General features: G+C 56.9%; 53 protein-coding genes and 4 pseudogenes. 40 read left to right on the forward strand and 17 right to left on the reverse strand.

All coding sequences use genetic code 11. The annotated features are described in order from the left end of the window. Nucleotides 1-56 precede the first annotated feature (56 nt). The 3 genes and pseudogenes from AC5SEO_RS25070 to AC5SEO_RS25080 all read left to right on the forward strand — a co-directional run. Nucleotides 57-563: pseudogene (locus AC5SEO_RS25070) on the forward strand (integrase core domain-containing protein); the annotation flags it as partial. A gap of 275 nt (nt 564-838) precedes the next feature. Continuing rightward, nucleotides 839-1,489: a hypothetical protein gene (locus tag AC5SEO_RS25075; protein WP_495364126.1), complete on the forward strand. Its 651-nt coding sequence runs from the start codon at nt 839-841 to the stop codon at nt 1,487-1,489. 191 nt (nt 1,490-1,680) lie between these two features. Then, nucleotides 1,681-2,490 carry an alpha/beta hydrolase family protein gene (locus tag AC5SEO_RS25080; RefSeq protein WP_112154495.1) on the forward strand — a complete coding sequence of 270 codons (810 nt, stop codon included), beginning with the start codon at nt 1,681-1,683 and terminating at the stop codon, nt 2,488-2,490. A gap of 144 nt (nt 2,491-2,634) precedes the next feature. Here the strand turns inward: AC5SEO_RS25080 and AC5SEO_RS25085 are convergent, their stop codons facing one another. Beyond that, a complete protein-coding gene (locus tag AC5SEO_RS25085; protein WP_495364127.1) occupies nt 2,635-3,297 on the reverse strand; it encodes an alpha/beta hydrolase in 663 nt (220 codons plus the stop codon). 18 nt (nt 3,298-3,315) lie between these two features. Further along, on the reverse strand, nt 3,316-3,639 hold the full coding sequence (locus AC5SEO_RS25090) for a hypothetical protein (protein ID WP_495364128.1): 324 nt from the start codon (nt 3,637-3,639) through the stop codon (nt 3,316-3,318). A gap of 99 nt (nt 3,640-3,738) precedes the next feature. Here AC5SEO_RS25090 and AC5SEO_RS25095 point away from each other — a divergent pair, with 99 nt between their 5' ends. Next, complete coding sequence (locus AC5SEO_RS25095; protein ID WP_112154496.1) at nt 3,739-4,665, forward strand: LysR family transcriptional regulator; 927 nt, start codon at nt 3,739-3,741, stop codon at nt 4,663-4,665. 952 nt (nt 4,666-5,617) lie between these two features. On the opposite strand, the gene AC5SEO_RS25100 is transcribed toward AC5SEO_RS25095, so the two are convergent. Both AC5SEO_RS25100 and AC5SEO_RS25105 read right to left on the reverse strand, forming a co-directional pair. After that, entirely contained in the window at nt 5,618-6,604 is a 987-nt protein-coding gene (locus AC5SEO_RS25100) for an NAD(P)H-quinone oxidoreductase (RefSeq protein ID WP_112154498.1), read from the reverse strand. A 12-nt stretch (nt 6,605-6,616) separates the two neighbouring features. Then, nucleotides 6,617-7,153 (reverse strand): hypothetical protein, encoded by a 537-nt coding sequence (locus AC5SEO_RS25105; RefSeq protein ID WP_112154499.1) that lies wholly within the window; start codon nt 7,151-7,153, stop codon nt 6,617-6,619. A 116-nt stretch (nt 7,154-7,269) separates the two neighbouring features. On the opposite strand from AC5SEO_RS25105, the gene AC5SEO_RS25110 reads away from it, so the two are divergent. The 5 genes from AC5SEO_RS25110 to AC5SEO_RS25130 all read left to right on the forward strand — a co-directional run bounded on the left by AC5SEO_RS25110 (nt 7,270) and on the right by AC5SEO_RS25130 (nt 10,897). Then, on the forward strand, nt 7,270-7,659 hold the full coding sequence (locus AC5SEO_RS25110; protein ID WP_495364129.1) for a LysR family transcriptional regulator: 390 nt from the start codon (nt 7,270-7,272) through the stop codon (nt 7,657-7,659). Next, on the forward strand, nt 7,554-8,183 hold the full coding sequence (locus AC5SEO_RS25115) for a substrate binding domain-containing protein (protein ID WP_495364130.1): 630 nt from the start codon (nt 7,554-7,556) through the stop codon (nt 8,181-8,183). Before AC5SEO_RS25110 ends, AC5SEO_RS25115 begins: the two co-directional genes overlap by 106 nt. 361 nt (nt 8,184-8,544) lie before the next feature. Beyond that, on the forward strand, nt 8,545-9,219 hold the full coding sequence (locus AC5SEO_RS25120) for a response regulator transcription factor (protein WP_112154500.1): 675 nt from the start codon (nt 8,545-8,547) through the stop codon (nt 9,217-9,219). Continuing rightward, the gene (locus tag AC5SEO_RS25125; RefSeq protein ID WP_112154501.1) at nt 9,216-10,535 is read left to right on the forward strand and encodes a sensor histidine kinase; all 1,320 of its coding nucleotides are present in this window, start codon (nt 9,216-9,218) and stop codon (nt 10,533-10,535) included. Before AC5SEO_RS25120 ends, AC5SEO_RS25125 begins: the two co-directional genes overlap by 4 nt. Before the next feature lie 32 nt (nt 10,536-10,567). Next, on the forward strand, nt 10,568-10,897 hold the full coding sequence (locus tag AC5SEO_RS25130) for a hypothetical protein (RefSeq protein WP_112154502.1): 330 nt from the start codon (nt 10,568-10,570) through the stop codon (nt 10,895-10,897). A 15-nt stretch (nt 10,898-10,912) separates the two neighbouring features. Here the strand turns inward: AC5SEO_RS25130 and AC5SEO_RS25135 are convergent, their stop codons facing one another. Beyond that, nucleotides 10,913-11,530 (reverse strand): hypothetical protein, encoded by a 618-nt coding sequence (locus AC5SEO_RS25135; RefSeq protein ID WP_162633044.1) that lies wholly within the window; start codon nt 11,528-11,530, stop codon nt 10,913-10,915. A gap of 17 nt (nt 11,531-11,547) precedes the next feature. Between AC5SEO_RS25135 and AC5SEO_RS25140 the strand changes: the two genes are divergently transcribed. From AC5SEO_RS25140 to vapC, 5 genes are all read left to right on the forward strand, one after another. Next, nucleotides 11,548-13,728 carry a prolyl oligopeptidase family serine peptidase gene (locus AC5SEO_RS25140; protein WP_112154504.1) on the forward strand — a complete coding sequence of 727 codons (2,181 nt, stop codon included), beginning with the start codon at nt 11,548-11,550 and terminating at the stop codon, nt 13,726-13,728. Between the two features lie 359 nt (nt 13,729-14,087). Beyond that, nucleotides 14,088-14,339: an antitoxin gene (locus AC5SEO_RS25145; protein WP_003519379.1), complete on the forward strand. Its 252-nt coding sequence runs from the start codon at nt 14,088-14,090 to the stop codon at nt 14,337-14,339. Continuing rightward, nucleotides 14,336-14,647 carry a type II toxin-antitoxin system RelE/ParE family toxin gene (locus tag AC5SEO_RS25150; RefSeq protein WP_111800951.1) on the forward strand — a complete coding sequence of 104 codons (312 nt, stop codon included), beginning with the start codon at nt 14,336-14,338 and terminating at the stop codon, nt 14,645-14,647. Before AC5SEO_RS25145 ends, AC5SEO_RS25150 begins: the two co-directional genes overlap by 4 nt. A 225-nt stretch (nt 14,648-14,872) precedes the next feature. Then, the gene (gene vapB, locus AC5SEO_RS25155) at nt 14,873-15,103 is read left to right on the forward strand and encodes a type II toxin-antitoxin system VapB family antitoxin (RefSeq protein WP_003519381.1); all 231 of its coding nucleotides are present in this window, start codon (nt 14,873-14,875) and stop codon (nt 15,101-15,103) included. Continuing rightward, nucleotides 15,103-15,504, forward strand: a complete 402-nt coding sequence (gene vapC, locus AC5SEO_RS25160; RefSeq protein WP_003519382.1) for a type II toxin-antitoxin system tRNA(fMet)-specific endonuclease VapC — start codon at nt 15,103-15,105, stop codon at nt 15,502-15,504. Before vapB ends, vapC begins: the two co-directional genes overlap by 1 nt. Nucleotides 15,505-15,571: 67 nt before the next feature. On the opposite strand, the gene AC5SEO_RS25165 is transcribed toward vapC, so the two are convergent. Together AC5SEO_RS25165 and AC5SEO_RS25170 are read right to left on the reverse strand one after the other, a co-directional pair. Next, nucleotides 15,572-16,705 (reverse strand): DUF4238 domain-containing protein, encoded by a 1,134-nt coding sequence (locus AC5SEO_RS25165; RefSeq protein WP_003519384.1) that lies wholly within the window; start codon nt 16,703-16,705, stop codon nt 15,572-15,574. Further along, entirely contained in the window at nt 16,702-17,610 is a 909-nt protein-coding gene (locus tag AC5SEO_RS25170; RefSeq protein WP_112154505.1) for a nucleotidyltransferase and HEPN domain-containing protein, read from the reverse strand. The genes AC5SEO_RS25165 and AC5SEO_RS25170 overlap by 4 nt, the downstream gene beginning before the upstream one ends. Nucleotides 17,611-17,845: 235 nt before the next feature. On the opposite strand from AC5SEO_RS25170, the gene AC5SEO_RS25175 reads away from it, so the two are divergent. Next, nucleotides 17,846-18,847 carry an alpha/beta hydrolase gene (locus AC5SEO_RS25175; RefSeq protein ID WP_495364131.1) on the forward strand — a complete coding sequence of 334 codons (1,002 nt, stop codon included), beginning with the start codon at nt 17,846-17,848 and terminating at the stop codon, nt 18,845-18,847. Nucleotides 18,848-18,892: 45 nt separating this feature from the next. On the opposite strand, the pseudogene AC5SEO_RS25180 reads toward AC5SEO_RS25175, so the two are convergent. Then, nucleotides 18,893-19,702 (reverse strand): annotated as a pseudogene (locus AC5SEO_RS25180) (SDR family NAD(P)-dependent oxidoreductase). 46 nt (nt 19,703-19,748) lie between these two features. Between AC5SEO_RS25180 and AC5SEO_RS25185 the strand changes: the two are divergent. The 5 genes from AC5SEO_RS25185 (at nt 19,749) to AC5SEO_RS25205 (ending at nt 24,120) form a co-directional block, all read left to right on the forward strand. Beyond that, nucleotides 19,749-20,129, forward strand: coding sequence for a winged helix-turn-helix transcriptional regulator (locus AC5SEO_RS25185; protein WP_003519392.1), 381 nt, complete (start codon nt 19,749-19,751; stop codon nt 20,127-20,129). Between the two features lie 81 nt (nt 20,130-20,210). Continuing rightward, the gene (locus tag AC5SEO_RS25190) at nt 20,211-20,822 is read left to right on the forward strand and encodes a TetR/AcrR family transcriptional regulator (protein WP_495364132.1); all 612 of its coding nucleotides are present in this window, start codon (nt 20,211-20,213) and stop codon (nt 20,820-20,822) included. Between the two features lie 80 nt (nt 20,823-20,902). Beyond that, nucleotides 20,903-22,321: an MFS transporter gene (locus AC5SEO_RS25195; protein ID WP_112154508.1), complete on the forward strand. Its 1,419-nt coding sequence runs from the start codon at nt 20,903-20,905 to the stop codon at nt 22,319-22,321. 88 nt (nt 22,322-22,409) lie between these two features. Further along, the gene (locus AC5SEO_RS25200) at nt 22,410-23,165 is read left to right on the forward strand and encodes an SDR family oxidoreductase (RefSeq protein ID WP_111791020.1); all 756 of its coding nucleotides are present in this window, start codon (nt 22,410-22,412) and stop codon (nt 23,163-23,165) included. Nucleotides 23,166-23,430: 265 nt separating this feature from the next. Then, nucleotides 23,431-24,120, forward strand: a complete 690-nt coding sequence (locus AC5SEO_RS25205) for an aspartate/glutamate racemase family protein (protein ID WP_111802020.1) — start codon at nt 23,431-23,433, stop codon at nt 24,118-24,120. A 51-nt stretch (nt 24,121-24,171) separates the two neighbouring features. Here the strand turns inward: AC5SEO_RS25205 and AC5SEO_RS25210 are convergent, their stop codons facing one another. Beyond that, a complete protein-coding gene (locus AC5SEO_RS25210; RefSeq protein ID WP_065689104.1) occupies nt 24,172-25,083 on the reverse strand; it encodes an AraC family transcriptional regulator in 912 nt (303 codons plus the stop codon). A 93-nt stretch (nt 25,084-25,176) separates the two neighbouring features. On the opposite strand from AC5SEO_RS25210, the gene AC5SEO_RS25215 reads away from it, so the two are divergent. The 8 genes from AC5SEO_RS25215 to AC5SEO_RS25250 all read left to right on the forward strand — a co-directional run bounded on the left by AC5SEO_RS25215 (nt 25,177) and on the right by AC5SEO_RS25250 (nt 30,428). Beyond that, nucleotides 25,177-26,004, forward strand: a complete 828-nt coding sequence (locus AC5SEO_RS25215) for an oxidoreductase (RefSeq protein WP_065689105.1) — start codon at nt 25,177-25,179, stop codon at nt 26,002-26,004. A gap of 55 nt (nt 26,005-26,059) precedes the next feature. Then, nucleotides 26,060-26,650, forward strand: a complete 591-nt coding sequence (locus tag AC5SEO_RS25220; protein WP_003519161.1) for a TetR/AcrR family transcriptional regulator — start codon at nt 26,060-26,062, stop codon at nt 26,648-26,650. A 76-nt stretch (nt 26,651-26,726) separates the two neighbouring features. Beyond that, a complete protein-coding gene (locus tag AC5SEO_RS25225) occupies nt 26,727-27,353 on the forward strand; it encodes a hypothetical protein (protein WP_065689106.1) in 627 nt (208 codons plus the stop codon). A 108-nt stretch (nt 27,354-27,461) separates the two neighbouring features. Further along, nucleotides 27,462-28,316: a cytochrome b/b6 domain-containing protein gene (locus AC5SEO_RS25230; protein WP_080850538.1), complete on the forward strand. Its 855-nt coding sequence runs from the start codon at nt 27,462-27,464 to the stop codon at nt 28,314-28,316. Next, a complete protein-coding gene (locus AC5SEO_RS25235; RefSeq protein WP_013637168.1) occupies nt 28,313-29,089 on the forward strand; it encodes a molybdopterin-binding protein in 777 nt (258 codons plus the stop codon). The genes AC5SEO_RS25230 and AC5SEO_RS25235 overlap by 4 nt, the downstream gene beginning before the upstream one ends. Before the next feature lie 191 nt (nt 29,090-29,280). Next, the gene (locus AC5SEO_RS25240; protein ID WP_013637170.1) at nt 29,281-29,454 is read left to right on the forward strand and encodes a hypothetical protein; all 174 of its coding nucleotides are present in this window, start codon (nt 29,281-29,283) and stop codon (nt 29,452-29,454) included. A gap of 51 nt (nt 29,455-29,505) precedes the next feature. Next, on the forward strand, nt 29,506-30,090 hold the full coding sequence (locus AC5SEO_RS25245) for a DUF308 domain-containing protein (RefSeq protein WP_111791013.1): 585 nt from the start codon (nt 29,506-29,508) through the stop codon (nt 30,088-30,090). Nucleotides 30,091-30,116: 26 nt separating this feature from the next. Next, nucleotides 30,117-30,428, forward strand: coding sequence for a chorismate mutase (locus tag AC5SEO_RS25250; RefSeq protein ID WP_013637172.1), 312 nt, complete (start codon nt 30,117-30,119; stop codon nt 30,426-30,428). A gap of 67 nt (nt 30,429-30,495) precedes the next feature. On the opposite strand, the gene AC5SEO_RS25255 is transcribed toward AC5SEO_RS25250, so the two are convergent. Further along, nucleotides 30,496-31,359: a LysR family transcriptional regulator gene (locus AC5SEO_RS25255; RefSeq protein WP_495364133.1), complete on the reverse strand. Its 864-nt coding sequence runs from the start codon at nt 31,357-31,359 to the stop codon at nt 30,496-30,498. A gap of 108 nt (nt 31,360-31,467) precedes the next feature. Between AC5SEO_RS25255 and AC5SEO_RS25260 the strand changes: the two genes are divergently transcribed. From AC5SEO_RS25260 to AC5SEO_RS25290, 7 genes are all read left to right on the forward strand, one after another. Then, complete coding sequence (locus AC5SEO_RS25260; RefSeq protein ID WP_495364134.1) at nt 31,468-32,292, forward strand: oxidoreductase; 825 nt, start codon at nt 31,468-31,470, stop codon at nt 32,290-32,292. A gap of 46 nt (nt 32,293-32,338) precedes the next feature. Further along, the gene (locus tag AC5SEO_RS25265; protein ID WP_495364135.1) at nt 32,339-33,187 is read left to right on the forward strand and encodes an alpha/beta fold hydrolase; all 849 of its coding nucleotides are present in this window, start codon (nt 32,339-32,341) and stop codon (nt 33,185-33,187) included. A 65-nt stretch (nt 33,188-33,252) separates the two neighbouring features. Next, nucleotides 33,253-33,783 (forward strand): VOC family protein, encoded by a 531-nt coding sequence (locus AC5SEO_RS25270; protein WP_003519145.1) that lies wholly within the window; start codon nt 33,253-33,255, stop codon nt 33,781-33,783. Beyond that, nucleotides 33,780-34,514 (forward strand): L,D-transpeptidase, encoded by a 735-nt coding sequence (locus AC5SEO_RS25275; RefSeq protein WP_495364136.1) that lies wholly within the window; start codon nt 33,780-33,782, stop codon nt 34,512-34,514. The genes AC5SEO_RS25270 and AC5SEO_RS25275 overlap by 4 nt, the downstream gene beginning before the upstream one ends. A 107-nt stretch (nt 34,515-34,621) precedes the next feature. Continuing rightward, nucleotides 34,622-35,380 carry an alpha/beta hydrolase gene (locus tag AC5SEO_RS25280; RefSeq protein ID WP_112178860.1) on the forward strand — a complete coding sequence of 253 codons (759 nt, stop codon included), beginning with the start codon at nt 34,622-34,624 and terminating at the stop codon, nt 35,378-35,380. Between the two features lie 386 nt (nt 35,381-35,766). Then, nucleotides 35,767-36,414, forward strand: coding sequence for a LysE family translocator (locus AC5SEO_RS25285; RefSeq protein WP_112157826.1), 648 nt, complete (start codon nt 35,767-35,769; stop codon nt 36,412-36,414). An 85-nt stretch (nt 36,415-36,499) separates the two neighbouring features. Next, nucleotides 36,500-36,928: a RidA family protein gene (locus AC5SEO_RS25290; protein ID WP_112157828.1), complete on the forward strand. Its 429-nt coding sequence runs from the start codon at nt 36,500-36,502 to the stop codon at nt 36,926-36,928. Here the strand turns inward: AC5SEO_RS25290 and AC5SEO_RS25295 are convergent. The 4 genes and pseudogenes from AC5SEO_RS25295 to AC5SEO_RS25310 form a co-directional block, all read right to left on the reverse strand. Further along, a pseudogene (locus AC5SEO_RS25295) lies at nt 36,915-37,166 on the reverse strand (sigma factor); the annotation flags it as partial. The gene AC5SEO_RS25290 and the pseudogene AC5SEO_RS25295 sit on opposite strands and share 14 nt — an antisense overlap. A 630-nt stretch (nt 37,167-37,796) precedes the next feature. Next, entirely contained in the window at nt 37,797-38,111 is a 315-nt protein-coding gene (locus tag AC5SEO_RS25300; RefSeq protein ID WP_003519136.1) for an addiction module antidote protein, read from the reverse strand. Nucleotides 38,112-38,115: 4 nt separating this feature from the next. Further along, complete coding sequence (locus AC5SEO_RS25305; RefSeq protein WP_003519134.1) at nt 38,116-38,412, reverse strand: type II toxin-antitoxin system RelE/ParE family toxin; 297 nt, start codon at nt 38,410-38,412, stop codon at nt 38,116-38,118. 554 nt (nt 38,413-38,966) lie between these two features. After that, nucleotides 38,967-39,398, reverse strand: a complete 432-nt coding sequence (locus tag AC5SEO_RS25310) for a winged helix-turn-helix transcriptional regulator (RefSeq protein ID WP_112157831.1) — start codon at nt 39,396-39,398, stop codon at nt 38,967-38,969. A 127-nt stretch (nt 39,399-39,525) separates the two neighbouring features. Between AC5SEO_RS25310 and AC5SEO_RS25315 the strand changes: the two genes are divergently transcribed. The 3 genes from AC5SEO_RS25315 (at nt 39,526) to AC5SEO_RS25325 (ending at nt 41,566) form a co-directional block, all read left to right on the forward strand. Then, nucleotides 39,526-39,822, forward strand: coding sequence for a YciI family protein (locus AC5SEO_RS25315; protein WP_495364137.1), 297 nt, complete (start codon nt 39,526-39,528; stop codon nt 39,820-39,822). Between the two features lie 69 nt (nt 39,823-39,891). Next, a complete protein-coding gene (locus AC5SEO_RS25320; protein WP_112401689.1) occupies nt 39,892-40,671 on the forward strand; it encodes an SDR family NAD(P)-dependent oxidoreductase in 780 nt (259 codons plus the stop codon). Nucleotides 40,672-40,750: 79 nt separating this feature from the next. Next, entirely contained in the window at nt 40,751-41,566 is an 816-nt protein-coding gene (locus AC5SEO_RS25325) for an oxidoreductase (protein ID WP_065706105.1), read from the forward strand. A gap of 808 nt (nt 41,567-42,374) precedes the next feature. Here the strand turns inward: AC5SEO_RS25325 and AC5SEO_RS25330 are convergent. Then, nucleotides 42,375-42,599, reverse strand: a complete 225-nt coding sequence (locus AC5SEO_RS25330; RefSeq protein WP_003519121.1) for an NAD(P)-binding domain-containing protein — start codon at nt 42,597-42,599, stop codon at nt 42,375-42,377. Between the two features lie 246 nt (nt 42,600-42,845). Between AC5SEO_RS25330 and AC5SEO_RS25335 the strand changes: the two genes are divergently transcribed. Further along, entirely contained in the window at nt 42,846-43,157 is a 312-nt protein-coding gene (locus tag AC5SEO_RS25335; RefSeq protein WP_112286225.1) for a helix-turn-helix domain-containing protein, read from the forward strand. Further along, a complete protein-coding gene (locus AC5SEO_RS25340; protein WP_495363991.1) occupies nt 43,150-44,403 on the forward strand; it encodes a type II toxin-antitoxin system HipA family toxin in 1,254 nt (417 codons plus the stop codon). Before AC5SEO_RS25335 ends, AC5SEO_RS25340 begins: the two co-directional genes overlap by 8 nt. Nucleotides 44,404-44,514: 111 nt before the next feature. Here the strand turns inward: AC5SEO_RS25340 and AC5SEO_RS25345 are convergent, their stop codons facing one another. Both AC5SEO_RS25345 and AC5SEO_RS25350 read right to left on the reverse strand, forming a co-directional pair. Beyond that, on the reverse strand, nt 44,515-45,729 hold the full coding sequence (locus tag AC5SEO_RS25345) for a GGDEF domain-containing protein (protein ID WP_112286226.1): 1,215 nt from the start codon (nt 45,727-45,729) through the stop codon (nt 44,515-44,517). A gap of 880 nt (nt 45,730-46,609) precedes the next feature. Continuing rightward, a pseudogene (locus AC5SEO_RS25350) lies at nt 46,610-46,870 on the reverse strand (IS110 family transposase); the annotation flags it as partial. Nucleotides 46,871-46,923 lie beyond the last annotated feature (53 nt).

The following is a 46,923-nucleotide window of genomic DNA, read 5'->3' on the forward strand; positions in this document are numbered from 1 at the left end:
GGCGCGAGTCTCATCCTGATTGACGCTGAATCTCATCGAGATTGCCGCTAAACAGTCACCGGATCACAGGTGACAGGACGGGCCAAAGCAACTCACGCGGAGTGGGCTGGGAATACGTCCACGTCTGCATCGATGATGCTTCTCGCATTGCCTTCACCGACATCTTCCCAGACGAAAAAGCCGTCAGCGCCATCGTATTCCTCAAGGCAGCCGTTGGTTATTACGAAAGCCTCGGCGTCACGGTTACGCGGGTGATGACCGACAACGGCTCCTGCTATGTCGCAAAGGAGTTTGCCAAAGCCTGCCGAGCACTCGGCCTCAAGCACATTCGAACCAGACCTTACACGCCAAAAACCAACGGCAAGGCCGAGCGCTTCATTCAGACCGCCTTGCGGGAGTGGGCGTATGCACGTCCATATCCATCATCAGAGATACGCAAAACGCACCTGCCAAACTGGACGCACATGTACAATTGGCATCGCCCTCATGGCGGGATAAAATCAAAAACACCAATCAGTCGCCTCGGCCTCAACCGGGACAACCTGTTGAGGTTCCACATCTAGTCAAGCGTGTTAAAGGCGTGCGTCTGAGTCGGCCGGGCGTCCTAAACTGAACTGAGAGATTCCCACGGCTTTATCGAAGCGGTAAGCCTCAAGTTCTTCTTGATCTAGGAACATGAACATTGCGCCATCGCCCCAAGTCGGCATGAGCCGCCACAGATAGGTCTCGCATTCATTGTCAGCACAGATCGCTCGGCGTCTGCAATGGTGTTCAGAGTTGCAGCAACGGAGCCCTATTCGGGCGGTTTCAAATGGGGGATCACAAAAAATGCGCTCGAATGACTATTTTTAAGCGTTATGGTAGCAGTAAGCGATGCAGGTTAGGGAGAGCGGCTGTGCTGAGAAGTTTATTCCTGTTGGCTGGTATAGTTTCAGCTGTTCCAGCGTTTGGACATTGCTTGACCCCAAAAGAAACCAAGCAGGGTGTGCTCCTCACCAGAGAGCAACCGTTCTTCTCCGTCTTCTACAAACCGACCCAATCGGGGTTAACCGAGCAGCGCCTGATGGCACGACACGCATCACTGGACCCAATATCGGCGGAATATCTGCACCCCTTGCTCGTCACCAAACGAATCAGCGCGAAGGGCTTGCAAGAGCTGACCTACGCGGATGCGACGACGCTCGACGATTTGCCACAAAAGGGAAATTGGCGATCCGGTACAACGCTGTTCCTAAATGGTCAGAAAACGATTGCGGGCACGACTACCATCACCTTCGAAAAATGGGCCGAGGAAACAATCGGGTTATGCTCGTATCCGGTTTGGGTTGTGAAAAGCAGCGTGGAGCTACAGGGACTACCTCCGATAATTTTCGAACAATATTACTCTGCCAACCGGAACCTCGTGCTTCGCTCGATCAGACTCGACCCGTCAGGACATCCCATTAGTGAAGTCCGATTTGACCGGTTCCAGATTGGTTGGAGCAACTGATACCTGGTGGCCGTAAGACAGGATTGCGTCCCCGGATATCCGAGACGTTCGTCTAACCAATCGTGTCGATTTGGGAATCACGCTTCCGTTGGGCGGCGTAGTTTTACTGAGCAATAAAAGTGGCTCACCAACCTCCCCTCCAAGTCAGGAGGCTCTTGCCTTTTCCCCGCCGATTACCGAGGATTTTGCTCATGGCTTTAGAGCAAACAGTTTTATTCAATTCGGACCTGCATAGGGTCGCTGGAACGGTTTGTTATGCGAAATTTCCTAATCGCTCGACTTTTTTGCTTCTTCATGGTTTCGCAGGCACCCGAAATGAACTTGCGATCCCATCTCTCGGAATAGGGATATTCGAACACGTCGCGACCAGGTTGGCCGATCACGGCCACTCTTCGCTTCGAATAGACTTCCGGGGCTGGGGTGACAGTGACGGCTCCATCCAAGAAACGAGCTATTCGACGCAGATTGATGACTGTTTGGCTGCGATGGATTTCATCGAGACCCAACCCGATCTTGGTAATGGTGAAGTCATCCTGCTGGGCTGGAGCCAAGGCGGACTGGTCGCAGCGGCTGCAGCTGGTCGAACCAATCGACCATCAGGCGTGGCACTTTGGGCTTCTGTGGGGGAGCCCAAGGTGTCTTTCCCCCAACTGGTCGGCCAAGATGCATATATCAAAGGCCTAAACAGCGAAGAACCAACGACAGTGACTTTGCCTTGGGGAGCGTCCGTGACGCTGGGACACTCATTTTCCTCCGAGGTATCGTGGTTTGATCCGATAGCGGAGCTGTCCAATTATACCGGGGCTGCATTTATTGCCGAAGGCACGCTCGACGACGCCATACCGCAAGGAACCGCGAAAAAGTTTGCCGCAGCCCACAGGGGTGAGCATTCTGTTTGGGAGGCTGCCATGGACCACGCGTTCAACACCGCAACTGGTGTGCAGACCTTAAACACACTGACGGACGCGACCGTCAACTATTTCAAGACTCGTCTAAAATGATTATCATGTGGACGGACTGCGATTTTCAATGTTGGTTTTTCGCCGCTACGGCGCGAAGCGGAAGACTGCAATTGGCGCACCAGCGCTAAGGGCCGTTATCGGCCCAAAGCCGTCGTCGGATTTCCTCGTCGTGCTGAGCGTCCGTCAACCCAGCGTGCTGTGGAAGTGCGCAGCAACGCTGTCTGCCGCCTGCCGCACCGTTCCCGCCTGGTCGTAGAAGTCGAAGTGCTTGCCTTCCGCCCAGAATAGGTCCTTCGGGCCGCCGACTAGGTCATGAACCTTACGCGCCTGATCAGGAAAAGCCGCGCCATCCGAGTGCACCACGAGCGTCGGTGCCTGGACGTGGCGAGCCTGCGATAGGGGATCGAAAGCGAGCCACTGCTCCCAACCCATCACTGCGAATTCGTTCCGCCAGGCACGGACGCCGCCTCCGCGCGACAGGTCCATGTAGTATTCACTCGGGCTGGCGCTCACTGCAGTCTTATCGTTTGGCATATAGGCGAAGACCGTTTCAATCGCCCCGGTCTCATCGTAGCGCTTCCGTGCCTCACGACCTGCCGCGATCCGGGCATCAACATCCTCCTGGCCTCCGAATATCTTCAGCACCAGTTGAGGATCAGAGAAAAAGCCCGCGACGGTGGCTAGTGCGCCTACATTCTTGTCCTTTGCCGCTGCATAAAGTGCTGTACCTCCGCTGGTGCAGACGCCGAGAATCCCAGTTCCGGAAACATCACCGCGTTTCTTCAAGAAACGGAGCGCGGCCGATAGGTCTTCGACCTTGGAGGCTTGGTCTTCGAACTGACGCATTGCACCGCTGCTCTCGCCCTATTTTCGGTAATCGACCGCAAGCGCTATGATCCCCCGTCGAGCAAGCTCACCAGCGTAGTTGCCGCCCATCTGCTCCTTTACGGAAGTTAAAGAACCGCCAACAGCAACCGCTGGATAGCGGCGCGATGAATCGCGCCCTTCTGGGAGGTAGAGATTGGCGACAACAGTCCCGTCTCCGCTCTCGAAACTGACCTTCTGCGGCTTGGGCTGCGTCTTCTCGGTAAGTGTCTGGGCCATAACGATATTTCCTGTGCTGAAGAGAATGGCGCTTGCCCCAACACCAAGGCCGAGGTTTCGACGGGTGATCGACGCGATAGGCATTCGTGGACACTCCTTCTCGTATTATCGAAATGAATAACGGGTAGACCTCCATTTGATAATCTGTCAAAAATCGAATGAGTTTATAAAGAGGATTTGATAATGCAGGTGGACGCGCTCGACGGGATCATCGTATTCACCCGCGTCGCCGAACGAAGTAGCTTCACCGCTGCTGCGACCGAGCTTGGCGTCACTCCCGCGTCGGTCAGTTGGACTATCAAACAACTGGAGGCGCGTGTGGGTGCGCCCCTGCTGGCTCGCACGACACGCTCCGTCGGTCTGACCGAAGCGGGACAGTTGTTCCTCGAGCAGGTAACGACGGGCATCACGTACGTGGAGGCCGCGTTCGAGGCCGCTCGGAGCTTGGTGGATAAGCCGAAAGGTCTTCTACGATTGAGTGTTCCTTTCGTGGCGCAGACGCTTATCGAGCCCATGATCAAAGGATTTACCGAGGCATACCCGGACATCGAACTTGAACTTGTTTTCGAAGACCGCTTCGTCGATGTCGTCGAGGAGGGTTACGACGCGGGCATCCGGATCGGTGAAATGATTGCACAGGATATGGTTGCTGTGAGGCTCACCGAGGCGTCTCCAAGAATGGTCGTGGGGTCGCCTGCCTACTTCGCTGAGCGCGGCAAGCCGCAGTGCCCGGTGGAGCTTGGGCATCACGACTGCATCAACATCCGACTTGCAGGAGGCGCGGTTTACCGATGGGATTTTGTGGAGTCCACCAGTGAGAGTGGTGCGCGGCCTTTCTCCATGGCTGTTAAAGGATCCGTTATCGTAAATGAACCTGGAGCCTCTCTTGCTGCTGCACAGGCGGGCATTGGCCTGGCCTACAACATCGGTGTTATTGTCGAACCTCTCATACGCCATGGACGGCTAGAAGCGTGCCTTGAAAACTTCATGCCTTCCAGTCCCGGCTTTTTCATCTACTTCCCAAGCCGCAAGCAGATGCTACCAAAGCTCCGCGCATTCGTGGATTATTGGCAGCGGTCCACCCGCTCCAATGAAGACTTTCCCGCGTAGACACCTCAATCGGATGGGCAGGAGCGCTAACTGTCCTGACTGACCGGTGTTGGCGCGAAGCGGAAGACCGCAGTCGGCCCGAAGCGGACCTGATCTGTCCCGGGCCGATCTCTATAGGCATCCCGGTTGCAGCTTTTAACCATGCTAACGCACTTAATATCGGCGATTTTGCCTGTAGCGTTCAAGTTTCGCGCGACGCCTTATCCGATAGATCAGGAAGCCGAGCAGACCGCCGCCGGCTGCCCATAATAGCGGCGACGTTTGGGTTGGTGCCGAAATTAACAAGCCAGTCATTGCGCCGAAAACGATATAAAGTTGGCGTATGCGTGCCTGGTAACGTCGGCTGTTTGTTATGATATGACAACACTCGCGAAAGTCCCGCCACACGCGCCCCAGCACGCGCACAGGTCTTTCCCGAGCCATTTTCTCCTCAATTGCGTTTCGTTGCCGCTCCGTCCGTGCCTCGGTCTTTTTGAGACGCTCCGCAACCCTTGCTTGCCAGCTCATGCCATCCCCTTTTTCGGGAGTAGAGCATCTGCCGCTTTCGCTGGTGTAAACAGATCCGCTAAATTTTGAATTCCCTGTCCATTACCGACCGCGGATGCTTGGTGCACGTTTAGCGCCACGGCATCAGCCTCCACGCGACTACACGCTCTAATACAGCAGGATGTTCAGCATTCCTCCAGCGCGTAACGTCGGAGGCTTCCGGCAGAACTTACCTTGGCGCGATTTTTACGATTGCGCCTCCTGTCGCCGGATGTCCGCTCTTGGCGCAAAGCGCAAGATGGCAGGTGACAATAAGCGGCCATCTGCTAGCCTCGATGAGGCTACGCAGCGTCCTTCCAAGTTTCCGAATGCTGCCGACCTTTCAGTTCAATGGCTTAGCTTGGCTACCCCGAAGAACACTAGTTCGATCCCCATCAAAGCGCGGGTAGTACACCATATGCCAGTGTCATTCATGAAAGCCCGCCAGAACGACCTTCCCGAACAATCCGCCGGCCTCCATCCGGCGATGGGCATCCGATGCAGCGGTGAGCGGATACGTCGCTCCAATGACCGGCTTCAGCTCGTGGCCAACCCTCGGCAGCACCTGTTCCCTGAACCGGCCGATCATCGCTCGTTTTTCTGACCGCGACCTGGATTTCATGACCGTGCCGATCAATTGCAGGTGGTTGTGAAGAACGATGTCGAGGGGAATGATGGCATTGTTGTCCCGTCCCAGCAGGCCGACCTGAACAAGCCGACCGCCAGGCGCAAGACTGCGGATATTGCGGGCGAGGTAGGACCCACCGACAAAGTCGATGATCAGATCGACACCGCGAGAAGCGGCCGCATCAATGATCTCTGCCTCGAAGTCGACCTGCTTGTAGTCGAAGGCCGCATCCGCGCCGAGTGTCAGCACGTTTTCGATGTTGCTTGCAGATGCCGTGGCCAGCACAGTCGCTCCTGCTGCCTTGGCGAGCTGGACAGCAGCCGATCCGATACCGCCTGCCGCAGCGTGAACGAGGACGGTCTCACCTTTTGCGACTTTCCCGAGATTTGAAAGCGCCTCCCACGCTGTGACAAAACTTTCCATGACCGCGGCTGCGTCGGTGAGTGGCATGCCGGCCGGTATGGGAGCGGCCATCCCGTAGTCCAGGCGCGCATATTGGGCGTAGGCGCCGCCCCCGACAATGCCCATAACACGGTCTCCGACTGCAAATCCGCTCACCCCGTCCCCCATGGCGATGACCTCACCAGCGACTTCAAGCCCGAGAATAGTGCTGTCGCCGTAGCTTTGTGAGCCATAGACACCTTCCCGCTGAAGAAGGTCGGCTCGGTTGACACCGGCCGCCATGACCTTGACCAGGATGTCGTCGGGGCGGACCTCGGGCATGGGAGCTTCGCCAAGCCGTAGGACATCCGCGCTTCCGAAGTCATCGAACATGATCGCTTTCATCGCAACGTCTCCTTACTTCGACAGTGCTCGACGGGCGATGCTGGCAGCAAACAGTGGTGTCTCGCGGCTGTTGTGGTCGCCGCCTGCGGCCTGACGGGCCGCAGCCGCATCTTCGTAGCTGATCCCATGCTCCTGGATGAAGCTCATGAACGCGTCAGTGGGATGGGCTGTTACCTTGTTGGTGTAGCGTGTCCTGTTGTCGTCGATCTTCTCGGCCATCAATTCCCAGACGACGTTGACCTTCGTGCGCCCATTGGCTGTGAACACATCCGAGATCGAGTTCATGCGGCAATAGGCGGGCTCGGCGACTTCGGTCACATAGTGCTGTATGACCAGGCCCGAACCGATCTGCTCGACATTGATCGACATCCGGCGTCCGTCATCGGTCCACGTGACGCCGGCAGCGATATGATCGGGAGGGCAGCAGCGAAGATATTCGGCTTCGGGCAGGTTGAACAGCCAGTCAGCAACGTCGACCTTTTCGAGCGGAACGTCGATCTCCGCGGAATAGGCGGACTGGGAGAGAATTGTATCGAGGACCTTGACCATGGGAGTATTCCTTCTGTTTGTTGGGCGACCGCCCGTTGACGAGAAGGAAAGTGCTCCGAATGCCTGCAAATGATAACGAACTGAATGGTCGAAACGGTTTTGCGTCGTAGGCGAAGATGAGGGACCCACGCTTCGCAGAACATCTCTCGGTTTACGTCGATGTCGTCCGCACCGGAAGCTTCTCGGCGGCGTCTCGGCGCCGGGCCGTCACGCCCTCGGCTGTCGTTCGGCAGATCGATGCGCTGGAGCAGGACCTCGGTGTTGCGCTCCTCGTTCGCTCGACCCGGGCACTGTCTTTGACGGATGCGGGACGTCACCTTTTTGAACGCGCCCAGCGCCTGCTCAATGACCTGGCCGATACCCACGCGAGGTTGCCGCTTTCGATGGCTCGGTCAGTGGCATGCTGCGGATCGCCTGTTTCCCGACATTCGGAAAACGCTACGCCATCCCCGTACTTGCATCTCTCGCACGGGAATATCCGAGCCTGCATGTCGAATTGGATCTGACCGAGCGGCTGGCCGACCCGGTCGCAGAGCGGCTCGATCTGGTGGTGAGGATGGGTGATCTTCAGGACAGCTCGCTGATAGCCACCAAGTTGGCGCCTCTTGATCGCATCGTCGTGGCGAGCCCTGCATATCTTGAGTACTACGGCGTGCCGGAAAGTGCAGATGCGCTTCGCCAACATCGTGTCCTCGATAAGCTCCATGGCAACGATCTTCTCGGTTGGTCTAATATTCTTGGGGCGCCGACAGGGGAAGCGTGCGAGCGCGTCGTATTCCGGTCCGACGATTTTGAAGCGTTGAACGGGGCTGCGATCGCCGGGATGGGTGTGGCGTTTCTGCCGAGCTGGGTCGCGGGGCCGTCCGTCAAGCAAGGTGAGCTTGTCCGCCTTCCGCTGTCGGGCGAAGCATGGAATGAACGGTCTTCCGGGATCTACCTTCTTCGTGCGCTCCAAGTGCCATCTGCGAAAATCAGGACATTCACCGAGGCGCTCAAAAATCATATCGGAACACCGCCGCGCTGGAGTTAAGCTTCCCATGAAAGGAAGCTTGTCAGCTTAAAAGTATGAGCTTGCCGCTGATTGTTACCGGTTACGGTGTTCGATTCCAATCAAGGCGTTTAGACATAAGGGAGAAGGCAAGAACAGCGTCTCGCGCCCAAGCAGGATCGGGCAGCTTTAGGATCGGCTTCTCAAGAAACCAACAACTGCACGCAGCGCCGCGGATTGATGACGGCGACTCGGGAAGTAAATGTGCAGCGCCTCCATCGGAGAGGAATGCCATTACGCCAGGATTTTGCAATGTTGCGATAATAAGAACAGAGTGCGGCAACAGTCTATGGCGGACTTAAAGAATTCAATCCCGGCACGATGGCGATGGGAGGTGTGATCGTTGAGAATATTAATCGTCGAGGACGAAGCAGAATTCGCAAATGCGCTGCGAGTTGCGCTTGAGCGAGAGCGCTTCGTTGTCGATCAGGCGGGCCGCATCTCGATGGCACAGGAAGCAGCCATGTCCGGAGCCTATGATCTTGTATTGCTTGATCGTACTCTCCCGGATGGGGATGGGTTATCGCTCCTACCAGTACTGCGTGAAACCCACCCCGGCCTTTCGGTCATCGTGTTAAGCGCACGCGGTGAGGTGACAGACCGCATTGCCGGCCTTGACAACGGCGCTGATGATTATCTTACCAAGCCGTTCGATGTCGACGAGATGTTTGCCCGCATTCGCGCGGTTCGAAGGCGACCCGCAGATCTTATAAGTGAGGAAATCCATGTCGGGGCGCTTGTCTTCGACGTCACGAACGACGAGGCCAGCGTCAGTGGCGCGAGGCTCGAACTTACCCGCCGGGAGTTGCGCGCTCTAGCGGCGCTCGTAAAACGTCGTGGTAGAACGGTGGTGAGAGAGGCCTTGGAACAGGCCGTTTTCTGTTTCGATGACGAAGTGCAATCGAATACGCTGGACTCTCACATTTCGCGTCTTCGCCGCAAGCTCGCTGAAGCGAATGCCGCGGTCGAAATCCATGCGATCAAGGGTGTTGGCTACCTGTTGAAGGATCTGACATGAAGCGAGGTCCGCCGTCGCTGAAGCGTCCGCTGATCGTCAAGCCGCTGATCTTCCAGCTGGCGACATTGCTGATCGCCTGCACATTCTTCATGGCTCTGGCGCTTCGCATGGACAGCGGCGGGCTCTATACCGACGAGGCGATAACTCCGGTGATCGCGCGCGCGATCGTCCGGGATCAGGATGGTGGGCTTTCGATCCGCGAAACAGCCGAGCTCGCCGAGCTTCGTGATCAATCTCCCGACCTTTGGTTCGTCGCTGAGGACGACACCGGCCGAAACGTGACGTTGGGCGACATCCCGTCGCAATATGCATCGCTTGTGGGGCGGTTGAAGGATCTATCCTATGCGCATCTGCGCGACCGTAATCCCCCCTATCGGTTGTCGGCGGTGATCCGGCGCGAGATCGCTCCGACCGGAGCGCTGACGATCCTGGGACATGGTAAGCTGACAGGCGTCAGTCTCGTCGTTCTGCTCGCGTCCAATGTCATTGTCATTCCCATCTTCCTCGCGCTGGCGCTGATCTCTCTGCTCGTGACGCCGTGGATCGTGCGGCGAGCACTTGCCGGCGTGTCCAGAATCGCCAGGGAAGCTGAGCAGATCGACGCGAACCGGCGTGGGCGGCGCCTGAGCGAGGAGCACGTGCCAAGTGAGATCGCGCCATTGGTGCGCGCCGTGAACGACGCCCTTCGTCGGCTTGACGAGGGCTATGAACAGCAGCGTCGTTTCATCGCCTCCGCCGCACACGAGTTACGCACGCCCATCGCCATCCTGCGCTTGAAAATTGACACAGCGACCGAACCAGCGACACGCAAGCTAGGCGCCGACGTGGCACGTCTGAGCAATCTCGCCGAGCAGATGCTCGATATTCAGCGGCTGGATGCCGATCAGACCAAGGAACGCGTCGATCTTGGAGTTCTCGCCCGTCGCGTTGCGGCGGATCTGGCGCCGCTGTTGATTGCATCAGCGCACGCGATAGAGGTGCAGATCGAAGACGCGTCATCGCTTCGCGGTGATGCGGGTGCAATCGAACGCGTTATGACAAACCTCGTCCAGAACGCGATCGAGCACGGTGGGCGCCATGTCGTTCTGCGCGTGACAGGTTCAGGCTTCGAGGTTGAAGACGATGGTCCGGGCATACCCCTTGAAGAACGCGATCGCGTCTTCGAACCCTTCCATCGCCTGCGACCACGTTCGACGGGCAGCGGCGTCGGCCTGAACCTGGTGCAACAGATCATTGAGCGGCACGATGGCAGGGTTTCGATCTTCAGCGGGCCCGGCGGGGGAACCATCGTGCGTGCCGAATTCAGCTTACAGTGACAGGACCGCCAACCAGACGCTATGGAGAACCTATGAACGAGAAGTCCTGCGCCTTGCCGACGCCCGAGCAACAGAAATTTCTGGAAATCCGCGAAGCTGCAGAGCACTCGATGCTGGAGACGGTGTTCAAAGCGATCGATGAGGCGGCAGCCGAAGTCGCGGGAAGACTCGGAAAGGCGGGTCTTCAGTTCGAGCCAACCAGCAAAGACTATTTCCTGTTCACGGTTCAGCAAGTTGCCTTCATCAGCCTCTGCGGCGGCGATCCGCATACCATGCAAGGCGGCGATCCGGAGCTGGGTCAACGGATTGTCAACAATGGCCAGCACATCATCGACCACTACTGGCGAAGCGGCAGAGATTAGAATCCTCCTTGAGTTTCAGCCGGTTGCGAACGCTCGAATACCGGCAGATTCGCATGTTTCTGCTGAAAGGACCGTCTCTGGGGCGTCGAGTTCCTCCTGGCGAGCCAATCGATCCTGGATTTTGAGGTTTCGGAGTTGGATCGTTGAGGGCGCGATAGCCACGCTCGGCCGCCAGCGTGACTGACGGCTGCAGGATCGTACGATGCGAAGCATTTCCTGCCAGCATTTTATTTCCCGATCCCATGTTCTCGCAATCTTGTCCTGTTTTTCTAGCGCCATCGCCAATGAGGGCGCCGAAAGGAGACCAAGGACATGATAAGACACAACCCTACCAGTCGGCATAGAGCTATTTTGATCGCGCTCGCCGCGCTTCTGAGTGCTGGTATCACGGACACCGCATCCGCTATCGATTGGGGCCGCGAAGCGCACCGGGAGGACAGCAGAACCTGCGAAAGTTTCGGCGCGGTTCACGGGAGGGATTATACGAGATGCATGATGGACCAGCAGCGCCGCCGCGACGATGCGTTGCTCAACGCGTCCGAGCAGCAGCGAAACAATGCCGAAGCTGCGCGCAATAATGTGGAGACCGTCCGCAGGATGCGCTGCAACCGTGAAGCAGAGCGTGCGCGCCAACGCGGGGAGCGGCCACAATGGTGCCGTTGATGTCCCGGCGACGCTTCGGCAAAGCAATCTGCGCGTTCGCCGTTGTGGCGGGCACGCAGAGAACTGGATTGGCGGGAGAAAACACGGCGAACGTTTCGTTGCCGAATCCTGATACCAAACCGATCGTTTATCCTCAGACAAAGCGCGATGCGGTCGTCGAGACGCAGTTCGGTGTGTCGGTGCCCGATCCTTATCGGTGGCTCGAGGGCGATCCTCGCATCGACACGGATGTCGCTTCCTGGATCGACGCGCAGCGGCGCCTCACCGCAAAGTATCTCTCCTACCTTCCAGGGCGCGCCGCCTTCCGCCGATCGCTCGACTCGACCTTCGACTATGAGCGCATCGGCATCCCACAGAGGAGCGGGGGCCGCTATTTCTTTACCCGGAAAGTCGGAGGCCAGAACCAACCCCTGCTGGTCATGCATGGTGATGCCGGCCGAGAGCGCATTCTGCTTGATCCCGCGACATGGTCGGCGGATGGCACCATCACGTTCGCGGAATGGAGAGCTTCACGAGACGGGGCATATGTGGCCTATGCCGTTCAGGACGGTGGCAGCGACTGGCGCACCATCCGCGTTCTCGATGTGGCAACCGGCAAGGTGACGAGCGACGTTGTGTCGGGGGCTCGCATGACGCAGATCGCATGGGCAAATGACGGATCGGGATTTTATTACTCGCGATACCCGAAACCAATGCCCGGCGTTTCCGACGCCACGGGCCTTATCAACCACGCGATCTACTTCCATCGGATCGGTACGCCCCAAGCGGACGATACATTGCTCTTCGCAACGCCGTCGAAGCCGGGGCGAGTCAATTCCGCTGGGCTAACCTCCGACGGCCGTTACATGATCATCTACTCGACCGATGATCTGATTCATGCGGATGTCTCGGTGGTCGATATGGAGCAGGGTGATCAATCATCTCGAACTCTGATTGAAAATTCGACTGATCGGTGGTCTGTCATCGGCAATGTCGGTACAAAACTTCTGCTGACTGCCACCAAGGGGCCGGAAAGATCGAAGATCGTCAGCGTGGATCTCGCCCGTTCGGAGCCCGTCTTCATCGACGTCGTGCCCGAGCAGGATGCCCACCTGACCGGTGCATACATCGCTGGCGATCGGATCCTGGCAATATACTTCGTCGATGTAAAATTTGAGATGCGCCGGCTCCGGTTCGATGGAAGTCCCGACGGTGTTGTGAAACTCCCCGGCATGGGTAGCGTGCACGCTGTTTTTGGCGAACCGGGCAATCGAGAAGCCTTCATCCTCTATGGCAGCTTTAACCAGGCCGAGACGGTCTACAAGTACGACGTTGAGACCGGACAGCTGGTTGCCTGGGTAGAGCCCGCGATCGGCGCGGATCTGGCGTCGATCACTGTCGAACAGCGCTTCTTCCGTTCAAATGATGGCATGCGCGTGCCGATGTTCATTGCGCGCCGGAAGGACACGGTCGGACCGGTCCCGACCCTTCTGACCGGGTACGGCGCATTTGGGCTCAGCATGCCACCGGCCTATTCCGCGATGCTGACGCCATGGATATTGCAGGGCGGCGCAGTCGCTTTCGCCAACATACGTGGCGGCGGCGAGTACGGCGCGGCCTGGCACGAGGCAGGGCGCGGCCTGAAGAAGCAAAACAGCTTTGATGACATGATCGCCGCGGCCGAATATCTGCACGTGAGCAAGATGGCGCCGCCAAATGGCATTGCGATTTACGGCGATTCTGCTGGCGGCTTGATGGTCGGTGCGGTCGTGAACCAGCGTCCGGACCTGTTTGCAGCGGCGCTAACGAGCGTCGGCGTCATGGATATGCTACGTTTCGACAAATTCACTGGCGGAGCATTATGGCTTGGCGAATACGGCAATCCCGCCCGCGAGGAGGATTTCCGCAATCTGCTGTCGTACTCGCCGTATCATAACGTCAAGCCGGCCAGGCACTATCCGGCGATCCTGGTAACGACGGGTGAAGCGGATAATCGCGTGGTGCCGGCCCATAGCTTCAAATATATCGCCGCGCTGCAGGCCCTTGATCCCGGGCCGCGCCCACGGCTGCTGCGGGTCGACACCCGTGCGGGCCACGGCGTGGGCAAGCCGACGACGAAGTTGATAGAGGAAGCAGCCGATATGCTGGCGTTTGCCGCCCATTGGACGGGTCTGAAAATAAGAGGGTAGAGGAGCTCTAATACAGCAGCGATGTGTCCGCACATCTGCGGTCAGAGGCGGAGCATTCAACCCAAACTCGTCGGCACGACGTGGACATTCTTTTTGGTCTCGCGTTCAAGCTGGTTAAAGATGTGCGGTCTCTCGACATTTCCTTGGGTAACGAGACCTCTGATAAATGTGCGATGGAGGTTTGAATGTATTCATGAGCAAAACGAAAACGTCCGGCGATTGGGCGTGTGCTCGAGCGGAGCAAGGTGGGGGGATCGGCGGCAAAGCCCTCCAAGGGTCATCGGGTTAAATATCAGCGGAGGTGGCCATATCCCAACATATGTGTTAATGTGGGTTTTTAAGTTTAGGAGATGCGTCAGATGAGCCGATTGACGATCGACATAACGGACCAACAACACCAAAGCCTGAAGGCGCTGGCAGCTTTGCAGGGCAAGACAATCAAGCAGTATGCACTTGAGCGCCTCTTCCCCGGTGACACAGACGCAGAACGAGCCTGGGAGGAGTTGAAGACGTTGATGAACACGCGCGTCAATGAGGGGCTTGCCGGAAGACTGTCGACTAAAACCGTAGGTGATATCCTCGATGAGGAGATTTCCGAGGGTCGTGCTTGACTGCCTATATCCTTACCGCGGAGGCTGAATCAGATCTACGTTCGGTAATCCGCTACACGCGTGCGCAATGGGGCGCTGCACATGTGCGCCGCTACGTCTGGGGTTTGGAGCGAGGTATCTCAACCCTCGCCGAGGGCAGAGGTTCTTTCAAGGACATGACTGCGCTTTATCCGGCGTTAAGAATGGCGCGATGCCAGCACCACTACGTCTTTTGTCTACCTCGAGAGCATGCGCCAGCCCTCATCGTAGCGATTCTTCACGAACGAATGGATCTGTTGCAGCGTTTAGTAGATCGTCTGAACGAATGAAGTTTGGACGGAGGCGAGATTATGCGAGCGCAAGACCGACGAATCGCTGTTATCGCACGGTCGAAAAACGGGGTCGCCAGTTCTGATCCGTTCATGGCGAAGACGACTGGTTGCAATGCTGATCGCATGTGCCTAAGCAGGCCCATAATGTATATCCCATTGACATATCCCAAGCAAAGAACTATATAGGCTACGCAGTTATTGATGCAATCCGGAGGGATGTAGATGGAGCAAGGTGCAGTATTCCAGAGCAATCGGAGCCAGGCAATACGTTTGCCAAAGGCGGTCGCATTGCCCGATGACGTAAAGCGTGTCGATATCGTTGCGGTGGGACGCACTCGCATCATCGCACCAGCCGGTGAGATCTGGGACAGTTGGTTTGAAGGGGCGGAGGTGACATCCGACTTTATGATTGAGCGTGACCAGGCAGCTCCGCAGGAGCGCGAGGCATTCTAATGCTAAAGTATATGCTGGATACCAACATCTGTATTTTTACGATCAAGAATCGACCTCAGGAAGTGCGCGACGCGTTCAATCGCTCACATGATCAGCTTTGCATCAGCTCGGTCAGCCTAATGGAATTGATTTACGGAGCGGAAAAGTCAGCCAGTCCAGAAAAGAACCTTTCTGTTGTGGAGGGCTTCGCGGCGCGCCTCGAGGTGCTGCCATACGATGAATTAGCAGCAAGCCATACGGGTCAATTGCGGGCCGAACTGGCGCGCAGTGGCACTCCGATCGGTCCATATGATCAGTTGATTGCGGGGCACGCGCGCTCGCGCGGATTGGTTATGGTTACCAATAATCGTCGTGAATTTGATCGCGTACCCGGATTACGAGTGGAAGACTGGACTTCCTAGTTTCAAAAATGGATCACCTGACGGATCCCATAAGCATTCAACTACCGGGTCGTCGCACAATATCCCATTAAAGCGAAGACGCTGGCGAGGGGCAATTTCTACTCTCGAGCCAGTCCTTTATTATGTCGGGCGGATCACAGGGAATCCGTGATAATGAATCGATCTGCGCCTTCGAGCGTCCAGCGATAAGATATGCCTGCTTGGCCATGGCTTCGTTCATGCGCCTAACATCCATGGCCGTTAGGTGGTCTGTGTGCACACCCCGAGTATCGCAGTAGCCGACTGCCACGTCAGGCGCGATTGGCATGAACTGCACCCTACGTGCGCCCGTCATCTCGCCACGTGAACTAATCAATGCATCACCGCTCATATCGTCACCGAGAATGAACGATGTTTTAGGTGGTGCTACGTAGATGACCAATCCCAGGTTTCTGAACTCTTCCATCATCTCGTCAGGCATCGGATCAGCCTGCGCAGCGATGCGGGCGTTGTTCATCTCACGCAGAGTATTCTTTGGGTCAGTTTCCCAGGCTTTGATGTGCTCAAGCCACTGCTGTTCTGAAGCGATCTCTTTTATTACGGCCAGCAAGTCCTCTGGTTTAAGAAAGCGCTTGTGCCAAGCCACGGTGCGTTTCTGAGCATGGTAGACGTAGGTGTGCCATAGGTCCCAGTGGGTCCGATTCATGATCGGCGTCAAGCCATGGCGAACTATGTTTAGGAACTCCTGGATAAAGGGCGCCGCGAGGGTCTCCAGTCGACCGAACCAATGCTCAATTGAATGGTCGCGCGCACCGTTTTTGTCGATAATCGTATATAGGTGATCCTCAACGAAGAGGTTTGATGGCTTTGTGATCCGAACGTAGCCATTGTTCATACCCCGGCGCCAAAAGTACAGGCCTCCACTCTCATTTTTGAAGTTTCGTTGCACCATGCGTGGAACGTAGTGATGACGATGTGGCGCGTTGCCCGACATTTGCGTAAATCTCAAAAAGCTGGCCGCCACGATATTTCTACCCAAGAGAATAATAAAGAGGGGGCGGAATGGTTGCCGCTCACAATCGGTTACCCTCTGCCTTCCAAATGCATGTGGGGTGCGCAAACTGGGCCCCATCAATAACGGGTCGCGGATTATAATCCCATCAAGAGCGAAACAAAACCAGGCGGTTGTGCTACCCGGCACCCGTTGCATCACCGCCGTCATGACTTCGCTACCTGCTGCAGTTTGTTTATGTGCTCGCGGCAGAGCGCCTCGATCAGGGCGTGACGTTCTGCCGTTCGGTCCTGAAGCCAGGCGAGTGCCTCTTCGGAAATTTCGAAACGCTTCGAATAGCGGGCTTTGACGTAGGCCTCATTGAGAATGTTGTACCATGCGGTAAACCGCTGATGGTCCCTCGGCCATATGTCGACCAAACGGCGGTCGCGATCCTCCGAAAGTCCGCGCAGAAATTTGAGATTGTGCGATGCGGGGGTGTAGTTGGTGAGCGTCAACAGATAACAGGAGTAGGCAGTTTCCACCGCTTGGTGAAGTATGAAAGCTGCGTGATTTGGTTGATCATCCGCTATTGCGTACCGTGCTAACTGAAGGAAGTAGCTCGCACTGCTGAATTGCTTTCCAAAATGCTCCTCCGCCACTCTTAGGGCATCGGCAGGGCTGAGAGGCTTGGGCTCGGCGAGCGGTCGGTCATCGAATTCGTAGAGAACTATGCCTTCCCGGGCGAGATCAACGAAGAAGGCTTGGCCATCATGCAAGAAGTTGCTGATCTCGCGGGCACCATGCATGATAAGACCAACGGGTGTTTCGATCTCCTTGTCCCACATCAGCCGGTCAATGGCTTTGTCCCAGTATTTGGGATCGGCCAGTTCCTTGTTGCTGACGATGACGAGGATGTCGAAATCTGATCGATAGCCTTTAGACGTGTGCGGCTCGTCCACCCAGGTGCCACGGGCATATGAACCGAACAGGATGATTTTATAAATCCGCCCATCTTTCTTGGCTTCGGACTTCGAGCGCTCGACAATGCCGGCGAACTCTTCGTGGATGATCCGGACGACCCTTTCCAGTTCGCGCTGCTTCGTCTGCGGAAGATGTCCGATATCCGTTTTCATAGCCTAACCATCGATTCTTCTGAACGGATATTCTAGCCGTGATCGGGTGGCGATTGCTACTCCACATTGTTGTAGGGGTTGAGGGGCTAGGACGCCATTTTTCGGTTTAGGATCGAGGTCTGTCGGAATAAGAATACATGAACTACCTCCTGGTGGTCCAAGTTTCGTCCGCATCCCACCCCGCCAGAACCGTCAATATTCCATGCCGAAACACAGACATGTCGATATTCGACCAATGACAGAGCAAGAAATGAGCGATTTCAAAGGCAGCGCAGCCATCCATTCACGGACAATTCACCCCCCACAGTCCATCAGCGTCGAAGCGCAAGCGTCACTGTCGCGTCTGGTCGACAAGGACGGCAGTCCCATCAATGCGCAGTATGAAATGCCCTCTCCGGAGGACTTTTCCGGCTGGATTAATATAAAAGCCGCAGTAGATGCGCATTACGCCGCCGCGGCAAAAGATCTTGCCGGGAGTTTGCAGTCCACAGTCGAGACAATTGTAGTCGAACAAGCAACGATCCATGTCGCGACGCCGCACGGGCAATTTGATGCTCGTAGCGCACTGATCGACCTGCATGGCGGCGCATTGGTGTTCGGAGGCGGTGAGGCCTGCCGCGTCAGTGCGCGTCGCCAGGCGCACCAGCATGTCGTTCGATGCTACGGCGTCGATTACCGGATGCCGCCTGAGCATCCATATCCGGCCGCTCTTGATGACTGCTTGGCGACGTATCGCCATGTCTTGATTGGTCATTCCCCCGACAAGGTGGTCATCTTGGGTCGATCGGCAGGCGGCAATCTGGCGACCGCCATGCTGCTGCGGGCGAGAGATGAAGGCATGCCAATGCCCGGCAGATTAGTCTTGCTCTCGCCACAGGTTGACCTCACCGAATCGGGGGACAGTTTCCAAACAAACCAGATGATTGATCTCGTTCTGCCGCGCCCGCTCAGATCAAACAACCTGCTCTACGCCGGTGGTGCTGATCTTTCCAATCCCTATTTATCGCCGCTCTTCGGCGATTTGGCGGGCCTTCCGCCGACATTTTTGCAGACCGGCACGCGTGACCTGTTCCTATCGAACACGGTGAGGATGCATCGAGCCTTGCGAAAAGCTGGCGTGGAAACAGAATTGCACGTCTTTGAAGCCATGCCCCATGGTGGCTTCATGGGTGGGACACCGGAAGACCAGGAACTCGAAGCGGAGATCCACCGGTTCGTCATGGCAAACTGGAACTGAGGCGGGGAACCCACACAGGTTTGGCGCAGCCCCTCTGTTGTCCTGCTACATCCCTGGCCACATTCCTCCGTCAAGTCGGAGGTTTGCTCCTGTGATATAGCCGGCAAGGGGGCTCGAGAGAAACGCAATCGCATCCGCAATCTCCTCGAGGGTTCCGACCCTTCCAAGGGGCACGTGAGCAAACATTGGCAGGATTTCTCTCTCTATGTCATTCTAGGGGGCGTCAATGGCCATCCCCCTCTCAATGGCTTTCTTACGGAATGCGGTATCCAAACTGATGCTATGCACCGTTCCAGGCGAAACGGTGTTTGCGGTGATGCCGTGTGCAGCAACGTCTTTTGCGAGCGACGCCGTCATCGCGATCATGGCTGCTTTGGCGGCAGAGTAGTCCGGTCGACTTGCAGGCGGCATCAGGGCCGTCAGGCTTGAGATGTTTATGATCCGACCCCACCGCGACGCTTTCATTGCGGGCAGAACGAGCGAGATGATCCTCACAGATGCGAGCACGTTCCTGTCATAGACAGCGGCCCACGTTTCAGAGCTTGTCGAGGTCCAATCCTCCGCCGGGGCAGATCCGCCGGCATTGTTGACCAGGATGTCGATCGAGCCTGCTGCAGCCTTTGAATCACGAACCAGACGATCGACCTGATCCGGCACTGTCAGATCGCCGAATACCGCGAAAGCATGACCTCCAGAGGATATGATATCATGCGCGACCTCCTCTGTTTTCATTCTGTCGCGACCGTGGACAAGGATCGTTGCCCCTTCCTTTGCAAGGCCTCTGGCCACGCCCTCGCCAATCCCCTTACTGCTTCCCGTGACCAGTGCAACCTTGTTTTGGAGTTGTAAGTCCATGATATTCCATCCGTGTTATCGTCTCCTGCAGATATGAGGTTCGTTGATGAAACAGGCAATTACGCACTTTAAAGTGCCTGTCGAGGACAGGGCGACATGCCTCGGAGCCGACGGATCTGTCTCTCATGTCAGTAGGGTGCTTCGGATGATCACAGGACGTTGGAAACTGCCGATCCTTTTCCGATTGTTCGCCGAACCATCATTGCGGGCATCGCAGTTCATGAGAGACATACCTGGGATATCCCAGAAGATGCTAACGCAACATCTCAGGGAACTGGAAAATGACGGCCTCATAAGCCGACACGACTTTCAAGAGCAGCCTCCTCGAGTCGAATACTCGCTGAGTTCAGCAGGCCACGGGCTTATGCCGATTTTGATGGCGGTCAGGGAATTCTCTCGGGATTATCCTGTCGATCGGCGTCTATAACTAACTTGGGTGCCGAACGCTTGGCGCAACATTCCGAAAATATCGATTGTATTATGGACTGAATGGTTCCATATTGACTCCATGGTCAAGCGCACTCAAATATCCGCGTCCGTTGGTCGCCCTCGAGAATTTGAACTCGATGAAGCAGTTCGAAAAGCAATGCAGGTATTTTGGGATCGTGGATATCACGATGCATCACTTCCCGACCTGCTTGAGGGTATGGAGCTTTCCAGGGGCAGCTTTTATAAGGCTTTCGTCGACAAGCGAGGCGTCTATCTGCGTGCCCTCGACGCTTACATCGAGGACGCCGTTCTCTCGGTCGGTGAAACGCTGCATTCCAATCCGTCGCCTAAAGCTGCAATTTTAGAAGCTTTTTCTCAACAAGTGGATCAAGCATCGGGAACGGAAGGTCTGCGTGGATGCTTTGTCGTCTTTGCAGCTGTCGAAATGCTGCCAGAGGATAAAGAGGTCGCACCACGTATTTCCCGGCTGTTCAGACGGTTGCAAGATCTTTATGCGGCGGCGATCATAAGGGCCCAGGCCTTGGGCGAAATCGATCCAGGGCTGGATGAACGAACGCTCGCCAGGTTCCTCGTGTGTCAGATTCAGGGCATGCGGGTCCTGGCCAAGGCAGGAGCGGATCGCGCTGAGACGAGGGCCATGGTCCAACTGGCACTGAAGGCACTTGGCTGAACCAAATTTGGAACCAAATAGTTCCAAATGCTTAACATTGCAAACCGTCGATCGATTTTTTGGTCGATGTGGAGACACTTATGAGAGACACCAGCAATCCCGATGACAAACTCGATCCACGTCGATGGATGGCACTGGTCATCCTTTTGACCGGCGCCTTTTTGCCACCGCTCGACTTCTTCATCGTCAATGTGGCGCTGCCCTCGATCCGGGAGGATTTCAGGGCCTCTGCGTCAACGATGCAGCTGATTATCTCCGGTTACGCCACCACCTATGCTGTGATGCTGATCACTGGGGGCAGGCTTGGAGATCTCTATGGTCGACGAAATGTCTTTCTGGCTGGAATGGTCGGGTTTGCAGCCGCATCTGCCTTATGCGGGTTTGCCTGGTCTCCAGCCGCGTTGGTCGCCGGCCGTATCCTTCAGGGGTTTGCAGCGGCAATTATGGCACCGCAAGCCTTGGCTTCCATCAATGCGATTTTCCCAGACCACGAAAAATCAAAAGCCCTCAGCTTTTATGCCCTGACATTCGGGGTGGCGTCGATGGTTGGTCTGTTTCTCGGTGGTGCGTTGATTGCGCTTGATATCCTTGGTCTTGGATGGAGAGCCATCTTCCTCATCAACCTGCCGGTTATCGCGGTCGCTGCGCCGTCCGCCTTCATCATGTTGCGGGAAACCCGATCTGAGCGCCCAAGCAAACTGGATCTTGGCGGAGCATTGTTGATCGCGATTGCGCTATCTGCGCTGATTGCGCCGCTGATCGAGGGGCGGGAGCAGGGGTGGCCGATCTGGCTAATCCTGATGCTTGCCACGTCCCTCCCGTTTTTCCTCCTGTTCTGGCGACATGAGAAACACCTGGAGTCGACGGGGAAAGATCCGATTCTTGCACCTAGCCTGCTGCAAAACCGTGGACTACTGCGCGGGCTGCTGGCTGCCTTGTTCTTCTACGCCCTTGCGGCCTTCTGGCTGATATTCTCGGTCTATCAGCAGGGTGGCCTTGGTCTGACGCCTTTCGAGGCCGGGCTGGCGATCCTTCCTGCGGCCGTCGGTTTCGTCCTTGGTCCTTTTGCAAGTGAGCGCATCCTCCGCGTCTTCGGAAGATTTTCCGCCGGCGCCGGCATGGTGCTGCAAGCGGCAGGGTTGTTTGGAACGGCGGCCTTGATTTCGAATGGCCTTCCGCAATTCCTCTTTGCTGCGCTTTTTCTTATCGGAGCGGGGCAGGGGATCGCCCTTCCAAACCTGGTGAAGAGCATCGTGCAAAGGGTGGACCGAACGCAGTCAGGATTGGCCTCTGGTCTGGTCAATTCGATGTTTCAGATTGGCGGTGCGTTGGCAGCCGCAATCGTTGGCGGATTGTTCTTCTCGATCTTGGGGTCGGCCACAGACGTTCAATCCATTGGCCGAGCATACAGCGTTGCAGCGGTTGCAATTGCCATTTGTCTTCTCATCGCGGGATGGCTTTCCGTCAGCCTGACATCGCCCCAACCGTTGCGTCGATGAGCGGCCCCATAGCAGCGCATTACCAGCCGATCGCGCTGAAACGGCGTGAAACTCCCGAGCAAAACAGAGACATTCAGAGGTACTCTCCATGAACAACATCTCCACACTACCTCTTTCCGGCAAGCGCGCGCTGGTCACCGGTGCGGCACGCGGTATCGGTGCGGCAATTGCGCTAAAACTGGCCGAGGATGGTGCCGACGTTGCGATCACCTATGAGAAGTCGGTCGAGAAAGCGGAAGCTCTCGTTGCCAAGATCCGCGCCATGGGTCGAAATGCGATCGCCATCCATGCCGATGCCGCGAGCATAGCAGCCGCGATGGCTACCGTCGAACAAACTGTCGCTGAGCTCGGCGGCCTTGATATTCTGGTCAATAATGCCGGTGTCCTTTTCGCAAGTGATTTCTCCACGCAGCCACTTGAGGAGATTGATCTTCAGCTGAACGTCAATGTTCGCGGCGTCTTTCTGATCACCCAGGCAGCGCTGAAATACATCCCCAACGGAGGTCGCATCATCAGTACCGGCAGCAATGCGGGTCTGGCTGTGCCGTTCGCGGGGATCGCGGTCTATGCCGCGACCAAGTCTGCCCTGGAAAGCTTCACGCGCGGTCTCGCACGTGAGCTGGGCTCTCGGGAAATTACCGTCAATCTGGTTCGACCAGGTCCGATTGATACTGACATGAACCCTGCCGATGGCGCGCTTGCAGCCGCTATTCTGCCAAACCTGTCGATTGCTCGATATGGTAAAACCAGAGAAGTCGCTGAGGCGGTCGCCTTTCTTGCGGGGCCCGGTGCAGCCTACATCACCGGCTCAGGCATTCTCGTCGATGGCGGCATCAGTGCCTGAGCATTGATACGAGGTGGTGCCTCGCCGCTCTGTCCTGTAGGTGTAACGCGGAATTTGGGCGCGCATGGGCTGCAGAGTTCCCTTCGCTGCACTGCGCGCGTAAATTTGGTGAAGCGGGCGGCGGCCATCATCCAGGAATTTCTCCACTCCGTTGGTGGTTTTCCTGAGTTGAAATCGTACCAAGGTAGCAAATATGGGTGGCCTGGTTTCTGCTCAAGCGCCCGTTGAGCGGTAACAGACCTAACGTATGAACATGGAGAAACATTTGAAGACCATCGGCATACTTGGCGGAATGTCCGCGACGTCAACCCAGATTTATTACCGAGAACTCTGCAGGCTTACCCGCGAGAGCCTGGGAGGACTTCATTCTCCCGAGCTTCTCATACGGTCTGTCGACTTCGACGAAATCGAAAAGTTGCAGGCCTCCTCCGATTGGGAAGCGGCGGGCCGAATCCTCAATGAACATGCTATCGCGCTGGAGCGCGGCGGCGCCGACCTCCTCATCCTGGCGACAAATACCATGCACAAGGTGGCGGACAAGATCGTGGGCGGGGTGTCGATCCCGTTTGTGCACATCGCGGACGCAACTGCAACCGCTATCCTCGACCGCGGTTTCCGGAGGCCGGGTTTGATGGCAACCGCCTTCACCATGGAGCAGACCTTCTACACCGACCGTCTCATCGCTCAGGGGCTGTCGCCAACGATCCCTGAAGCTGATGATCGAACAGAAACCCATCGTATTATCTATGAAGAGCTGTGCCGCGACATCGTTCGCGAGGAGAGCCGCTTGACCTATGAACGGATTGCACAGCGTCTGGTCGACAAAGGCTGCGATTGTCTTATCCTTGGCTGTACCGAGGTGGGTATGCTGTTAAACCAGGATAACGTAGGCGTTCCCGTCTTCGACACGACCCTCATTCATTGCAAAGCCGCCCTTCAAGCTGCTTTACAATGACATGTTGTGTTCTGACGGTCGATCGATCGTGAGAACGGTGAGGGGCAATGGTCAAACCTGTTCGCCCAGGTGATGCCGGACCCACTTCGCTTCTTCCGATGCGGTACGCCCGAAATGCCGTCTGAAGTCGCGGCTGAATTGCGCCGGGCTGACATAGCCCACTGACGCCGCCACCTCTGCAATTGTTCCAGTCTGGCGGGCGATCATCAGTCTCGCTTCATGGAGCCGCATCGCCTTCACATATTGCATGGGACTTGAGCCTGTCAGCTCCTTGAAATGGACATGGTAGGAAGGAACGCTCATGCCCACCGCTCTGGCAAGGTCCGCGACGGTGATTTCAGAGCCGTAGTTTTTGCGCAGCCATGCCAGGCTCTCGACCAGTTTTCCCGACGTCCCTTTCCGCTGCAGGGCCGCGATCACTGCGCCGCCTTGCGGCCCTGACATGACCCGGTAATGCAGCTCACGCAGGATGGAGTGTCCAAGGACAGCGACCTCAACCGGACTGCCAAGCGCCGTGAGCAAGCGGAGCAGGACGTCTTCGATACTGCTATCCATCCTGCTCGAGAAGAGCCCTTTTGGCTTGACGCTTGCAGGACCGGCGAGTTTTTCGAGCTGCGTGGAGATCTCGGCCGCCATCTGCATGTCGAACTCTAAATAGACCGCGAGCAGTGGCCGCCGTGGACTGGCTGTAGATGTCATCCGGAAGGGAACGGGCACCGAAACGGCAAGATAGTGGTCTTCGTCGTAGAGGTAGATTTCCCCGTCCAGAATGCCGTGTTTGCTCCCCTGCAATACGAACACGGCACCCGGCTTATAAAGAACCGGAATGTCATTCAGCACTGCTTCCGTGCGTAGGATACGGATACAACCGAGCCCGGTCTGGTTGTAGCCAAGACGAGGAGCGAGTTGTCCGGCCAAGGCGGCACACTGGTTATCTGTAGAGGGCGGCGTTTTACAGTTCATAGGAATTGGCAAAACTCTAAAAGGATCCGCAATCGAACCCGCGTTGTCTCCAGACTATCTGTCACATCAACGGGTAATCAAGGAGTTTCAGAAATGTCGAGCAAAACGTTTTTCATAACAGGGGCGAACTCGGGCTTTGGGCTGGCCATCGCCACTGCCGCAATCGAAGCCGGTCACAGGGTCATCGGGACTCTCCGATCCGAAGCTTCGCGTGAAGCGCTGGCAAAGGCCCTCCCGGAACTGCGCCCGGTCCTCTGCGACGTAACCGATTTCGACCGCATCCCTGACGTCGTTCAGCAAGCGGAGGGCGAACACGGGCCAGTCGATGTGCTGATCAACAATGCCGGATACGGTCACGAGGGTGTGCTTGAGGAATCGCCGATCGAGGAGATGCGCCGCCAGTTCGACGTGAACGTGTTTGGCGCCGTTGCAGTCGCCAAGGCGTTTCTCCCGAGGTTCCGTGAGCGCCGAAGCGGCTTTATCGTCAACGTCACGTCGATGGGCGGCATGATCACCATGCCCGGCATCGCCTATTACTGCGGCAGCAAGTTCGCGTTGCAGGGTATTTCAGAAGTCATGCGTTTGGAAATGGCGCCGTTCGGTGTGCACGTAACAACCCTTTGCCCCGGCTCGTTTCGGACGGACTGGGCAGGCCGTTCCATGGTCCGCACAGAGCGTTCCATTGCTGACTATGATACCCTGTTTGATCCGATCCGCGAGGCGCGTCAGGCAGTGAACGGCAAGCAGCTCGGAAATCCGCAAAAGCTCGCCGACGCGGTGCTTACCCTCATCGAATCTGACAATCCCCCGCCGCAACTTCTCCTTGGCAGCGATGCGCTCAAACATGTAACGGCGCGGATCGAACGCCTGACCCAGGAAATCGAAGCTTGGAAGGGCGTGACTGTCTCCACGGACGGCTAACGCAACCCAAAAATTTGCTGTTGACGATCTGCCTACTAGAAGGTAGACAAGCTGCATGAGCAATCTTTCGACCACCTCGGACGACATTCTGGCGTCCACCCGACACCTTCTGATAAGCGGCGGCTACAATGGCTTCAGCTACGCCGATATCTCGGAGATTGTCGGTATCCGCAAAGCAAGCATTCATCATCATTTTCCCAGCAAGGTCGATCTGGTGCGTGAGCTGGTCAAGCGTTATCGGGAGGATGGCCAGGCAAGCGTGGCAGTCCTTGAGCAGAAGGTTCCGAATGCTCTGGACATCCTCAAGGCTTATGCAAACCACTGGGCTGCATGCATTGAGGATGCCAGCAGACCCTACTGTGTCTGTGCTATGCTTGCCAGTGAACTGCCATCCCTCCCCACGGAAGTCGCAACCGAGGTTACGAACTTTTTTCGCTTCATCTCCTCGTGGCTGGCTTCGGTCATGGAGCGAGGTTCCAAGCAGGGCGAACTGAGTCTTACCAGTGCGCCGCATGTCGAAGCCGAAACATTTCTGGCAACCGTCTACGGGGCAATGCTTTCGGCGAGAGCCAATGGGAAGCCGGAAGTGTTCTCAATGATACTCGAACCTGCCCTCAATCGTCTCACGCCGACGGTTTCTCACTAATCCTGCGTGGCAAGGCTACTCGGGTCAATCGCGTCAATCGCGTCAATCGAAACTACCAACTAGTAGGAAGATAAAAATGAGAAATACTTTCCCAGCCTTGGCCCTCGGGCTGACCAGCATCCTTGCTGTAACTGTCCTTTCGGCACCCGCATCTGCCGAAGATAAGAAAGCCGCGCCGATCCATGTCCGCGGCAGCATCGTCGACTACCAGGCGTCAACGCTCAAAGTGAAGACCCGCGAAGGTGAGACCGTCGACGTCGCCCTTGCCGACGAGTGGAAAGTCGCCAGCGTTGCCAACGCAAAGGTCACCGACATCAAGCCGGGCGATTTTGTGGGTATCGCATCATTGCCAAAGGCCGACGGCGGCGATGGTGCGCTTGAGGTCCTTATTTTCCCGCCGGCAATGAAAGGCACAGGCGAGGGGAGCTACGGTTGGGATCTGAAGCCCGACAGCAGCATGACCAATGCGACAGTCGCGGATGCCGTTAAAGGCGTCGATGGCCGGACTGTCACCGTGACCTATCATGGCAAGGAAAAGAAGATCGCCATTCCGGATGGGACACCGGTCGTGACCATCGCCGCGGCCACCAAGGATGATCTCGTTCCTGGCGCCGTTGTCTTCATCACCGCCGAAAAGACTGCAACAGGCCCTATCGCCCATCAGGTGGTCGTCGGCAAGAATGGCGTGGTTCCACCCATGTGAAGACCACGCCGTCACTGGCCGGAGCAGCCGCCTTACTGCTTCGGCCAGTGACTACAGATCGACGCTGCTTGGTGTGCAGCCGCTGATGCACAGATGAAAGACGCTGAGATGAGCGCAGACGCTTCCAATGACAATGTTCAATACCCTCGGACGATCTTTATCCGCCGCCACTCAGTTGTGACTCGGCTTACGCACTGGCTGAACGTGCTTTGCCTGGGCTTCCTTCTTTTGAGCGGGCTTCAGATCTTCAATGCCCACCCGGAGCTTTATTGGGGTCATTATGGCGCGAACGGCGACCCTGCCATCCTGACAATCGGCTCAGATGATGGCGGTGGTCAGCCGCGCGGTTTCGTTCGTATTGCCGGGCTGGAGATCCCCACGACGGGCCTGCTTGGCGTTTCTCAGGCTGATGGCGAACAAGTCTCACGCGCTTTTCCCTCCTGGGCAACCATCCCTTCATTCCAGGATCTTGCGGCCGGACGTCGCTGGCATTTCTTCTTCGCCTGGCTGTTTGTGATCAACGGCATTGTCTATCTCGGCTTCAGCGTGCTGAGCGGACATTTCCGCAAAGACCTCGCGCCAAAGCCCCATGAGATCTCGCCGCGCCACCTCGGCCGCGAAATCCTCGACCACGCTCGGCTCCGCTTTCCGGAAGGGGAGGAGGCCAAACACTACAACGCGCTTCAAAAGCTCACCTATCTGGGGGTCATTGTCGTTCTGCTGCCGCTGATGGTGCTGACAGGTTTGACAATGTCGCCGGGCGTCGATGCCGCTCTGCCGTCCCTTGTCGATATTTTCGGCGGACGCCAGTCCGCGCGCACGATCCATTTCATCACAGCGTCGGCGCTTGTCATCTTCGTCATCGTGCACGTGGCAATGGTGGTCCTTTCCGGGACCTGGAACAACATCCGCTCGATGATCACCGGACGCTATGCGATCCAGGAGAAAGGCCAGAAATCATGAGCAAGCTTTTCACCCGACGCCGCTTTCTCATCGGCGGCACGCTCGGGGCCAGCGCCCTTACTCTCTCGGGTTGCGACCTCTTGGACCAGAACGCAGACGTCGCAAACGTCCTTCGCTCAGCTGAGCATCTGACCATGAAAGCCCAGAGACTGCTTCAGGGGCGCGATTCACTGGCGCGCGAGTTTGACGAAAAGGACATTTCCCCCTCCTTCCGTGTCAATGGAACGAGTGCTCCCGACAGCGATGAATATGCGGAACTGTTGGAAGGTCACTTCACAAACTGGCGACTGAAGATCGACGGTCTTGTTGATCGGCCTCGAGAGATTTCGCTCATAGATCTGAAGGCGCTTCCTTCCCGCACCCAGATCACCCGCCATGACTGCGTCGAAGGCTGGAGCGCCATCGCCAAGTGGAGAGGCGTTCCGCTCGCCCATCTGTTGCGCCTTACTGGCGTCAAGCCGACGGCGCGATATGTCGTCCTGCATTGTGCCGACGAACTCGAAAAGACGCTCGACGGAAGCGGCCGCTATTACGAGAGCATTGATCTCATCGACGCGGTTCATCCGCAAACCATCCTCGCCTACGAGATGAACGGCGAGGACCTTAGCGTTGGTCACGGCGCGCCCTTGCGTCTCAGGGTCGAGCGGCAACTGGGGTACAAACAGGCCAAGTACATCATGCGCATCGAACTGGTCGACAGCTTCGCCGGCCTGTGGGGCGGGAACGGCGGCTATTGGGAAGATCGCGGCTACGAATGGTACGCCGGCATCTAAAGCCAACAAATGGCGAACCACAGGAAACCAATCCATGAGCCGACGCAAAGTCCAGAATGCGATGCCGATTTCATCAATTGCACCCTTCACGACAGGTCGAAATCAACCAAACCAGTTCGATCCTCTCGGATCCTGACGGCCGATCGGCGGCGAGGCACCAAGAGGCGATCAGCGATGCCTTCGAGAAAAGTATGCACATCAAGGGTTCCCACGGCGGCGGGGCAAAGGTTTCCTCCCAAGGCGGCTCGCATGACCTCGATAGTTCCGAGAGGTCAGCCGGGAAACTCTCCGGCGAAAGCGATCGGATCGGCCGTGCTGAATGGGACGAGAACACCCTCTTCGGCAAGCACGTCGTCTTCATCTGACGACGCTAGCGCGAACCATCAATCAACCAGTTCAGAAAGTGAAAGAAAACAATGTCGAACAACCAGACCTCCCGTGCCCCGCGCGGCAACGACCAGTGGCTCAAGCAGTATTACTTTACCAGGGCGGCCTTCTCAGTGCTGTGGGTCGCGGCTGCGTTGACTGCCGGACGGCATTCCTTTGCGGTGGCTGCCGCACTGCTGATCATCTATCCCGCTTGGGATGCAATCGCGAACGTTATCGATGCCGCAAGGAGCGGTGGTCTTGCCGCCAACCGGAGCCAAGCGATCAACGTCGCAGCGAGCTCGGTTATGACGATAGCCGTGATCCTGGCGTTGACAATGAACATGAACTGGGTTCTCGGCGCTTTCGGTCTATGGGCGATTTTTTCGGGGCTGTTGCAGCTTGGAACTGCCGTACGGCGTTGGAAAACGAGTGGAGGTCAGTGGGCGATGATTTTGAGCGGTGGCCAATCCTCTTTGGTCGGCGCACTCTTCATCTTTCAAGCGCAAATGCCGCAGGAACCTTCTATCTCAACGGTTGCGGGCTACGCTGGCGTCGGGGCATTCTACTTTCTGGTTTCGGCAATTTGGCTGTCGATCGCCCTGTCGCGTCGCAGTACGCAACCCATCTCGTAAGCGCTACCCCGCGCCAATGAAACCGCTTGGAAGATATTCAAATGATGACAGATGATGCGGCAGGGCAACTTGCTTCCTATCGGAGTACCATCGACAACCTGGATTCAGCTCTCCTCTATATCCTGGCCGAACGCTTTCGCTGTACCGAGCAAGTCGGCCACTTGAAGGCTAAGCAGGCGTTGCCGGCAATCGATAATGAGCGAGAGCGACGCCAATTGGATCGACTGATGAGCATCGCTAGTGATGTTGGCCTCAGTGGGCACTTTGTCGAAGGGCTGATGACAATGATCGTGGGTGCTGTGGTGGAGCGTCATAGGGAGATTGCGGCCAAGAAGTAAGTTGTCTGTCGCGCCTGTGCTACCGCAGCCGTGGATCGGCGGGGAAAATCGATCTTCTTTGGGCGGCTTACCATGCAGCGGTATTTGTGAGGTGGTCCGAGACGGTCGCGATAAACGCCCGAAGACGCTGAAGACGTCGCAGGTCCCGGTGATATCCCATCCAGATGTCTCGCGCCGGCGGGGGCTTAGGTAGTTCCAGTCTGCGGATACCCGGGATCTGATTGCCCACGACGCGGGGAAGGACGGCGATCCCAATGCCCTGCTTGCACATTCGTGCCTGGACGTTTCGGTTGTTTGATCGCAGCACGGGTCTCGCGTTCGGGAAACTCTCGGTGAGCCAGGCTATGTCGGGGAATTGCCCTGTCGAAGTATCGTGGGTGATCAGCCGGAAACCTGTCCCGTCGCCATATTTAGGGTCAGGCGACTCCTCGGCGATGTAGACGTCGTATTCGAGCCTGAACAGCCGCCGTTGAATGACATCTGCAGTGTCGAACGGAACGATGCGAAAGGCGACGTCGGCCTCCCTTTGGGCGAGGTTGAACAGGCGAGTGCCGGTCAGGATTTCGACGTCTACATTGGGGTAGGCTTTCGAGAAATCTGCCAAAATGGGAGGTAGGACATAAGCACCGAACCAGTCTGCTGATGAGATGCGCAGATTGCCTTTGAGATTTTGCTCCTGCCCGGCGAGCCGGCGCTCCATGGCAAGCGCGCCTTCTTCCATCTGCTCGGCCAGGGCGATAATCCCATGGCCCTCCTCGGTCAGCACAAGACCGTCTGCGGTCCGCTGGAAGAGCGTGTGGCCGATCGCCTCCTCAAGGGCACGCAGCCGTCTGCCGACGGTGGGATGGCTTGTATGAAGAGCACGTGCAGCGCCGCCGAGCGTTCCGGATCGCGCAATCGCAAGGAAAATTTTTACGTCGCTCCATTCCACGGCCAAGCCCTTACAAAAATGAACATTGAAAATACAAAACTGTCACTTCAAGTACAAATCTAAACATATAGATTCAAGTCAAATTTCGAAAACAAGCGGAGAAACGTCATGAGAACTTGGTTCATCACAGGCTGCTCGAGCGGCTTTGGACAACGGCTCGCGATCGCTGCAGCACAACGGGGCGATCAGGTTGTCGCTACTGCCCGAAACGTCAACTCGATCGAAGAAATGGCTCGGCCATTCGACGGCCGTATGATCACCTTACCGCTCGACGTGACAGATGCGGCGGAGGCCAATACCGCGGTCGCAAAGGCCGTCGAGACATTTGGGGGTTTTGACGTGCTGGTGAACAATGCCGGCTACGGACTGTTTGGGGCGCTCGAGGAGGGCACGCCCGAAGAATATCGACCGATGTTCGAGGTGAACGTTTTCGGTCTTATCGAAACCACCAGGGCAGCCTTGCCTGCACTGCGACGTTCGGGCGGAGTGATCGTCAACATGTCTTCTGGCGCAGGGATCGCGGGCAGTGGCGGCGCAGCATATTACAATGCAGCCAAGTTTGCGGTTGAAGGGGTTTCCGAAGCACTCTCCGGCGAGCTGAAGCCGTTCGGCATCCGAGTGCTGATCGTCGAGCCTGGGCCATTTCGCACCGACTTCCTTGGACGTTCGATCACGATGGCGGCCAAGGAGATGCCGGAATATGCCGCAAGTTCGCGCAGGCATTATCGCGAAACCAATAACGGCAAGCAGGCAGGCGATCCCGACAAGGCGGTTGCAGCGATCCTGAAGGCGGTCGATGCGGATGACGCACCGCTTCATCTGCCGCTCGGCCCGGTCGCGCATTCGATCGCTGAGCGGAAGTTGGTTTCGTTTCGCCGTGATATCGACACCTGGCGCGACATCTCGATCGCGACCGATTTCGATCAGCCCTGAGCTGATCGTTAGCTCTCTTTAACATCAACATCGACGGGAAAGAGTTATGATCCCAACATTGGAAGGGTTTGCCCAGCAGCTGGTGCCGGTCAATGGCATCAAGATCAATGCCGCCACGGGGGGCTCCGGCCCGCCGATCCTTCTGCTTCATGGTTGGCCGGAAACCTGGTGGGAATGGCACCACGTCATGCCGCTGCTGGCCGAACATTTTAGCGTGGTGGCGATTGATCTGCGCGGTGCGGGCTTTTCCGACTGCCCGCTTGACGGCTATGACAAGGCGACGATGGCGCGCGACGCGCACGAAGTAATGCTCGCCCTTGGGCATAATCGCTATGCCGTGTGTGGCCATGACATTGGCGGAATGGTCGCATTGCCGCTGGCCGCTATCTATCGAGATTCGGTTACTCACCTTGCTGTCCTCGATGTTCCGCTTCCTGGCTGGAGCCAGTGGGAGGCGACGACGGCAAAGATCTGGCACTTCGCGTTCCATGCTAATCGGGATCTGCCGGAACGCCTGATTTATGGCCGCGAATATGATTATGTTTCGGCCTTCATGGCGGAGCGGTTTTACGATCACAGCACCTTCAATCCAGAAGACATCGAGATCTACGCGAAAGCGATGGCACTTCCGGGTCGCACGCGCGGTGGATTGGAATGGTATCGCACACTGACCGCCGACCATGCGGCCGCGCTGGAATACAAGAAGCGACCGCTCCGGATTCCGGTTTTATGTCTCGGCGGGGAGCAGCGTTTCGGTGCTCATATGGTCCCGATGCTCAATGAGTTCGCCACAGATGTTACGGGCGGCTCGATTGCCCGCTGTAGTCACTATGTGGCGGACGAGCGCCCGGGTGAAGTGGCCGCTGCTCTCATCGATTTCCTCAAGGCCAAGTGAACTCTGCGATCCGGGCACATTGAGCCCGATCGCGTTCATCGATTCAACGAGAAAGGAAAACTGTCATGACTGCACCTCAAATTCGCGGCGTCAATCACATCGGCATCACAGTGCCCGATATCGAGGCAGCAAAATCGTTCCTGGTGGGAGCTTTTGGCGGCCAGGTGATCTACCAATCGTTCGGGCCGCAGGATCCGGCCAGGCAGGGACCCGAGTTCGAGCGGGCCACTGGTGCTTACCCCGGAACGGTCGTGCGCGCGCAGGCGATGGTCAAGATCGGTACCGGGCCAGATATTGAGCTCTTCGAAATGTACGGCCCCAAACAAGCGCAGGCGGTTACACCGAGCGACTTCGGCATTACGCATTTTGGTGTCTATACCCACGACATCGACGCATCGGTTGAGCGCTTTGAGAAAGCCGGCGGAACAGCCCTTACGGCGCCACGCGCTATTCCCTACGCAACCGAACAAGGTCCTGGAAACAAGGTCTGCTATTGCCGCACGCCGTGGGGCACGATGATTGAGTTTATCACTACGCCTGATCGCATGGCCTATCATGACCAGACGGATCTGCGCAGGTGGCAGGACGAGGATTGAGCGTGAGCTTTGATACCTCGTTATCCCGCCGCAGCCTCCTGTCGCTTTCGGCGATCGCTGCGGGCTCGGCCCTGGCAGGGTGCGCCTCCACCGCTGGCACCGGTTGGATGGTGGGGCGACAGTCGACGCCGCTCCCGGATCCGATCGGCCCTGTCCACATCGCACCTGTACCGACAGATGCCGAATTGGCTGTCATGTACGGTCCTATCGAGGATGGCGGCTTTCTGATCCCGGCGGTTCCCTACAAACAGATTGATCCGCGCTACTATCGCCAGCAAGTCCTCGACCCAACTGGCGAGGCGCCCGGAACGATCGTTGTCGATACCCCCTCGCGCTTCCTCTATCTGATTCAGCCGGGAGGAACCGCAATGCGCTATGGGGTCGGCATTGGGCGCGACGGCTTTGCCTGGCAGGGCAACGGCGTCATTCAGTGGCGTCAGAAATGGCCGCGTTGGAAACCGCCGAACGAGATGGTCGCGCGTCAGCCGGAGCTCGCCAAATACTCGATCGAGAACGGCGGCATGGAGCAGGGCCTGAAAAATCCGCTCGGTGCGCGAGCGCTCTACATCTTCGCCGGCGGCCGGGACACGCTCTATCGTCTGCACGGCAATCCGCAATGGCGTTCGATTGGCAAGGCCGTTTCGTCCGGCTGTGTGCGCCTGCTCAACCAGGACATTATCGACCTCTATGAACGGGTGCCGATCAAGGCGCCAATTGTCGTCAAGCAGTAAGCGCAAGCGATCACGACCGTCTCTCCTTGGATAGAGGAGAGACATGTCCTTCAGGCGATTTCAAAGCCTCAGTTAATCCAAGCACAAAACTCAAGGAACTACCGACCATGTCGAACTTCAGTAAAGTGGCCGTTGGCCTCATTGCCGCGCTTTTGTCTTCCGTTGCCGTAACACCCCCAGCCTTAGCGGATGCGCGCAACATCGTGCTTGTTCATGGCGCGCTCGTGGATGGTTCGGGCTGGCGCAGCGTCTATGACATCCTGGCCCGCGACGGCTACAATGTCAGCATTGTCCAGCAGCCACTGACAAGCCTGGATGAGGACGTTGCAGCCACGAAGAGCGTGATTGATCAGCAGGACGGGGACGTCGTTCTCGTCGGCCACAGCTATGGGGGCACGATCATCACGGCGGCAGGTGATGATGCCAAGGTCAAGGCACTTGTCTATGTTGCGGCACTGCAGCCAGAAAAGGGCGAAAGCACCGCACAACTGCTCCAATCGATGCCGTCACCCACCAACGATATCAAGCCGACAAAGGACGGCTTCCTGCTCATCGACCCGGCAAAGTTCGCTGCGGATTTCGGGGCGGATCTGCCCAAGGATCTGGGTGAGTTCATGGCCCGGTCTCAGATGCCTGTTGCCGTTGCTGCCACTGGTGCGCTGGTGCCTGTTGCCGCCTGGCACGACAAGCCCAGCTACGGGATTGTTGCGAAAGACGACATGACGATCAATCCGGACCTTGAGCGCTGGATGTACAAGCGTGCCGGTTCAACGGTGACGGAGATCGACGGTAGTCACGCTATTTATATCTCGCAGGCGCCTGCAGTTGCGAAGGTGATCGAGGAGGCCGCGGAAGCTGTCGACTGACAGAAAAGGACCGCGGTAACTCTGCAAATTCACTAGCTGCAGCGTTTGCGAGTTTGAACTCGTGCCTTGGCAGTGACGTGATCGCTGCACCAAGGACAAACGTTGTCATCAGAGGGGTTCCCGCGATCCAACATCGCGCTTTAAAGCCTGATGTCGTCGCGGGCCTTCAATGCAGATCGCCATGGAAGGTACAGCAGGAGCGCACTCCGATGATTGTAGAATGTCTCAACTTTTCAGCCTCGTTGAAACGGTGGTCTGCATATCTGTTGCCCGGGAGCACCGTGCCCGATAACTTTGTCTCGACCCGAATTCCTTCGTATGATCAAGGCCGGAAAACGGCCGGATGCAGTACGCTCTAATTGTGCCCAAACCGCAAGGTCGTTGCCATGTCCATCCCTCTGCATCAGTACTTCATATTCATCTCTATCGTTACCATGATCGTGGTGACACCGGGACCCAACCTTGCTTTGCTCCTAGCCAATTCGCCGAGTAACACGAAGCTGACCGGCTTCGGGATGGTATTCGGGTTCGCCGCAGCCATCGTTTCTCATGCCACGTTGGCACTTGTTGGAGTGGGGGCGGTGATCGCAGCTTCGGCAATCTTGTTCACATTGATGAAACTGTTGGGCGCAGCCTATCTCATCTGGCTGGGGATTAAATCTCTCTTGTCGCTGCGCGGTCTGGATGCATCTGTCATAATTCCAAGCCGGGTTCCAATGAGCCTGACAGCTCCGAAAGCCTTCGTTCGCGGATATCTCAGCAACTTCCTCAATCCGAAACCGGCGATCTTTTACGTTGCGGTCTTCCCCCAATTCTTGGAGGGCCACCAACAGGACGTGCTTGTAAATGGCGCCGCGCTTGCACTCACACATGCCTTGATCGCTCTAGGTTTCTACGGCGTAGTTGTCCTCCTTATCGGCAGCGTCACCGGTTTTCTCAATCGCCCGCACATCGCCAAAAGGATCAAAACCATCTCCGGAACGGCTTTGATTTTGCTAGGCGGTCGCTTGTTATTGGCAAAGAGCCCTGCCTGATCGTCTCAATCTAATTCCGGGTAAGGCGGTCAACACAATGACCGCCCCGCATCAGTGCGCTCACTTCGCTAATTTGGTTTAGCCTATGCAGACGAAGAAAGGATCATTAGTGAATCGCGAAATTATCGTGCCGCTGGCAATGAAGGCCATTCTGGAGCGGGCAGGCTATGTCCCTGCAGTACGCGTCGAAAACCTCCTTTTCTGCGCGGGCCAGGTTGGACGCGATGCCAACATGAATGTCATCAACGACCCAGAGAAGCAATTCGAAGCGTGTTGGGAAAACTTAGCTACCGTTTTGTCGGCGGCAGGTGGCAGTTTCGAAGATGTTGTCGAATTGACTACATACCATGTCGGGTTACAGCAGCACATGCATACGTTTCGCAAGGTAAAGGACCGGATTTTCCCCCGCGGAACATGCGCTTGGACTTGCATCGGCGTCTCTGAACTTGCCCATCCCGGTCTTCTTGTGGAAATCAAGGGCGTGGCAGCTATACCTTCGCACCCGTTGGAATAGAGCGCTGTCGTGCCAAGGCTGATCGGTAGCGGTCGACATGCGTGTTGTGCAGGATGGACAGGAGCCAGTGACGCAGGTTTCCATCGCTTTTGAAAGAGCGTTGCCGTTCGTATGCTTTGACAAGCGCGTCCTGTACGAGGTCGTCTGCATCGTTGGAGTTCCGCACGAGTGAACGAGCAAAACGCTGCAAGCTCGATCGCTGTCCAATAACGTCAAACGGTCGGTTCTTCGGGTCCATGATTTAGTATACGGAACTCAAGGCGCTTTTATTCCAAAAGCACTGAAGAAAATTGGATGGCCCTGTTTCGATGATGTCTGCTGAGGGAGGATACTGTTGAGAAACTCCCCTGAGCATCGGAAAGGGCGCGCCTTGCCCGGATCGTCAGGTATAGTTTTCCGACGGTGCGGGAGAGGTGAAACCACTTTGCGTTTGACGTGTTGGCGGAGCTCGATATGCGCAATATTGTTTCAGTGAGCCCGAACGAAATGCTGCCTGCTGGAGTTTTTAACAGTATCGGAGCAAAGCAGACTGCCCTGCCGTGAATCGAGGAAGTTAAAGCCAAAGGGGCAAATGACCCGCCGCCCCTTCCTACCCTCACAATTCGGCCCAGCCGCTCCAGCCGGGGGCTAAATTGCTGGAGCAAGGGTCGCGTGTTGAAGAGGCAAGTAGAAGAGGTTGGTCATTTTGACTTTGCAAAATCCCGACATTTCAGTGTTGCGGCGCCACTGACGTATTTTCATACAATTAAGCCGTATGACCAACCCAGTCGCCGGTTCGGTTCTTTTCAAGAGCTTAAACCATGAGAAATCGGCTACCTCGGTCTGTCTCGAGCCCAAAAAGCGTTTAGAAAACGTTCGAATGTGCCGTTCACTTCGCCGCGGCGTTCGAACCGCTGCTGGATTTCAAAACAAGATTTAGCCTGTAACCAAGGGCGTCAGCTACCTTCGCAATCGTCCCAAACTCTGGGTTGCCATCGCCACTTAATGCTCGGTAGAGAGCAGGTCGTGTAAGTCCGGTATTCCGAGAGAGATCCGACATGCCGCGCGCGCGCGCGACAACACCAAGAGCGCGAGCGATATGGTTTGCGTCTCCATCTTCGCTAGCAGCTAAAAGATATTCAGCGATCGCTTCCTCACTCTCAAGGAATTCGGCGGAGTCGTACTCAAATGTCTCAAGTGGCATGCGATTACTCCTTCAATTGCTGTGCTAGTTTTTTAGCTAATCGAATGTCTTTGTCCTGGGTACCCTTGTCGCCACCGCAAAGAAGAACATAAACGACCGACCCGTCCCGGACAAAATAGACACGATAACCAGGCCCATAATTAATGCGGAGTTCGCTCACGCCTTCGCCGACTGGCTTCACATCCCCAGGATTTCCCGCAGCGAGACGGTCAATGCGGTCGGCAATTCGAGCTTGAGCACGAAAGTCTTTTAGCGTTTTGATCCAGTCCGCATAATCACGGGTGCGCCTAATCGTGAACATGAGTTTATGTAACCCATAGGGGACATAAACTCAAGGCGGTGGCGCTCTGGGGGGCTGGATGTTTTGATCTTTTTATTACAAATGTCAGCCATATGATTGCCGCGGGTCCAATCTTCATCAAATCCGAATGGCCTGTTTTTCCTGTTGCGGCTGTCCATAGCGTTTTGCCCGCTTTGCGTGGCCTAAGACCGAGCACTCCGAGCGCAAATTGATGCAAATACAAGTGACCCAAGCGACGGGGTCGCCGGTATCTCATCAAGGCGTTCGGAACTGGAAATGGCCACTACGCGGAAATAATTTCCGTTTCCGGCGGGTGCACGGGTTCACATCCTGTCGCACGACAGTTTACCGGACGACCATCATTATTACTCAACAGCGAAGTCGGTCGACACCGAGACGGTGCGCTATTCGGAGAGAATGGCAGGGCTTCTGTCGGTCGCAGCCCTCGTGTCCACGATACTGCTCTCGACCGACGTGCTTGTGAGGGCCGCCGTGCGCTCAACCAAGCGGTGACATGCGGAAACACCAAGTGAAAAGATCGCCATAGATCGACGTCAGCCAGGCATCACGATCTTGATGGGACGCGTCCCGATGAGTTCGCCCGTGGTTCTATCGATCATCACCGGCTCGATTTCCGTGCCCAAGCCTTCATCGAAGAAGCGGGTGAACTCGCCACCGCCGCGATGCTTTCCGCCCCAGGCCGCTAGCGCGAAAAGGACCGGGAGAAAGTCCCGCCCTGCATCGGTGAGGACATACTCGTCGCGAGGTGGGCGTTCCGAGTAGCGGCGCTTTTCGAGAAGTCCTTCTTCCGTCATGGCAGCCAAACGTGTCGCCAGCGGTGTCGGCGCAATTCCGAGGTTTTTGCGAAACTCGTCGAACCGCGTGGACCCGGCGTGGGCGTCGCGCATGATCAGCATGCTCCATGCATCGCCTACGAGAGCAAGGCTCCGGGCAATGAGGCATGGCTGGTTCGAAAGATTTTTCATGTGGATCTCATTTTGATAGTGACTTACTCCTAAAATGATAGTAACCCTTTATCCATCGACATTCCAGCGTAAATTTCTGTTGGCCGTCGAAAACAGCCAGTGCCCAGTCCCCATCAGGAAGACGACGATGAAGTTCTATCTCTGCAAATACATACCCCCGCGCCCGGATTTCCTCGCCACGATGACGACCGACGAAAAGACCTGGATGGGCCAGCACGGCACTTATCTCGACAGGCTTCTCGGGGAAGGTAAAATCGTGGCGCACGGGCCTGTCATAGACCCCGCTGGCGGTTACGGCGTCTCGCTTTATCAGATTGAAGACGACGAAAATATCGAGGCGCTGACCTCGCTTGACCCGATCGTGCAAAACGGCGCTGGCCACTACGAGCATTATCCCATGCTTCACATCAAGCATCGCGGCTGAGCCCGCAAACCCCATGTCTCCTCATGCCACGAATTATCGGCCGTCACGCGACCGACGGAAGGAACCTCTATGACCATCGCACTCATTACCGGAGCGTCCAGCGGTATCGGCGCCGTCTACGCACGACGGCTAGCCGCTCGGGGACATGACCTCGTTCTCGTCGCCCGGGCGACCGATCGCCTCGAAACGCTGGCCGCCGAACTTAGCCTGGCATATGGCATCGCCGTCGAGAACATCACGGCCGACCTTACAGACCCGACGCAACTCGGCACGGTCGCCGAACGCTTGAAGGCAGAGCCGTCTATCGACATTCTCGTCAACAACGCCGGGGCAGGATTGCTCGGCGGATTCACGTCGGCCGATCCTGCGGCGATGGAAACACTGCTTCGTCTAAACGTCGTCGCTCCGACGCTACTGGCTTCCGCGGTAATCGCGGGCATGGTGGAGCGGGGCAGCGGGTCGATCGTCAACATCGCCTCGGTGATGGCGCTTTTACCCGAATATTCCCACGGCATCTATGCCGCCACCAAGTCCTATGTGCTGACCATGTCGCAGAGCCTAGCCGCAGAAGTCTCTTCCAAGGGCGTATACGTCCAGGCTGTCCTGCCCGCCGCGACACGTACGGAAATCTTCGAGCGGGCAGGAGGTGACATCAACCGTGTCCAGAACCTGATGGAAGTGGAAGACCTCGTCGACGCGGCGCTGATCGGGTTTGACCGGAAGGAGCTGGTGACGATCCCGCCCGTGCCCGACGTCGCCGCATGGGATGCCTTCGAGCAGGCGCGTGGCGTCTTGGCCGCAGGCTTTAGCAACTCCGAACCCGCCGCGCGATACCGCTCCAACTCATGACACTTCGACCTCGCGGGGACCCCTTGCAACTCCCGCGCCATCAACACCGCCCTGTATCGGGCGAACGAAAGGAATTGAAATGAACACGAACAATCGTAGCGTCGCCGTCGTCACTGGCGCGGCATCCGGGATCGGTCTTGCCGCGGCCAAGGCTCTGGTGTCGGCCGGCTACCAGGTCTTTGGAACAAGTCGGAAGGCGAGGACGGGGACGGTCGCGGGGATCACGATGCTTGAATGCGACGTGACCGACAGCGCTTCGGTGGCTGCAATGGTCGCCGAAGTCGTCAGCCGCACTGGCCGTATCGACATCTTCGTTAACAACGCGGGCGGGGCCCTCATCGGTGGCGCCGAGGAATCATCCGTTGAACAGGCGCAGGCTATTTTCGATCTCAACGTCTTCGGGATCGTCCGGACGACTAACGAGGTCCTACCGATCATGCGCAGGCAGCGTAGCGGGCGCATCATAAACATCAGTTCGGTGGTTGGCTTCATTCCCAGTCCGTTCAGCGCGCTTTACACCGCCACGAAACATGCCGTCGAGGGTTACTCGGAGTCTCTCGATCACGAAGTCAGATCGCTCGGTATCAGGGTCCTCCTGGTCGAGCCTGCCTTTACGAACACGGCGCTTGACCACAACGCGAAACAGCCCGACCGCATGACGAGCGTCTACGATGCGGGCCGCAAGACAACGGAAGCCGTGTGGAACAGTGCCATCAAGGCAGGCGATGCGCCGGAGCTTGTCGCGGAAGCCGTCGTGAAGGCGGCGACAGTAAAGTCGCCGAAGTTGCGCTACCCCGCCACCAAGGCGGCGCGGCAACTGCATTTCCTGCGACGCTTCGTACCCGCAAGCGCGTTCGACAAGAGCCTGCGCAAGCAGATGAAGCTGCCTGCCTGACGACGGTGGCACTCGGGAAGACGCCTCCTCACGATGGAAACGTCTTCAACTCAGCGACGATAGTGGATATCCGAGGGCGTTGTGGGCAGCGAGATCTGTCGGTTGATCCATGGCTATCGGCGGAACTGGGCCGGGTTGCTATGAGCGAAGCCGCATAAGCAGAAGTTGACGGAGCGTTTTCGCCGGGGTAGTCGGTCCCGCCTTCCGCGATGCGGCGCTTCTCTAATCGGCGGGTTGAGGTCAAGCGCTTTCGCGCTTACTTAAAGCGAAACGAGTTCGAGCAAAGTCCAATTTCGCCCATAGCGGACAATGAGTGCACCTAACATTTTCACTCCGAAGGTCGCGAATTCAAGTGGCGGCCCCTTCGTTGAGCCGCCCCTTGTTGGGCTAACGCCTCCACGACCCCTCTGGGAGTTCCTTATCCCGTTCCTCCGCAGCGAGTGCCGCAATGACACCGTCCTTATCGAGCGGGATGCAGTAAGCGGGCTTGGCCCGCTCAAAACGCCAGCTATCAGCGAGGGGGCCGACGTCTACAGTATCGAACCCGAACTCCGCTTGTAGGGTGGTCACAATCACCTTGTTGGGGGCATCGTCACCCCCAATCGGCAAGGCACACTTAGCTCTGTTTGGAAGTGCAACAGGATCGAGGAGGTCGTTCTCCAGAATGGCCTTGAACGCCTTGATGATCGTCGACCCTTGGAATTGGTTTGCGATCGGTTGCGACGTTTTCGTCTCGCGCTGGTCGAGCGCATCGATACATCCATCCCTATCCCGGTAGTAGTTGTTCGCATCGATGACAATCTTGCCATCAAGGAACTGCGGTGCAAGCTGCGAACGGCACTGTGAGAACCATCACATCGCTGGACGAGGGCACGTCGGATACAACAGCGGCCTGACAACCAATTTCGGCCGCTGCCTCGCGCAGGGGTTCTGGTCCGCGCGAATTGCTGAGCGTCGCGGTATGTCCGTTGGCGACTGCAAGCCGGGCCAGTGCCTTACTGATGTGCTCGGCCCCGATGAAGCCAATCCTCATGCCTTGTCTTCCTGCTCGGCAGGCATGTTGCCAGGCGGATAGGAGCGGACTTTTAAAGAAGGGTGTATTGCGGGGTGCTTCCAGTTTCGTTGCCCAGATCGTCTCAGTGGAGGAAATAAAATTGATCTGTAAGAAGATCTTTTAGTCTGATATGATCCCTATTGGCGGCATTTCGTTTGACATGAGCAGATGCTGTGAGATACGTAAACATATCATAATGGGAAAGATGAATCGTTAAGGTATCATATGAAGTCGGGTTCGGAGGCTCTTCAGGACACAGGGCGGCTGCTCAAGACGTCGCGCAAGACTTTGGGCCTCACCCAGGAGCAGGTTGCGGATATGGCGGGTATATCGCGACCGCGGTACCGCGAGATTGAGGCTGGAGCCAGCGCTGCCCGTACGACCACTCTGATCAACATTGGTCGTGCGCTTGGTCTGGAACTGATGCTCATCCCTCAAGCGATGGTCCCGGCGGTTGAAGCTTTACTGCAGCCAGATGGCGCCGAAGATGACCTTGCTGCTTTCGTCGCCAGTCCTGATGGTGATGGCAATGTCTGATGCGCCTCTTGATCCAAGATCTATGACCTCAATGGACGTGCTGCTGAATGACCTGAAGGTCGGCATGATCGTGAGGACGCCGGGAGACTTCAACGCGTTCAGCTTTGAGCAGAGCTATCGTCAGACGGGTGGTTTCCCAGTGCTCAGTTTGTCATTTCGCGCGGCACATGGGGGTTTGCGGAAGGACCCGAAGCCTGTCGCAAGGGCTTTGCCATCGTTCTTTGCGAACCTTCTTCCAGAGGATAAACTGCGCGAGGCGATGGAGAGGCACCATTCGGGCAGCGTGCGAGCAGGAAATGATTTCGATTTGCTTGCAGCACTCGGATCGGATCTGCCGGGGGCTGTCCGAATTGTGCCGAGCGAAGGCAGCGTTGTTCGTAATGAGGGTTTGACACCCTCGAGACCGAAGGCCCGGTTTTCGCTCGCCGGCGTGCAGATGAAACTCTCCGTCATCAAAAACACAGGCAAGGGCGGCGGTCTGACGATCCCCTTAGGCGACGAGCAGGGTTCATATATCGCCAAGTTTCCATCGACATCATTTCCCGGTGTCTCGGAAAACGAATTTGCAAATCTCGCATTGGCCGAAGCGATTGGTATGGACGTGCCGGAACGCGAGCTCGTGGAACAATCGCAGTTCGAGGGTATCCCGGAGGAGTTTGAGACATTGTCCGACGGTAAAGTCCTCCTCGTCAAACGTTTCGATCGCGTTGCCGGTGGTGAACGCATCCATATCGAAGATTTCGCTCAGGTATTCGGCGTCTATCCGTCTCAAAAATATGAGGGGGCCGCATATCATGATATCGCTGTGGCTATTGGGATCGCCGTTTCTTCAGCGGCAGCCCTCGAGTTCGTCCGACGACTGGCTTTGGCAGTCCTGACAGGCAATGGCGACATGCACCTCAAGAATTGGTCGCTGATTTATCATGGGAAGGGTGACAAGCCGGCACTCGCCCCAGTCTATGATGTGCTCTCGACAGTCCCTTACATTCCGTCGGACGCCATGGCACTGTCGCTGGCCGGTGAAAGGCCGTTCAAGGCAATGAACGCCCAGCGATGGAAAGTCTTCGCGCATCGCGCGCGACTGCCTGAAGCTGCTGTGCTGAAGGCTGTTACGGAGACCGTCGAGCGCGTCAACCAGTCTTGGTGGTCTCTGCCTGAACGAGCTGTTCTACCCGATAGAGTATTGGAACGGATTGATGCCCACATCAAGCTGATGTCGCCGATCCTCGGCACGTGCGCGAATTAGCAATTGGTGTTTTTGCGTAACTCGTTAGCAGTTACATAATCCACCAATGCCGATAGGGTCGCTGGTTCGAATCCGTTCAAGAGCGTCCTCGCCAAAAAGCGATACATCGAATCAGGACGCCCCCGTCGCCACTATTCGCAAATGATGAGGCACGGGATTGGCTGAGGGTTGTTGCCTCGATACGTTTGACCGTGCTGCCTCAACGCGGTTCCGCCCAAGGGCTTTCGCGCGGTACAGCGCGCCATCGGCGCTTGCAAGCATCCCGGCGAGGTCGTGGCAGTCTGGTGCCGCAAGGCCGATACTGACGGTGGCATGGATTTCCAAGCCCTCTGCCCGAGTGGCTGCTTTGGCGAAGTGGCTTGCGATGGCCAAGCCGCGACTGAGAGCTTGGGAATGGTCGCACCGTGGCAGAAGCGCAGCGAATTCCTCACCGCCCAGCCGGACAATAAGCGCGTCGGGCCCGGCTTCTTCGCGGGCGGTTTCGGCGAACTGCTGCAAAACCTTATCTCCGGTTTGATGTCCATGACGATCGTTGATCGCCTTGAAGTGGTCGAGGTCGAAGGCGAGCAGTGAGACGGGGTCAGAATGCCGCTCCCGGAGCATCCGAGATGCCTGCTCAAAAAAGGCGTGACGATTTGCAAGCCCGGTCAACTGATCGGTTTGTGACATGCGGAGCAGGTGGAGCTTTTCCTCCTCTCGAATAATCATCAGAAAGGACATCGGCATCGCTACCGAGTACAAGACGGCCTCGTACATCGTCGCGTTCGCGACGATGGAGATAATATCTTGCCCGTACCGCTCAAGGAGAACAGGCGCAATGAACGCTCGGCCGAGGTAGAACACAGCATGGACGGCCGAGATCGATACTGCGATAGGACGTGAGCGCAACCGCTGGACCGTGCGGCTGCGCAGAAGTATCCATGCTGTCAGGCCGCAGGTCAGCGCGATGGGGATAGACGAGACATGGTTCCAGAAGGCGGCCGGGAAGTGCGTGCCAGCGATCGCCCAGGCGATGGCTAGGAAGCTTAGCGCTGCGACGGACGACCAGAGATACCGGTGACCGTCGAGGCCAGCGATGGCATTAAGCACCAAAAGGTAGCCCAACATCATTAGGATGTTGATCGCCCCCATGCCGAGTGCGACCGGAAAGTGGCTGCGGTTCATTGCAAGCATGCAGCCGAGAACGAACGCGAAGAGTGCCGCGGCCAGAACATCGAGCACGTGCGCGCGACCTGGATAAGCCTGCCTTTCCCAAAGGAGAAGCGACGCTGACACCAGGAGCGTTCCGACTGTTAAGTACCAAAGAGTTTGTAAATCGATCTGCATCGCTCTGCCTGCCTTACGTCAAAGCCTACAGGATCGCCCCTTTAAGATTCTTTACATCGCCACTCATATTGCCGACATGGTTGGCGTAGCGTTAAACGTGCTGTTGATGCCGGCGCTAAAGCTAGGGGTGCGTTCCGCAAAGGGCTTGCCGGCTGATCGAATTCGACAATACAAGGGGACTTGTCTCGCGAAAGTATTATCGGTGCTTGGACCATCGCCCGATACGGGAAACCCGCTGCATTCGCTTGCCGAGTAAGTCCGCGCATTTTGAGTTGCCTTAACAATGGCAGGGTGTGCAAGGATCGAGAAGACCATGGTGAGAGGCGGGCCCACAAAACTAGCGGATGGCCCGATCCGCATTTGCAGCCGCCATCCGCCAGCTTTTGCCACGCCGGGAACGAATCAGGCATATCCTGCCAGCGCTTAGGCACGTATCCGGTGTTCTCGATCAGGCATGCATCCGGCTCTGTCCGAATAGCCGCCCTGGTTCATGGAATCTGCGCCGATGAGGACGAACTCCTGCTGTCGGTCATCCAATGGAGCAGAAGCTGGATGACAAGCTGATCCGACCCCGGGCCCGTTATATGGGGCTATAGGTGCTTATTACAAAAACGCTGGGCTGCTCCGGAGCACGAAATGCTCCGGAGCAGGATTTTCAGAACTCTTCCCAGTTGCCTTGCTTACTACCGCCGGATCCAGCAACTCGGCGTGCTCTTGGTACGCCCACAATGTCGTTAGATGGCAGCGGCGGCGCTGCGGCCATCGCACGGGGCTGAAGTGCGGAGTGCTGTGGACTGCACCGAGGCCATCCCGGTCAGGTTGAATTGCGAAAGCTGGGCGGTCAGTGAAGCGGCCTCTCTTGCAAGACTGTGACTGGCAGTTGAGGTGCAATGACACCATGCTCGGCCAAATATGTTCGAAGGGAATTGATAAGCTGCGTTCGCTGACGAACGAAGAGGTCCCGCGTCCGGAAGAGCATGGAGCAGGCCTGCTTGGACTCAGTCTTCGGAACGACAAACCGCATCGACGGCCGGGTCGTTGCTTCAACGATCGCTTCTGCGTCGGCCGCATCATTCTTCTGCCTTTTGACAAACGGCTTCACGTAAGCTGGCGGGATCAAGCGAACATCGTGGCCAAGTTTGTAGCGCGGCAATCAGGATGAGACGCTGGCGACAATCTGGATGAGATTCTTAG

Source organism: Agrobacterium sp. K11 (assembly GCF_059429395.1).

What these genes read in the sequence shown, in the direction of transcription:
- AC5SEO_RS25075 (WP_495364126.1), top strand. Translation starts at nt 839, where the DNA reads ATGACTATTTTTAAGCGTTATGGTAGCAGTAAGCGATGCAGGTTAGGG.
- AC5SEO_RS25080 (WP_112154495.1), top strand. Translation starts at nt 1,681, where the DNA reads ATGGCTTTAGAGCAAACAGTTTTATTCAATTCGGACCTGCATAGGGTC.
- AC5SEO_RS25085 (WP_495364127.1), bottom strand. Translation starts at nt 3,297, where the DNA reads ATGCGTCAGTTCGAAGACCAAGCCTCCAAGGTCGAAGACCTATCGGCC.
- AC5SEO_RS25090 (WP_495364128.1), bottom strand. Translation starts at nt 3,639, where the DNA reads ATGCCTATCGCGTCGATCACCCGTCGAAACCTCGGCCTTGGTGTTGGG.
- AC5SEO_RS25095 (WP_112154496.1), top strand. Translation starts at nt 3,739, where the DNA reads ATGCAGGTGGACGCGCTCGACGGGATCATCGTATTCACCCGCGTCGCC.
- AC5SEO_RS25100 (WP_112154498.1), bottom strand. Translation starts at nt 6,604, where the DNA reads ATGAAAGCGATCATGTTCGATGACTTCGGAAGCGCGGATGTCCTACGG.
- AC5SEO_RS25105 (WP_112154499.1), bottom strand. Translation starts at nt 7,153, where the DNA reads ATGGTCAAGGTCCTCGATACAATTCTCTCCCAGTCCGCCTATTCCGCG.
- AC5SEO_RS25110 (WP_495364129.1), top strand. Translation starts at nt 7,270, where the DNA reads ATGAGGGACCCACGCTTCGCAGAACATCTCTCGGTTTACGTCGATGTC.
- AC5SEO_RS25115 (WP_495364130.1), top strand. Translation starts at nt 7,554, where the DNA reads ATGCTGCGGATCGCCTGTTTCCCGACATTCGGAAAACGCTACGCCATC.
- AC5SEO_RS25125 (WP_112154501.1), top strand. Translation starts at nt 9,216, where the DNA reads ATGAAGCGAGGTCCGCCGTCGCTGAAGCGTCCGCTGATCGTCAAGCCG.
- AC5SEO_RS25130 (WP_112154502.1), top strand. Translation starts at nt 10,568, where the DNA reads ATGAACGAGAAGTCCTGCGCCTTGCCGACGCCCGAGCAACAGAAATTT.
- AC5SEO_RS25140 (WP_112154504.1), top strand. Translation starts at nt 11,548, where the DNA reads ATGGTGCCGTTGATGTCCCGGCGACGCTTCGGCAAAGCAATCTGCGCG.
- AC5SEO_RS25145 (WP_003519379.1), top strand. Translation starts at nt 14,088, where the DNA reads ATGAGCCGATTGACGATCGACATAACGGACCAACAACACCAAAGCCTG.
- vapB (WP_003519381.1), top strand. Translation starts at nt 14,873, where the DNA reads ATGGAGCAAGGTGCAGTATTCCAGAGCAATCGGAGCCAGGCAATACGT.
- vapC (WP_003519382.1), top strand. Translation starts at nt 15,103, where the DNA reads ATGCTAAAGTATATGCTGGATACCAACATCTGTATTTTTACGATCAAG.
- AC5SEO_RS25165 (WP_003519384.1), bottom strand. Translation starts at nt 16,705, where the DNA reads ATGACGGCGGTGATGCAACGGGTGCCGGGTAGCACAACCGCCTGGTTT.
- AC5SEO_RS25170 (WP_112154505.1), bottom strand. Translation starts at nt 17,610, where the DNA reads ATGAAAACGGATATCGGACATCTTCCGCAGACGAAGCAGCGCGAACTG.
- AC5SEO_RS25175 (WP_495364131.1), top strand. Translation starts at nt 17,846, where the DNA reads ATGACAGAGCAAGAAATGAGCGATTTCAAAGGCAGCGCAGCCATCCAT.
- AC5SEO_RS25185 (WP_003519392.1), top strand. Translation starts at nt 19,749, where the DNA reads ATGAAACAGGCAATTACGCACTTTAAAGTGCCTGTCGAGGACAGGGCG.
- AC5SEO_RS25190 (WP_495364132.1), top strand. Translation starts at nt 20,211, where the DNA reads ATGGTCAAGCGCACTCAAATATCCGCGTCCGTTGGTCGCCCTCGAGAA.
- AC5SEO_RS25195 (WP_112154508.1), top strand. Translation starts at nt 20,903, where the DNA reads ATGAGAGACACCAGCAATCCCGATGACAAACTCGATCCACGTCGATGG.
- AC5SEO_RS25200 (WP_111791020.1), top strand. Translation starts at nt 22,410, where the DNA reads ATGAACAACATCTCCACACTACCTCTTTCCGGCAAGCGCGCGCTGGTC.
- AC5SEO_RS25210 (WP_065689104.1), bottom strand. Translation starts at nt 25,083, where the DNA reads ATGAACTGTAAAACGCCGCCCTCTACAGATAACCAGTGTGCCGCCTTG.
- AC5SEO_RS25215 (WP_065689105.1), top strand. Translation starts at nt 25,177, where the DNA reads ATGTCGAGCAAAACGTTTTTCATAACAGGGGCGAACTCGGGCTTTGGG.
- AC5SEO_RS25220 (WP_003519161.1), top strand. Translation starts at nt 26,060, where the DNA reads ATGAGCAATCTTTCGACCACCTCGGACGACATTCTGGCGTCCACCCGA.
- AC5SEO_RS25225 (WP_065689106.1), top strand. Translation starts at nt 26,727, where the DNA reads ATGAGAAATACTTTCCCAGCCTTGGCCCTCGGGCTGACCAGCATCCTT.
- AC5SEO_RS25230 (WP_080850538.1), top strand. Translation starts at nt 27,462, where the DNA reads ATGAGCGCAGACGCTTCCAATGACAATGTTCAATACCCTCGGACGATC.
- AC5SEO_RS25235 (WP_013637168.1), top strand. Translation starts at nt 28,313, where the DNA reads ATGAGCAAGCTTTTCACCCGACGCCGCTTTCTCATCGGCGGCACGCTC.
- AC5SEO_RS25240 (WP_013637170.1), top strand. Translation starts at nt 29,281, where the DNA reads ATGCACATCAAGGGTTCCCACGGCGGCGGGGCAAAGGTTTCCTCCCAA.
- AC5SEO_RS25245 (WP_111791013.1), top strand. Translation starts at nt 29,506, where the DNA reads ATGTCGAACAACCAGACCTCCCGTGCCCCGCGCGGCAACGACCAGTGG.
- AC5SEO_RS25260 (WP_495364134.1), top strand. Translation starts at nt 31,468, where the DNA reads ATGAGAACTTGGTTCATCACAGGCTGCTCGAGCGGCTTTGGACAACGG.
- AC5SEO_RS25265 (WP_495364135.1), top strand. Translation starts at nt 32,339, where the DNA reads ATGATCCCAACATTGGAAGGGTTTGCCCAGCAGCTGGTGCCGGTCAAT.
- AC5SEO_RS25270 (WP_003519145.1), top strand. Translation starts at nt 33,253, where the DNA reads ATGACTGCACCTCAAATTCGCGGCGTCAATCACATCGGCATCACAGTG.
- AC5SEO_RS25280 (WP_112178860.1), top strand. Translation starts at nt 34,622, where the DNA reads ATGTCGAACTTCAGTAAAGTGGCCGTTGGCCTCATTGCCGCGCTTTTG.
- AC5SEO_RS25285 (WP_112157826.1), top strand. Translation starts at nt 35,767, where the DNA reads ATGTCCATCCCTCTGCATCAGTACTTCATATTCATCTCTATCGTTACC.
- AC5SEO_RS25290 (WP_112157828.1), top strand. Translation starts at nt 36,500, where the DNA reads ATGCAGACGAAGAAAGGATCATTAGTGAATCGCGAAATTATCGTGCCG.
- AC5SEO_RS25300 (WP_003519136.1), bottom strand. Translation starts at nt 38,111, where the DNA reads ATGCCACTTGAGACATTTGAGTACGACTCCGCCGAATTCCTTGAGAGT.
- AC5SEO_RS25305 (WP_003519134.1), bottom strand. Translation starts at nt 38,412, where the DNA reads ATGTTCACGATTAGGCGCACCCGTGATTATGCGGACTGGATCAAAACG.
- AC5SEO_RS25310 (WP_112157831.1), bottom strand. Translation starts at nt 39,398, where the DNA reads ATGAAAAATCTTTCGAACCAGCCATGCCTCATTGCCCGGAGCCTTGCT.
- AC5SEO_RS25315 (WP_495364137.1), top strand. Translation starts at nt 39,526, where the DNA reads ATGAAGTTCTATCTCTGCAAATACATACCCCCGCGCCCGGATTTCCTC.
- AC5SEO_RS25320 (WP_112401689.1), top strand. Translation starts at nt 39,892, where the DNA reads ATGACCATCGCACTCATTACCGGAGCGTCCAGCGGTATCGGCGCCGTC.
- AC5SEO_RS25325 (WP_065706105.1), top strand. Translation starts at nt 40,751, where the DNA reads ATGAACACGAACAATCGTAGCGTCGCCGTCGTCACTGGCGCGGCATCC.
- AC5SEO_RS25330 (WP_003519121.1), bottom strand. Translation starts at nt 42,599, where the DNA reads ATGAGGATTGGCTTCATCGGGGCCGAGCACATCAGTAAGGCACTGGCC.
- AC5SEO_RS25335 (WP_112286225.1), top strand. Translation starts at nt 42,846, where the DNA reads ATGAAGTCGGGTTCGGAGGCTCTTCAGGACACAGGGCGGCTGCTCAAG.
- AC5SEO_RS25340 (WP_495363991.1), top strand. Translation starts at nt 43,150, where the DNA reads ATGTCTGATGCGCCTCTTGATCCAAGATCTATGACCTCAATGGACGTG.
- AC5SEO_RS25345 (WP_112286226.1), bottom strand. Translation starts at nt 45,729, where the DNA reads ATGCAGATCGATTTACAAACTCTTTGGTACTTAACAGTCGGAACGCTC.